58 protein-coding genes (2 of these 58 only partly in view) are annotated in these 55,133 nt (G+C 71.1%); 35 read left to right on the top strand and 23 right to left on the bottom strand.

What is annotated here, in order from left to right; all coding sequences use genetic code 11:
- Positions 1-1,078, top strand: partial view of an ABC transporter substrate-binding protein gene (locus FPZ12_RS02150; RefSeq protein WP_144745969.1) — the 3' portion only. Its footprint begins 227 nt before the window's first position; the window shows 1,078 of its 1,305 coding nt (coding positions 228-1,305); its start codon lies beyond the left edge, outside the window; it ends in the stop codon at positions 1,076-1,078.
- A 69-nt stretch (positions 1,079-1,147) separates the two neighbouring features.
- Positions 1,148-1,738 (top strand): TetR/AcrR family transcriptional regulator, encoded by a 591-nt coding sequence (locus tag FPZ12_RS02145; RefSeq protein ID WP_144745970.1) that lies wholly within the window; start codon positions 1,148-1,150, stop codon positions 1,736-1,738.
- Between the two features lie 12 nt (positions 1,739-1,750).
- Here FPZ12_RS02145 and FPZ12_RS02140 read toward each other — a convergent pair whose 3' ends face one another.
- The gene (locus FPZ12_RS02140; RefSeq protein ID WP_144745971.1) at positions 1,751-2,248 is read right to left on the bottom strand and encodes a MarR family winged helix-turn-helix transcriptional regulator; all 498 of its coding nucleotides are present in this window, start codon (positions 2,246-2,248) and stop codon (positions 1,751-1,753) included.
- Between the two features lie 51 nt (positions 2,249-2,299).
- Between FPZ12_RS02140 and FPZ12_RS02135 the strand changes: the two genes are divergently transcribed.
- The 6 genes from FPZ12_RS02135 to FPZ12_RS02110 all read left to right on the top strand — a co-directional run bounded on the left by FPZ12_RS02135 (position 2,300) and on the right by FPZ12_RS02110 (position 9,597).
- A complete protein-coding gene (locus tag FPZ12_RS02135; protein WP_144745972.1) occupies positions 2,300-3,259 on the top strand; it encodes an SDR family NAD(P)-dependent oxidoreductase in 960 nt (319 codons plus the stop codon).
- A gap of 252 nt (positions 3,260-3,511) precedes the next feature.
- Positions 3,512-3,994 (top strand): hypothetical protein, encoded by a 483-nt coding sequence (locus FPZ12_RS02130; protein WP_150980170.1) that lies wholly within the window; start codon positions 3,512-3,514, stop codon positions 3,992-3,994.
- A gap of 70 nt (positions 3,995-4,064) precedes the next feature.
- A complete protein-coding gene (locus tag FPZ12_RS46810) occupies positions 4,065-7,127 on the top strand; it encodes an AfsR/SARP family transcriptional regulator (protein WP_144761031.1) in 3,063 nt (1,020 codons plus the stop codon).
- On the top strand, positions 7,064-7,726 hold the full coding sequence (locus FPZ12_RS02120) for a tyrosine-protein phosphatase (RefSeq protein WP_341771192.1): 663 nt from the start codon (positions 7,064-7,066) through the stop codon (positions 7,724-7,726). Before FPZ12_RS46810 ends, FPZ12_RS02120 begins: the two co-directional genes overlap by 64 nt.
- 186 nt (positions 7,727-7,912) lie before the next feature.
- Positions 7,913-8,905: a 3,4-dihydroxy-2-butanone-4-phosphate synthase gene (locus FPZ12_RS02115; protein ID WP_144761034.1), complete on the top strand. Its 993-nt coding sequence runs from the start codon at positions 7,913-7,915 to the stop codon at positions 8,903-8,905.
- A 53-nt stretch (positions 8,906-8,958) separates the two neighbouring features.
- Complete coding sequence (locus FPZ12_RS02110; protein WP_144761037.1) at positions 8,959-9,597, top strand: class I SAM-dependent DNA methyltransferase; 639 nt, start codon at positions 8,959-8,961, stop codon at positions 9,595-9,597.
- Positions 9,598-9,601: 4 nt separating this feature from the next.
- On the opposite strand, the gene FPZ12_RS02105 is transcribed toward FPZ12_RS02110, so the two are convergent.
- Both FPZ12_RS02105 and FPZ12_RS02100 read right to left on the bottom strand, forming a co-directional pair.
- Entirely contained in the window at positions 9,602-10,192 is a 591-nt protein-coding gene (locus FPZ12_RS02105) for a hypothetical protein (protein WP_144761039.1), read from the bottom strand.
- A 160-nt stretch (positions 10,193-10,352) separates the two neighbouring features.
- On the bottom strand, positions 10,353-11,879 hold the full coding sequence (locus FPZ12_RS02100; RefSeq protein WP_144761042.1) for a CHAD domain-containing protein: 1,527 nt from the start codon (positions 11,877-11,879) through the stop codon (positions 10,353-10,355).
- Positions 11,880-12,033: 154 nt separating this feature from the next.
- On the opposite strand from FPZ12_RS02100, the gene FPZ12_RS02095 reads away from it, so the two are divergent.
- Positions 12,034-12,906, top strand: coding sequence for a thermonuclease family protein (locus FPZ12_RS02095; protein WP_144761045.1), 873 nt, complete (start codon positions 12,034-12,036; stop codon positions 12,904-12,906).
- Positions 12,907-12,988: 82 nt separating this feature from the next.
- Here FPZ12_RS02095 and FPZ12_RS02090 read toward each other — a convergent pair whose 3' ends face one another.
- The 3 genes from FPZ12_RS02090 to FPZ12_RS02080 all read right to left on the bottom strand — a co-directional run bounded on the left by FPZ12_RS02090 (position 12,989) and on the right by FPZ12_RS02080 (position 18,126).
- Complete coding sequence (locus FPZ12_RS02090) at positions 12,989-15,748, bottom strand: hypothetical protein (protein ID WP_150980168.1); 2,760 nt, start codon at positions 15,746-15,748, stop codon at positions 12,989-12,991.
- A 147-nt stretch (positions 15,749-15,895) separates the two neighbouring features.
- Positions 15,896-17,053 (bottom strand): glycoside hydrolase family 3 N-terminal domain-containing protein, encoded by a 1,158-nt coding sequence (locus FPZ12_RS02085; protein WP_144750589.1) that lies wholly within the window; start codon positions 17,051-17,053, stop codon positions 15,896-15,898.
- A 77-nt stretch (positions 17,054-17,130) separates the two neighbouring features.
- Positions 17,131-18,126: an aldo/keto reductase gene (locus FPZ12_RS02080; protein ID WP_144750591.1), complete on the bottom strand. Its 996-nt coding sequence runs from the start codon at positions 18,124-18,126 to the stop codon at positions 17,131-17,133.
- Positions 18,127-18,211: 85 nt separating this feature from the next.
- On the opposite strand from FPZ12_RS02080, the gene FPZ12_RS02075 reads away from it, so the two are divergent.
- Genes FPZ12_RS02075 through FPZ12_RS02055 form a run of 5 tightly spaced genes read left to right on the top strand, consistent with a single transcriptional unit; the run spans position 18,212 to position 21,072 of the window.
- Entirely contained in the window at positions 18,212-18,901 is a 690-nt protein-coding gene (locus FPZ12_RS02075) for a TetR/AcrR family transcriptional regulator (RefSeq protein ID WP_144750593.1), read from the top strand.
- A 30-nt stretch (positions 18,902-18,931) separates the two neighbouring features.
- Positions 18,932-20,077, top strand: coding sequence for a M24 family metallopeptidase (locus tag FPZ12_RS02070; RefSeq protein WP_144750595.1), 1,146 nt, complete (start codon positions 18,932-18,934; stop codon positions 20,075-20,077).
- Entirely contained in the window at positions 20,074-20,535 is a 462-nt protein-coding gene (locus FPZ12_RS02065) for an Lrp/AsnC family transcriptional regulator (protein ID WP_144750597.1), read from the top strand. The genes FPZ12_RS02070 and FPZ12_RS02065 overlap by 4 nt, the downstream gene beginning before the upstream one ends.
- 20 nt (positions 20,536-20,555) lie before the next feature.
- A complete protein-coding gene (locus FPZ12_RS02060) occupies positions 20,556-20,786 on the top strand; it encodes a hypothetical protein (protein ID WP_144750599.1) in 231 nt (76 codons plus the stop codon).
- The gene (locus FPZ12_RS02055; protein WP_144750601.1) at positions 20,773-21,072 is read left to right on the top strand and encodes a hypothetical protein; all 300 of its coding nucleotides are present in this window, start codon (positions 20,773-20,775) and stop codon (positions 21,070-21,072) included. The genes FPZ12_RS02060 and FPZ12_RS02055 overlap by 14 nt, the downstream gene beginning before the upstream one ends.
- 4 nt (positions 21,073-21,076) lie before the next feature.
- On the opposite strand, the gene FPZ12_RS02050 is transcribed toward FPZ12_RS02055, so the two are convergent.
- From FPZ12_RS02050 to FPZ12_RS02035, 4 genes are read right to left on the bottom strand one after another with little or no spacing between them, the layout of a single operon-like run.
- Positions 21,077-22,156: a GDSL-type esterase/lipase family protein gene (locus tag FPZ12_RS02050; protein WP_144750603.1), complete on the bottom strand. Its 1,080-nt coding sequence runs from the start codon at positions 22,154-22,156 to the stop codon at positions 21,077-21,079.
- 18 nt (positions 22,157-22,174) lie between these two features.
- Positions 22,175-22,840, bottom strand: a complete 666-nt coding sequence (locus FPZ12_RS02045) for an ABC transporter ATP-binding protein (RefSeq protein WP_144750605.1) — start codon at positions 22,838-22,840, stop codon at positions 22,175-22,177.
- Positions 22,837-23,511 carry an ABC transporter ATP-binding protein gene (locus tag FPZ12_RS02040; RefSeq protein ID WP_243769628.1) on the bottom strand — a complete coding sequence of 225 codons (675 nt, stop codon included), beginning with the start codon at positions 23,509-23,511 and terminating at the stop codon, positions 22,837-22,839. Before FPZ12_RS02040 ends, FPZ12_RS02045 begins: the two co-directional genes overlap by 4 nt.
- Positions 23,504-26,086, bottom strand: a complete 2,583-nt coding sequence (locus tag FPZ12_RS02035; protein ID WP_144750607.1) for an ABC transporter permease — start codon at positions 26,084-26,086, stop codon at positions 23,504-23,506. Before FPZ12_RS02035 ends, FPZ12_RS02040 begins: the two co-directional genes overlap by 8 nt.
- A gap of 143 nt (positions 26,087-26,229) precedes the next feature.
- On the opposite strand from FPZ12_RS02035, the gene FPZ12_RS02030 reads away from it, so the two are divergent.
- From FPZ12_RS02030 to FPZ12_RS02020, 3 genes are all read left to right on the top strand, one after another.
- Positions 26,230-26,601, top strand: a complete 372-nt coding sequence (locus FPZ12_RS02030) for a hypothetical protein (protein WP_144750609.1) — start codon at positions 26,230-26,232, stop codon at positions 26,599-26,601.
- Positions 26,602-26,684: 83 nt separating this feature from the next.
- The gene (locus FPZ12_RS02025) at positions 26,685-27,617 is read left to right on the top strand and encodes a DMT family transporter (protein ID WP_144750611.1); all 933 of its coding nucleotides are present in this window, start codon (positions 26,685-26,687) and stop codon (positions 27,615-27,617) included.
- Positions 27,614-28,735 (top strand): MGDG synthase family glycosyltransferase, encoded by a 1,122-nt coding sequence (locus FPZ12_RS02020; protein WP_144750613.1) that lies wholly within the window; start codon positions 27,614-27,616, stop codon positions 28,733-28,735. Before FPZ12_RS02025 ends, FPZ12_RS02020 begins: the two co-directional genes overlap by 4 nt.
- Before the next feature lie 4 nt (positions 28,736-28,739).
- Here FPZ12_RS02020 and FPZ12_RS02015 read toward each other — a convergent pair whose 3' ends face one another.
- Entirely contained in the window at positions 28,740-29,876 is a 1,137-nt protein-coding gene (locus FPZ12_RS02015) for a hypothetical protein (RefSeq protein ID WP_144750615.1), read from the bottom strand.
- A 129-nt stretch (positions 29,877-30,005) separates the two neighbouring features.
- On the opposite strand from FPZ12_RS02015, the gene cysC reads away from it, so the two are divergent.
- Positions 30,006-30,566 (top strand): adenylyl-sulfate kinase, encoded by a 561-nt coding sequence (gene cysC, locus FPZ12_RS02010; RefSeq protein ID WP_144750617.1) that lies wholly within the window; start codon positions 30,006-30,008, stop codon positions 30,564-30,566.
- Between the two features lie 71 nt (positions 30,567-30,637).
- Here cysC and FPZ12_RS02005 read toward each other — a convergent pair whose 3' ends face one another.
- On the bottom strand, positions 30,638-31,744 hold the full coding sequence (locus FPZ12_RS02005; protein WP_144750619.1) for an FAD-dependent oxidoreductase: 1,107 nt from the start codon (positions 31,742-31,744) through the stop codon (positions 30,638-30,640).
- Between the two features lie 35 nt (positions 31,745-31,779).
- Entirely contained in the window at positions 31,780-33,147 is a 1,368-nt protein-coding gene (locus FPZ12_RS02000) for a KamA family radical SAM protein (protein WP_144750621.1), read from the bottom strand.
- Positions 33,148-33,246: 99 nt separating this feature from the next.
- Between FPZ12_RS02000 and FPZ12_RS01995 the strand changes: the two genes are divergently transcribed.
- The 3 genes from FPZ12_RS01995 to FPZ12_RS01985 are packed head-to-tail and all read left to right on the top strand — an operon-like array spanning position 33,247 to position 37,280.
- Positions 33,247-34,833 carry an amidohydrolase gene (locus FPZ12_RS01995; protein WP_243769627.1) on the top strand — a complete coding sequence of 529 codons (1,587 nt, stop codon included), beginning with the start codon at positions 33,247-33,249 and terminating at the stop codon, positions 34,831-34,833.
- 53 nt (positions 34,834-34,886) lie between these two features.
- Positions 34,887-36,485 carry an apolipoprotein N-acyltransferase gene (gene lnt, locus FPZ12_RS01990; protein ID WP_144750623.1) on the top strand — a complete coding sequence of 533 codons (1,599 nt, stop codon included), beginning with the start codon at positions 34,887-34,889 and terminating at the stop codon, positions 36,483-36,485.
- Positions 36,486-36,512: 27 nt separating this feature from the next.
- Positions 36,513-37,280: a polyprenol monophosphomannose synthase gene (locus FPZ12_RS01985; RefSeq protein ID WP_144750625.1), complete on the top strand. Its 768-nt coding sequence runs from the start codon at positions 36,513-36,515 to the stop codon at positions 37,278-37,280.
- Between the two features lie 96 nt (positions 37,281-37,376).
- On the opposite strand, the gene FPZ12_RS01980 is transcribed toward FPZ12_RS01985, so the two are convergent.
- On the bottom strand, positions 37,377-37,724 hold the full coding sequence (locus tag FPZ12_RS01980) for an RNA polymerase-binding protein RbpA (protein ID WP_144750627.1): 348 nt from the start codon (positions 37,722-37,724) through the stop codon (positions 37,377-37,379).
- A gap of 249 nt (positions 37,725-37,973) precedes the next feature.
- Positions 37,974-38,639, bottom strand: a complete 666-nt coding sequence (locus FPZ12_RS01975; protein WP_144750674.1) for a thymidine kinase — start codon at positions 38,637-38,639, stop codon at positions 37,974-37,976.
- Positions 38,640-38,940: 301 nt separating this feature from the next.
- Here FPZ12_RS01975 and FPZ12_RS01970 point away from each other — a divergent pair, with 301 nt between their 5' ends.
- Positions 38,941-39,603, top strand: coding sequence for a transglycosylase family protein (locus FPZ12_RS01970; protein WP_144750629.1), 663 nt, complete (start codon positions 38,941-38,943; stop codon positions 39,601-39,603).
- Here the strand turns inward: FPZ12_RS01970 and FPZ12_RS01965 are convergent, their stop codons facing one another.
- Positions 39,604-40,383, bottom strand: a complete 780-nt coding sequence (locus FPZ12_RS01965) for a glycerophosphodiester phosphodiesterase family protein (RefSeq protein WP_144750631.1) — start codon at positions 40,381-40,383, stop codon at positions 39,604-39,606.
- A 33-nt stretch (positions 40,384-40,416) separates the two neighbouring features.
- On the opposite strand from FPZ12_RS01965, the gene FPZ12_RS01960 reads away from it, so the two are divergent.
- Positions 40,417-40,827 carry a hypothetical protein gene (locus tag FPZ12_RS01960; protein ID WP_243769626.1) on the top strand — a complete coding sequence of 137 codons (411 nt, stop codon included), beginning with the start codon at positions 40,417-40,419 and terminating at the stop codon, positions 40,825-40,827.
- A 193-nt stretch (positions 40,828-41,020) separates the two neighbouring features.
- Here the strand turns inward: FPZ12_RS01960 and FPZ12_RS01955 are convergent, their stop codons facing one another.
- Positions 41,021-41,473: a winged helix-turn-helix transcriptional regulator gene (locus FPZ12_RS01955; RefSeq protein WP_208025704.1), complete on the bottom strand. Its 453-nt coding sequence runs from the start codon at positions 41,471-41,473 to the stop codon at positions 41,021-41,023.
- Between the two features lie 88 nt (positions 41,474-41,561).
- Here FPZ12_RS01955 and FPZ12_RS01950 point away from each other — a divergent pair, with 88 nt between their 5' ends.
- From FPZ12_RS01950 to FPZ12_RS01940, 3 genes are read left to right on the top strand one after another with little or no spacing between them, the layout of a single operon-like run.
- Positions 41,562-42,725, top strand: a complete 1,164-nt coding sequence (locus FPZ12_RS01950; RefSeq protein WP_144750633.1) for an MFS transporter — start codon at positions 41,562-41,564, stop codon at positions 42,723-42,725.
- A 24-nt stretch (positions 42,726-42,749) separates the two neighbouring features.
- Positions 42,750-43,433 carry a FadR/GntR family transcriptional regulator gene (locus FPZ12_RS01945; protein ID WP_144750635.1) on the top strand — a complete coding sequence of 228 codons (684 nt, stop codon included), beginning with the start codon at positions 42,750-42,752 and terminating at the stop codon, positions 43,431-43,433.
- Complete coding sequence (locus FPZ12_RS01940; RefSeq protein ID WP_144750637.1) at positions 43,430-44,242, top strand: ABC transporter ATP-binding protein; 813 nt, start codon at positions 43,430-43,432, stop codon at positions 44,240-44,242. Before FPZ12_RS01945 ends, FPZ12_RS01940 begins: the two co-directional genes overlap by 4 nt.
- On the opposite strand, the gene FPZ12_RS01935 is transcribed toward FPZ12_RS01940, so the two are convergent.
- The 4 genes from FPZ12_RS01935 to FPZ12_RS01920 are packed head-to-tail and all read right to left on the bottom strand — an operon-like array spanning position 44,163 to position 47,090.
- Positions 44,163-44,822 (bottom strand): cysteine hydrolase family protein, encoded by a 660-nt coding sequence (locus FPZ12_RS01935; protein ID WP_144750639.1) that lies wholly within the window; start codon positions 44,820-44,822, stop codon positions 44,163-44,165. The genes FPZ12_RS01940 and FPZ12_RS01935 overlap by 80 nt on opposite strands.
- A gap of 10 nt (positions 44,823-44,832) precedes the next feature.
- Positions 44,833-45,630: an AraC family transcriptional regulator gene (locus FPZ12_RS01930; protein WP_144750641.1), complete on the bottom strand. Its 798-nt coding sequence runs from the start codon at positions 45,628-45,630 to the stop codon at positions 44,833-44,835.
- 10 nt (positions 45,631-45,640) lie between these two features.
- Positions 45,641-46,732, bottom strand: coding sequence for an FAD-dependent monooxygenase (locus FPZ12_RS01925; protein ID WP_144750643.1), 1,092 nt, complete (start codon positions 46,730-46,732; stop codon positions 45,641-45,643).
- A 1-nt stretch (position 46,733) separates the two neighbouring features.
- The gene (locus tag FPZ12_RS01920; protein ID WP_144750645.1) at positions 46,734-47,090 is read right to left on the bottom strand and encodes a YybH family protein; all 357 of its coding nucleotides are present in this window, start codon (positions 47,088-47,090) and stop codon (positions 46,734-46,736) included.
- 70 nt (positions 47,091-47,160) lie between these two features.
- On the opposite strand from FPZ12_RS01920, the gene FPZ12_RS01915 reads away from it, so the two are divergent.
- Entirely contained in the window at positions 47,161-48,036 is an 876-nt protein-coding gene (locus tag FPZ12_RS01915; RefSeq protein ID WP_144750648.1) for a LysR substrate-binding domain-containing protein, read from the top strand.
- 147 nt (positions 48,037-48,183) lie between these two features.
- Here the strand turns inward: FPZ12_RS01915 and FPZ12_RS01910 are convergent, their stop codons facing one another.
- Positions 48,184-48,753, bottom strand: coding sequence for a GDSL-type esterase/lipase family protein (locus FPZ12_RS01910; protein ID WP_144750650.1), 570 nt, complete (start codon positions 48,751-48,753; stop codon positions 48,184-48,186).
- 46 nt (positions 48,754-48,799) lie between these two features.
- A complete protein-coding gene (locus tag FPZ12_RS01905; protein WP_144750652.1) occupies positions 48,800-49,273 on the bottom strand; it encodes a hypothetical protein in 474 nt (157 codons plus the stop codon).
- A 168-nt stretch (positions 49,274-49,441) separates the two neighbouring features.
- Between FPZ12_RS01905 and FPZ12_RS45445 the strand changes: the two genes are divergently transcribed.
- From FPZ12_RS45445 to FPZ12_RS01875, 8 genes are all read left to right on the top strand, one after another.
- Positions 49,442-49,600 (top strand): hypothetical protein, encoded by a 159-nt coding sequence (locus FPZ12_RS45445; protein WP_166462531.1) that lies wholly within the window; start codon positions 49,442-49,444, stop codon positions 49,598-49,600.
- Positions 49,585-49,740 (top strand): hypothetical protein, encoded by a 156-nt coding sequence (locus FPZ12_RS45440; protein WP_166462530.1) that lies wholly within the window; start codon positions 49,585-49,587, stop codon positions 49,738-49,740. Before FPZ12_RS45445 ends, FPZ12_RS45440 begins: the two co-directional genes overlap by 16 nt.
- Before the next feature lie 63 nt (positions 49,741-49,803).
- Positions 49,804-50,238 (top strand): MarR family winged helix-turn-helix transcriptional regulator, encoded by a 435-nt coding sequence (locus tag FPZ12_RS01900; RefSeq protein WP_144750654.1) that lies wholly within the window; start codon positions 49,804-49,806, stop codon positions 50,236-50,238.
- 136 nt (positions 50,239-50,374) lie between these two features.
- Positions 50,375-50,653 carry a hypothetical protein gene (locus FPZ12_RS01895; protein ID WP_144750656.1) on the top strand — a complete coding sequence of 93 codons (279 nt, stop codon included), beginning with the start codon at positions 50,375-50,377 and terminating at the stop codon, positions 50,651-50,653.
- Positions 50,654-50,814: 161 nt separating this feature from the next.
- Positions 50,815-52,437 (top strand): hypothetical protein, encoded by a 1,623-nt coding sequence (locus FPZ12_RS01890; protein ID WP_144750658.1) that lies wholly within the window; start codon positions 50,815-50,817, stop codon positions 52,435-52,437.
- A gap of 152 nt (positions 52,438-52,589) precedes the next feature.
- Positions 52,590-53,870, top strand: coding sequence for an acyl-CoA dehydrogenase family protein (locus tag FPZ12_RS01885; RefSeq protein ID WP_144750660.1), 1,281 nt, complete (start codon positions 52,590-52,592; stop codon positions 53,868-53,870).
- Positions 53,867-54,850, top strand: a complete 984-nt coding sequence (locus tag FPZ12_RS01880; RefSeq protein ID WP_144750662.1) for a phosphotransferase family protein — start codon at positions 53,867-53,869, stop codon at positions 54,848-54,850. Before FPZ12_RS01885 ends, FPZ12_RS01880 begins: the two co-directional genes overlap by 4 nt.
- Before the next feature lie 94 nt (positions 54,851-54,944).
- Positions 54,945-55,133 carry the 5' portion of an LLM class flavin-dependent oxidoreductase gene (locus FPZ12_RS01875; protein ID WP_144750664.1) on the top strand. Its footprint extends 837 nt past the window's final position, so the window shows 189 of its 1,026 coding nt (coding positions 1-189); the start codon lies at positions 54,945-54,947; its stop codon lies beyond the right edge, outside the window.

Below are 55,133 nucleotides of genomic sequence, written 5' to 3'. Positions count from 1 at the left end.
CGGGATCAACGGCCGCAAGATCGACTACAAGTACCTCGACGACGGCTACAACCCCGCCAACACGGTCACCCTGACCAAGCAACTGGTGTTGCAGGACAACGTGTTCGCGATGCTGGGCGCGCTCGGCACGCCGACGCACACGAAGGTCGTGGACTTCCTCAACAGCTCGCGTGTGCCCGATCTGTTCGTCGCGTCCGGCTGCACCTGCTGGGACAACCCGAAGGAGCACCCGTACACCTACGGCTGGCAGCCGGACTACACCGTCGAAGGCAAGATCCTCGGCGACTACGTGAAGAAGAACTTCGCCGGCAAGAAGGTCGCCTACTTCTACCAGGACGACGACTTCGGCCACGACGGTATGAAGGGCCTCGACAAGTACATCGACCAGAGCCTCGTCGTGACGCGCCAGCCGTACCAGCCGGGCAACACCGACATCGCCGCGCAGGTCTCGGCGATCGCGCGCTCGCAGGCGGATGTCGTGGTGCTGGAGTCCATTCCGGCCTACACCGCGTTGTTCCGGCTCGGCGCCGCGAAGGCGGGCTACAAGCCGCAGATGGTCGTCTCGAGCGTCGGTGCCGACCCGACCACGGTCTCGGGGCTGCTGGAGAACTTCGCCAAGCAGGCCGGTTCCGCGGTCAAGGGCACCGATCTGATCGAGGGCATGGTCAGCAGCGCGTACCTGCCGGCCACCACGGATACGGGCAACTCGTGGATCGCGCTGTTCAAGAAGATCCACGACCAGTACATCCCGACGATCCCCTTCGACGGCAACGTGCTCTACGCGATGTCCTACGCCTACACCTTCGTGCAGGCGCTGCAGGCCGCGGGCAAGGACCTGACCCGGCAGAAGGTGCTCGACGCGCTCAACAAGGGCGGGCTGAGCGGGCCGGGGCTGGTGCCCTTCCGGTACGGCCCCGACTCGCACGCCGGCTACACCGGCGGGCAGATCTCCACGATCCGCGGCGGCGTGGCGGTGGCCTCCGGGACACCGCTGACCACCGACGACGCCGACGGGCCCGTCGTGCCCTACACGACGGCGCAGCCCACGGCCCCGGCCAACGGGATCCCGGCGGCGTGAGGAACCCGTGGGGCGGGCGCGCCACGCGCCGGTGTGCCCGCCCCACGGGGCGTCCGGCAGAATCAGGGGATGACAGAGGTGACCGGCAGCAAACGCGCCCAGATCACCCGCGCCGCTTTGCTCGAAGCCGCGCGTGAAGTCTTCTCCGCGGCCGGCTACGACAACGCGAACATGGCCGACATCGCCGAGCGGGCCGGGGCGAGCGTCGGCAGCCTCTACCACCACTTCGCCGCGAAATCCGATCTCTACATCACCCTGTACAACGAGTACCAGCGCCGTCAGCAGCATCGTTCGGCCCAGGCGTTCCGTACCGCGCTGCGCCGCGGCGAGCAGGACGCGCTCCAGTTGTTCATCGCCGGCACCCGCGCGTATCTGGAGGGCTGCTGGGAGGAACGGGAGCTGGCGACGGTGTTCCTGTCCGGGGGAGGGCCCGCCGGGTTCGGCCTGCTCGCGAGGGAGCGGTTCCGCGAGTGGCTGCACGCGAACTCCGTGCTGGTCAACGACCACGTGCACCCGTTGAGCGAGATGCTCGTGCTGTCGTTGACGGCGATGGCCACCGAGGCCGGTCGTGAGGTGGCGGCCGCGCCGAGCCGGGCGAAGGCCCGGCGGATGATCGACGAGGTGCTCGAACTGATGGGCCGGCTTTACCCGGATTCTTGAGTGTATAACGGCCTATACATTCGGCGTCTTAACAACAGAAACGTTGTGGTTCCACTCCGAAAAAGCCGCACAGAAGGCGGTCAGAGTCGCCGAGATCTCTTGCAGGAAAACGAGAATCTCCTCGGCGGAGTCCGCGTCGAGCTTCCCGACCACCTCGAGGATCTTCGGCACGAGGGGGCCGAGCGCTTCGAGGGCGTCGGTGCGCGCGGCGTCGGTCGGGCGGACGGTGATGCGGCGGCGATCCGTCTCGTGCGGCACGCGCTCCAGATGTCCCGCCGCGGTGAGCCGGTCCACCAGCACCGTGGCGGACGCCGAGCGGATCCCGAGGCGATTGCCGAGCTCCACCACACCGAGCGGGGTGTCGCTGGCGGTGACGTGGTCGAGCGCGATCAGGTCGGTCACCCCGATGCCGACTCTTCTCGCCAGCGTGGCGTGGATTTCCGGGGCGAGCCGCAGCAGCTCGCGCAGGGTCTGGCCGATCCGGAAAGCGGTTTCAGGTGTAGGCGGCACCGGGACAGGGTAGACCCAGGTCGCTAGATAGTCGAGCGACCTGGAGGGTCGATGACTTCGGCGAACAACGCCGCCCGCCTGGCCGACACGGTGCTGGATCGCAGCGTGCTCGGCGGCTACCCGCGCTGGGGGCTGGCGTTGCGCCGCCGCCTCCCCGGCTGGCCCGACGATCCACCGGCCGACGCGCTGCGCGGCAGAACGGCTCTCGTCACGGGCGCGAACTCCGGACTGGGTAAGGCAACCGCGGCGGGGCTCGCGCGACTGGGCGCCACGGTCCACCTCGTCGTCCGGGACACGGCGAAGGGCGAGGAAGCCCGCGAAGAACGGGGGCTGACCGACGCGCGGGTATGGCGCTGCGACGTCGGGGATCTGGAGGACGTGCGCAGGTTCGCCGGGGAGTTCTCCGCCGCCGAGCCCGCTCTCGACGTGCTCGTGCACAACGCCGGTGTGCTACCGCCGGAACGGCAGACGAGTTCGGGGCACGAGCAGACGCTGGCCACGCATGTGCTGGGTCCGCTGCGGATGACCGAATCGCTGCGCCCGCGCCTGCACGGGGGCCGGGTGATCATCGTGTCCTCGGGTGGGATGTACACCCAGAAGCTGCCGGCCGATCTGGAGTACCGGGAGGGCCGCTACCGGGGCGCGACAGCGTACGCGCGCACGAAACGAGTGCAGGTCGCGCTGCTGCCGATCCTCGCGGAGCGCTGGGCGGCGGACCAGATCGGTGTCTACGGCACGCATCCCGGCTGGGCCGACACGCCCGGCGTGGCGGATTCGCTGCCGGGCTTCCACCGTCTCACCGGGCGGATCCTGCGCGATCCGGACGAGGGCGCCGACACCACCGTGTGGCTGGCGGCCACCCGTCCGGCGCCGCCGGGCGGGCTGTTCTGGCATGACCGCAGACCGCGCCCGGAGTCGGTGCTGCCGTGGACGAAAACCAGTGCGGCGCAGCGCAAGGCGGTCTGGGACTACTGCGCCCGCGCGGCGGGCATCGAGGAGGGCGTGCGATGAACTTCGCGATACTGGCCGCGGCGGTCCTGCAGGTGGTGGCCGGGGCCGTCGGTGGTGCCGGGCTGTGGGGCGAATCCGTTGGTGTGGTGGCGAATTCCTATCCGACTCTGCTGTTGCCGGGCGGCGCGGCGTTCATGATCTGGTCGTTGATCTACCTGGCTTTCCTCTCGCTCGGCATCCGGCAGATGCTGCCGTCGCAGCGCGGGCGCGCGGTGTACCGGCGGGTCGGCTGGTGGCTGGCGGGGGGCGGGGTTGCTCAACGCGGTGTGGATCGCGGCGTTCTCGCACCGGCTGTTCGTGGTGTCCGAGGTGGTCATCGTGGCGTTGCTGGGCACGCTGGTGACCGCCCTGGTGCGGCTGCGCGCTGTCCCCGCTGAGGGCTGGGGCGACCGGCTGCTCGTGCACACGACGGTCGGGCTTTACACGGGCTGGGTCGGTGTGGCGGCTGTGGCGGGTGCAGCGACCACCGGCGCGGCGCTGGGCACTGCGCCGTCTGCGCCGGTGTCGGTGGCAGCTGTCGTGCTGACGGTCGCGGCGGCGATCTGGGTGGCGTTCTCCACGCGCGCGGTGGCCGGCTTCGCACTGGCTGTGGCGTGGGCGCTGGTCTGGATCGCGGTGGCGACGGACTCGCCCGCGGTGGCTGTCGTGACGGTGGCCGCGGTGCTCGTTTTCGCTCTGGCGTGCGGGTTCCGGGTGCTGCGCGGGCGGGATCGGGCGGGGGTCGCCGCCGGCTGATCCGCCACGCCTTCGGGCGGGAGGGGAAACTGTGTCCGGCGTGTGCAAGCGGCACTGGCAGAGTGGTGTCATGTCGTTGGGCTCTGTGCGGTTCCGGTTGCTCGGTCCGGTGTCGGTGTTCGCGGAGCAGGAGCGGGTGCGGCTCGGTGGCCCGAAGCAGCGCACGGTGCTGGCCGCGCTGCTGCTGAGCGCGAACCGGGTGGTGCCGGAGGACCAGCTCATCGAGGCGGTCTGGGGCGAGACGCCGCCCGCGAGCGCGCGCGGGCAGCTGCAGGTGCGGATCTCGGAGCTGCGGAAGCTGCTGGGGCGCGAGCTGATCGTGCGCCGGTCGCCGGGGTATCTGATCGAGGTGCGCCCGGGCGAGCTGGATCTGGAGGCGTTCGAGACGGCGGTGACCGAGGGCCGGGCGGAGCTGTCGGAAGATCGGCCGCTGGAGGCGGCGGAGCGGTTCCGGGCGGCGCTGGCGTTGTGGACCGAGGAGCCGCTGCAGGGGGTTGAGGCGTTCCTGGCGGGGCGGGCGATTCCGGCGCTGGAGGAGCGGCGCACGGCGGCGCTGGAAGAGTTGTACGACGCGGAGCTGGCGGCCGGGCGGCATGCCGAGGTGCTCGGTGAGTTGCGGGAAAGCGTGGCGGCGCATCCGTTCCGGGAGCGATTGCGCGGGCAGTTGATGCTGGCGCTGCACCGGTCGGGGCGTTCGGGTGACGCGCTGGCGGTGTATGCGGAGACGGAGCGCAGGTTCGCCGACGAGCTGGGGATCGGGCCGAGCGCGGAGCTGGTCGAGGTCCGGCGGCTGGTGGCGGACGGGGAGCGCGAGCCGGTCGTGTCGGCGTCGGGTTTGCCTTATGGGGCAAGGAGTTTCACCGGCCGGGCCGGGCAGCTGGAGCAGCTGGGGGAGCAGCAGGCGACGGGGACGTGGATCATCCACGGCACGGCGGGTGTCGGGAAGACGGCGCTGGCGGTGCACTGGGCGCGGCAGGTGCGCGCGCGGTATCCCGATGGGCAGCTGTATGTGAACCTGCGCGGGTTCGACGCGGAGCGTGCGCCGTTGACGCCGGAACAGGCGCTGGTGAGTTTGCTGCGGGCGCTGGGGGTGGCGCCGGAGCGGATTCCGTCCGGTGTGGACGCTCAGGAGGGGTTGTACCGCTCGTTGCTGGCCGACAAGCGGGTGCTGGTGTTGCTGGACAACGCGGCGGACGGGGCGCAGGTGCTGCCGTTGCTGCCGCCGTCGGGCACGGTGGTGGTCACCAGCAGGCACCGGTTGAGCGAGCTGGTCGCGCGGACGGGGGCGCGACCGTTGCCGCTGGACGTGCTGCCGCCGGAGGATTCGGTATCGCTGCTGGAAGGTGTGCTGGGGCCGGAGCGGGTGGCCGCCGAGCCGGAGGCGGCGTGGCGGCTGGCGGAGTTGTGCGGGCATCTGCCGCTGGCGTTGCGGGTGGCGGCGGCGAACCTGACGACGCGGGCGAAGCCGCGGATCGCGGATCTGGTGTACGAGTTGTCGCGGGGTGACCGGCTGGGTGCGGTGACCAACGCTTTCGATGTGTCGTATGAGGCGTTGCCGCCGCAGTTGCGCCGGTTGTTCCGGTTGTTGGCGCTGGTGCCCGGCGCGGATTTCACGGCTCCGGTGGCGGCGGCGCTGGCCGGTGAGCCGCTGGCGGAGGTGCGGCGCCGGCTGGAACGCCTCGCCGCGGCGCATCTGCTGGAGCAGGAGGCGATCGGGCGGTTCCACTTCCACGACCTGTTGCGGGACTACGCGCGCGACCGGCTCGGCGCGGAGGAGGACGCGGCGGAGCGGGATGCGGCGTGGCGGCGGTTGCTGGAGTTCTCGCTGGCGACGGGGGAGTCGGCGGAGGACCGGTTCGGGCGGCGCGGGTTGCGGTTGCCGCGTGATTTCGATGTGTTCAGTGAGCAGGCGCTGCGGTTCCCGGACGCGACGGCGGCCGCGGCGTGGCTGGACGCGGAGCACGGGAACCTGTCGGCGTTGATCCGGCAGGCGGCGGACCGGGGGCCGTATCCGGTGGCGTGGTATCTGGCGGATACGGCGCGGATGATGTTCCTGCACCGGGGGATGCGGGCGGAGTGGCGTGATCTGGCGACGGCGGTGCTCGCGGCGGCGCAGCGGCTCGGTGAGGGCCGGGTGGAGGCGCTGATGCAGCAGAGCATCGGCACGGTGTGGATCTATCTGGAGCGGCGGGATCAGGCGATCTACCACCTGGTGAAGGCGGTGGACGCGCACCGGGCGAGTGGCTGGGTGGAGGGTCAGGCGGCGGCGATCAACGCGCTCGGGGTGGCGTACCAGGGTGCGGGGCAGTACGGGGAGGCGGCGCGGCAGTACGAGGCGGCGGTGGAGTTGCAGCGTTCGCTGGGCAACGACATGGGCGAGATGATGTCGCTGAACAACCTGGGGTTCGTCTACCGGCAGCTGGGGCGGCTGGACGAGGCGGTGCGGCAGCTGAGCCGCGCGTTGCGGCTGGCGACGCGGGCGGGTTCGAACTGGGGCAAGGCGGCGGCGCTGGTGAGCCTCGGGTATGCGCTGCGGTTGCGGAACGAGGAGCAGGCGGCGGAGAAGTTGCTGTCCGAGGCGCGGGAGTTGCACCGGGAGGCGCGCGATCTCTATGGCGAGGCGTATGCGTTGAGCGGGTTGAGTTTGCTGCGGGTGGATGCGGGGGATTTCGAGCTGGGCCGGGAGTACGCGGTGGCGGCGCTGGATCTGGCGGAGCGGGAGAACAACCCGGAAACGCTGGCCGCGGCGCTGAACGCGCTGGGCAGGGCGGAGGCGGCGCTGGGCGGACTGGCCGATGCGCAGCGGCATCAGGTGCGGGCGGTGGAGATCGCGCGGAACTGGAATTCGCCGTTCGACCTGACGGAGGCGCTCATCGGGTTGTCGGTGCTGCGGGTGCGGGCGGGTGATCACGCGTCGGGGCTCGCCGCAGGCCAGGAGGGCTTGGACTTGGCGCGGCAGCTGGGGTTGCGGTTGCTGGAGGCGCGAGCGCTGCTGGCTCTGGCCTCGGCGCGCGAGAGCCTCGGCGAGGCGCCCTTGGCGGGGGAGCTGTACGGAGAGGCTTTGGCGGTGTGCCGGGAGATCGGGCTGACAGCGTTGGAGCGGCGGATCCAGGCGCTGCTGGACCGGGCGTAGCTGTGCGGCACCTGGACTGGCCGGGGTGCTTCAACGTGCGCGACCTCGGCGGGCTCCCCACACATGATGGCGGCTCGACAGCCTGGGGCGCGATCGTGCGCGGGGACGCGCCGGATCGGTTGACTGCGGAGGGGTGGTCGGCCTTGGCGGCGGCTGGAATCCGGACCGTCATCGACCTCCGGCACGAGTGTGGTGACGCGGGGCGGCCGGTGGTGCCTGTGCCGCTGGATGATCCCGGGGACACGGAGTTCTGGCGGCGCTGGGGTGGCGGGCTCGACTGCACGCCGTTGTACTACGGCGCTTTCCTGGAGACGTTCCCGTCGCGCGTGGGCCGGGTGATCGCGGCGGTCGCCGACGCGCCTGCGGGTGGCGTGCTCGTGCATTGTGAAGGTGGGCGTGATCGGACCGGGCTCGTGGTGATGGTGCTGCTGGCGCTGGTGGGCGTTCGCGCCGAGGCGATCGCGGCCGACTACGCGCTCAGCACCGAGCGCCTGGAGCCGGTCTGGGCCGAGCTCGGCGTGGGTGACCAGACGGGCAAGATCGCCGCTTTTCTGGCGCCACGGTGTAACGGCGCAGGAGGCCGTCGTTGCCGCGCTTGAGGGCTTCGATGCGTTGGCCTACCTCCGGGGTGGCGGGGTCAGCGAGGCGCAGCTGACCGCGGTGCGCGCAAGGCTGCGCCCTGTTTCGCGGCACGCGTCTGTGTGATCGAGGGGGCGGCCGACGGGGGTGGTTCGTTCGAGGTGGCCGTCAGCACGGAGACGCGGCGGCGGTCGACGTTCGATGCGATGGAACCGGGTGTGGCGGTGAACCTCGAACCGCCCTTGTGCCTGGGGGATCCGCTCGATGGCCATCTCGTGCAGGGGAGTGTCGACGCGGTCGGCAAGGTGCTGCGGGTGGACGATGAGGGCGTCGGCCGCCAGTTGTGGATCCGCCCGCCGGGGCGCGTGCTCGCGCAGCTGGCGGGGAAGGCGCCGATCGCGGTGGACGGGGTGAGCGTGACCGTCGCGGAGGTGTTGCGGGACAGGTTTTCCGTGGTGCTGCTGCCTTCGACGGCGGCGGACACCACGCTGGGCGCGCTCGGGGCGGGTGACCGGGTGAATCTGGAAGCGGATCTGGTGGCCCGCTTGGTCGCACGGCGTGGGCCGGCTGCGGCGCGCGACGTCGATGCGGTGGTCACGGGGTTGCCGTGGGCCGGGCATATCGGTGGTCGGACCGGGGTGGACAAAGTGGTGCGGCAGCTGAGCGCCGGCGGTCGGGTGCTGGTGTGGGACGCGGAGACCGAGGCGGAGGCGGACGTGATCTTCGCGGGGACGCGGCTCAAGCCCGCGGCGTACCGGTTCCTGTTGACGCAGGTGTGCGGGTTTCCCGCGGTGCCCTGTGCGCCGGAAGTGCTGGAGCGCACCGGGATCGAGTTGATCCCGGGTGGCGGAGACAGGCATGGCACGGCGTTCTGTGTGCCCGTGGACCTCGCGGAGGGCACCGGCACGGGTGTGTCGGCGGCCGAGCGCGCGGCGACGGTGCGGAAGCTGGCGGATCCGGGTGTCGTGCCGGCGGATTTCCTGCGCCCCGGCCATGTTTCACCGTTGCGGGCGAAGCCGGGGCTCCTCGGCGAGCGGCAGGGGCATACCGAGGCGACGGTGGCGTTGTGTGTGGGGGCGGGGCTCGCGCCGGTCGGGGTGTGTTGTGAGGTGATGAATCCCGACGGCACGATGGCGAGCCCGGCCGACGCGGAGATCGCGGCGTTGCGGTGGGGGATGCCGTTGGCTGTGACGGCGTAAGGGATCCCGTGCCACGAAACCGGTCCGGGCTTCCGCGGGATAGGGTCGGCGGCGTGACCGAACCCTCCTATCTGACCGAGATCCGCACCGCCTACGACATCGTGGCCGCGGACTACGCCGAGCTCCTCAAGGACGAACTGGACGCCACCCCGGTCGATCGCGCGATTCTGGGTGCTTTTGCCGAGCTGGCAAGGGATCGTGGCCCGGTCGGTGATCTCGGCTGTGGTCCCGGGCGGCTGACGGGATACCTCGCCTCCCTCGGGCTGGACGTGTTCGGCGTGGATCTGTCACCGGAGATGGTGGCGGTGGCGCGGCGGACGCATCCGGGGCTGCGCTTCGAGGTGGGGTCGCTGACGGCGCTGGATCTGCCGGACGGGCAGCTGGGCGGGATCGTGGCGTGGTATTCGATCATCCACACGCCATTGGAGCGCCTGGGCGAGGTGTTCGCCGAGTTCGCTCGCGTGCTCGCGCCGGAGGGGCAGCTCGTGCTGGGGTTTCAGGCCGGGGACGAGATCCGGCACCTGGAAAACGCCTACGGGCACGACATTTCCCTGAACGCGTACCGGTTGCGCCCGGAGCTGATCGCGGAACTGGTGCAGCAGCACGGTTTCGTGGTGAGCTCGCGGGTGCGGCGTGAGCCCGAGCGCTGGGAGCCGACGCCGCAGGCGTACATCCTCGCGCACAAACCCTGAGCGTTCAGCTCTCGTCGCGGCCGCGCCGGAAGAACCGCAGGATCGCTTCCACGCCATCGAGTTCGCTCAGCGGGGCGGCCGCGCCGAAGGGGGCGTTCCAGAATTCGCCCTGGCGCGGCTGGTGCGGGCCGACGTAGGCGTAGGGCTCGGGCAGGTATCCGTCGCCGGGGGAGACTCCGTAGTTGACTTCGCCGACGGTGCTGGCGAGGTCGAAGTGCTCGGGCCACAGCACCGGTTCGGTGTCGGGGGAGAACAGCCGGAGCGCGGTGTCGCCGTCGGAGAAGGCTGCCATGATCGCGCGCGCTTCGGCGGGATCGACGGACAGTTTTTCGTCGGGGGTGAGGCCGGAGCCGTCGTCGTAGAGGCCGGCGGGGGCGCCCGCGTCGGGGTGCAGGTGCGCGCACGTCGTTCCGTCGAGGGGAACGCGGCGTTCGCCGGCGACGAGCTGGTCGACGACCACCATCAGCCGCGGGTCGCGGGTGGTGCCGAAGCCGCCGGGCGTGACGCGCAGGCGGAGCGTGCCCGCGGCCCGGTACTGGGGTCCGGCGAGCACGAGTTCGGCGACGCCGTGCAGGGCTCGGCGTGTCTGGCTCATCTGGCTCCCTCTCCGGTTCGCGCGGGGGTGGCCGCGCGTTTGAGTGTCCTGATCACCGGTGCGGTTTCCACGTGCCCGACCCCGTGGATGGTACTGATCTTTCCTGTGAGGTAGGTGTAGAGCGCGTTGGCGTGCCAGTGATTCCGCGACCGCCGGGGCACTACGAAATGCACGAAGCCGCGGGTAGCAGCGCGTCGAGCTGGTCCCGGGTTTTGTCCCCGAGGAACTTCTCCAGTGCTTCGCCGAGCGCGTGGCGGGCTTCGTGCTGCTGGCGGATGAAGCGCGAGAGCAGCTCACCCATCGCGAGCAGCGTCGCCGCGGGCGGATCTTCCCGGTGCAGCATGCGTTCCGCGTACAGGCGCAGGTGCTCGCTCTGCACCTCGCCGTCCTGGAAGGCGCCGAGCACGTCCTGAAGCCGTTTGAGGTTCTTGAGCACCTTCTTGTAGGGCTCCGGCTCGCACAGTGGGCGGAACACTTCCAGTGCGTAGCGGAGTTCCTTGCAGCGCTTGCGGAGGGTGTGCACGTGTTCGGCGGGGGAGTCCGGCGTGATCGCCGCCGCCTGGGCGAGCACGTCCGCGGCCACGTGGTGCAGCCTGTCCGTGGCCAGTTCCGCGGCCGTCACGGGGGATTCGCCCGCTTCGGCCACTTCTCGCAGGCTCGCGCGCCAGCGGTCCAGCAGTTTGCGGAACTTCTTCGACCGCAGGCCCGCCACGAGCTTCCGCCGCTCGCGGGCGCGTTCCCACACCAGGTGTGCCTGGAACGGTTCGAGGTCGGCGGGCCCGCCGACGGTGATGTCGCGCGCGAACCCGGGCAGGCTCAGCAGATACACATCGAGGTCGCGGGTGGGGGTGGTGAGCGCGCCGACCCATTTGAAGCCCTTCGGCGCCGGCTCGGGCAAGACATCGCCCGCGATCTTGAGTAGCGACCGGGTGCGGCGCACGGCGACGCGGAGTTCGTGGAGGAACTCGGTGTCGATGTCGTCGATGGTGCCTTCGACGTTCGCGTCGATCGTGTCGGCGAAGCCCAGCAGGGCTCGCGCGATCGCGGCGTCGGCGGGGGTGTCTGCGGCGATCTCGGGTTTGAGGCGTTCCTCGGGCAGGCCGGAGGCGGTGAGCAGTTCGTCGTACACGCGGGCCTCGCCGGGAAGGAACTCGGCGCCGGTGAGCAGGATCTGGGCGACCCGCTCCCCATCCCGTTTCCGCGGGGAGCGCACGGTCACGTGGGTCAGCGGTTCCGTTTCGACCGGCTCGACGCCCGCGGACTCGGCCCACACGACCTCGGCTACGGTCCTGCCCTCGGCGTCGCGCACCGTGACCTCGCGCGAGAGCGTCCGGGCGCGCAGCTTCGGCGCGATCGCCCGCACCCACATCGCGCGCGAGACCTCGTCCCGGACCTCACCGGGCGCGAGCCCATCGGCGAGCACCGGCCAGGACGGCTCCTTCGGCAGTTCCGTCCGCCACGGCCCGCCTTCCCCGTCCAGCACCAGCGAACCGGCCACGTGCCGCAGGACCAGGCCGCGCCGGCGCAGCCGCCAGTCCACTGTGTCCAGGTACGTCGCCGTGCGGGTGTGGCGGCCGCCGGGCGCGAGCTCGTAGCGGGGCGTCAGCGGGGTGAGCCTGTCGAGGATCGCGGCCCGTCCGCATCGCGTGGGCCGGCCCTGCCAGTGCAAAGTCAGCTCGATGGGCACGGTCGCTGTCCTTCTGCTCGGGGCCGGAGTCCGGACCAGTATAGAGATCCGGATGGGGCCGACCGCCGTCCTCGCAGGCCGGGGCCGGAGTAACGCGGCGCGTGCCGCCGCGACTTCCGGGGTGCCCTACCCGTTCCCGCATGGGGGTGAGGTCATGACCCTGACCTTGATCAAAGGCACTTACCGCATCGTGGGCGCCTCGCCGGATGGCGACTCCGTCCGCTTCTATCCCGACAACCCCGGCGCCTTCGCCGCCGCGCGCATCCGTGCCCGGCTCAACTCCAAGGGCGGCGCGCAGCTGCGCCTCGACGGTATCGACGCGCTGGAAACCCATTACCAGGCCCAGAATCACGGCGGCCAGTGGCGCCAGCCCGCCGATCTCGGCCAGGCCGCGGCGGCGGGGTTGCTGTCGCACCTGGGGTTCAAGAAGGTCACCCGCGACGAGGACGGCACGGTCACCGCGTCCACCCCGGACCGGGTGCCCGGGCACATCATGACCCGGTTCGCCGACAAGTACGGGCGCGCCGTCGCGATCGCGTTCCCGGGCCAGCGTTCCGGGCGGGCCGCCGACGGTTCGGAAGTGAACCTCGACGCGAAGGGCCTGCGCGCGTCGGCGAACTACACGCTGCTGGCCGACGGGCTCGTGTACCCGACGTTCTATTCCAAGCTGTATCTGGATCTTCGGCAGGCGATGTCCGAGGCGGCGGTGGCGGCTCGCGAGGCGGGCAAGGGCGTGTGGGCGGATGACGTGACCGGTACCGGGTTCCGGCTGAAGTCCCGCACGCAGCTGCGCGACGAGCTGGTGATCCTGCCGAAGTTGTTCCGCAGGCTCGTGGACTACCTCGGGCTCGACGAGAGCGGCGGGGTGTCGCTGGCCGGGTTCGCCGACTACCTCGACACCCGCGACGACCGCCTGTTCACCGTCCCCGCCGGGCACGCCACCGAGCTGGCGACCCTGGTGGAGGTCAAACGGCAGAACGTGCGGCTGACCGTGGAGCCCGAGCAGATCGTGTTCGCCGAAGCCTGAACTCGCGCGGCACGGCCCGCTTCACCGGAAACGGGGCGGGTCTCGCCGAGCGCCGGTGACGCCGCCGAGACCCGCGGCGGCGTCACCGGGGCCGGAACGCGCGAGCCAATAGCGTGCGCTGTTGTTGCTGCGGCGCGGGTTCCTCCTCACTGGGCTGCCGGGCGAGTACGGCGGCGCCGAGGGTGCGGCCGAGCTCGGTGTAGGCGGAGAACTTGCCGTCGTCGAAGAACTGGTCACCGGTGCTGTCGTGCGGGAACTCCGGATTGTGGGCCGCGTAGGACAGCACCGGATACGGAAGATCCCGCCACAGCAAGGCTTTCGCGACGATCAGCTTCCCGGTGCGGCTGCCTTCGGGCAGCCCGCTCTCGGGCGGGTAGTGGATCGTGCCGGTGATCACCGGGCTGGCCACCAGCCGCGGGTTGAGCGCGCTCAACGGGTTCGCCGGCGCGAGCGCCTCCCCGCTGCCCGGCTCGGACTGCCACGGTTCGTCCAGCTCCACCCGCACCCCGAGCTCCTGCTGTGCCAGGGCCAGCGCCTGTGCGAGCGTGACGGCCGTCGGCGGCTCGTCGACACTGGCGTCGACGCTGTAGATGACCTTGCAACGCCGCCGCAGCAACTCGACCAGGCCGAGGTTGTCGTAGTGCCCGCCGTCGGTGACGTGCAGCAGCCTGTCGCTGTGGGCGTGCAGCCCGAGCACCTCACGCCACAGATAGGGAAGGCGTCGCGCGGAGGGCATCCGCGGGTATGCCCAGCAGGTGTCGTCCCGTTCCGGCGGCGCGGACAGGACGAACCCCGGGTTCGGCAGCCACGCGCCCAGCCGGGCCCCGGACACCGCGAGCAGCACCTGGAACCAGCGCGCGGACCGGCCCATCGCCGACGCGAACGCCGCGCCGCTGATCGCGACCGCGCCCTGCACCGTGAGGTCCCGCTGGAACCGCTTGGGCACCACGGACTCCAGCCGCCCCGTGCGCACCCAGCCCACGTCGGGCCCGCCCACCCAGTCGGCGCTCATCGTGTACGACACGCAGTTGAGCCCCGGCGGGGTGCGCCCCTCGCCGGTGAGGTTCGCCGCCGCCGCGAAGATCACCTCCGGAAAACCCTGCGGGCGGCGGCCGTACCGGGACAGGGTTGTGCGTTCGGTGCTCGGGTACGGCACCGCGATCTCGCCGCCCTCCCGCTGGACGCGCCGCACCGCGAAGGTGGAGGCGAGGCGTTCGCGGTAGAACGGATGCAGGCTCAACGACGTCTCGTCGAACAACCCGCCCACGATCAGCACCACCACCGCGCCGCCGAGGGCCGTCCACAGCGCCGTCGCCGTGCCGCCGTCGCCGATGAGCACGACGAACAGCAGCAGCCACGCCAGCGCCAGCACGGTGGTCGAGACGATGACCAGGATCCGCTGCAGCAGGCTGCCGGGCACCGCGGCGGTGACACCGTCCACACCGGACTTGCCGAGCGTGGCGCGGCTGCGCCACGCGATCGACGCGATCGTCGAGGCGTAGGTCAGCAGCACCGCGCAGGCGGAACTGCCCACCCGCACGCCCGTGTCGGTGGTCGGCAGCCGCCACGCCAGCCACGCGAGCACGGGCAGCACCACGACGACGGCCCCGACGATCACCGCGAGCACCGTGAGGCGGTTCGCCCACCGCCGCAGTAGCAACGGCAGCCGCGACGTCTTCGTCGTGATCCCGCGCCCCACCAAGGAAAACAGCAGCGCCAGCACCACCACGGCACCCAGCCCGCCCAGCGCGCCTGGCCGGATCGCCGGAAAGTCCGGAATGGACGGTGGCACCGGCGTGATCGGCACCCGCTGGTACAGCCAGCCCACCACCGCGCCGAGCACGATCGCCGGCCCGAACAACACCGCCAGCGACAGCAGCAGCCCCCGGCCGAGGATCGCGAACGCGGTGAGCGTCTGGGCCGGGGAGTCCGCCAGGTAGCTCACGTGCCGGCGCACGTGGTCCTCCTCGACCCCGCCGTGCGCGAACACCGACGCCGGATCGCGCAGCACCTTCCCGGGCCCGGGTTCCGGCGGCTCGGTGGTCAGTGCCTGCTGCAACGCGCCCGAGGTGTAGCCGCCGCCGGAGACCGACACCAGGTACCGGGCGTTGCGCAGCTGTGTCCGCATGGCCTGTGCCACCCCGAGCGCGACGCTCGCGGCCCGGATCCCGCCCCCGGAGAAGCAAAAACCCTCGGTGCCCGGCACCGCGTCCGGCACCTGGTAGCCACGCCGCCACCGGGTGCCCGCGTGCAACCGGTCGGCCGCCTTGACGGGGAAGTCCGGCGACTCCAACGGCGAGGCAGCCACGCCGTCACCCGCGGCGATCGCGACGTCCCGCTTGCGGGACCAGCATTCCCGCAGCAGCCGCCACCACGTCTCCAAGACGCCGTACAACGCGACGAGCGCCGCGGGCAACAGCGCGCAGAACTTGACCGCGGCCGCGCCCACGGCCGCGTCGCGCACCACGTCACCGCTCAACAGCAGCACGTTCTCCAGCACGTCGGCGACGATCGCGACCAGCGCGGAGATCCGAGCGAACCGCGCGAACTCCTCCGCCCGCGGCAGCCACGCCACCCACACCGCCGCCGTCGTACCCAGCAGCAACGCGGAACCGTACCCGGCGACGAGCACGAAATCCCACGCCAGTGCCGTGTCCGTGCCCGCCGGGAGCGGACGCACGGTGCCCAGCTCGATCCCGATGATGTCCAGCCCCGGCGCATACAGCGTGTACAGCACGCCCCCGGCCGCGGCCAGCACGACGGCCGCGACGGTGGTCAGCAAGGCGCCCCACCACGGTGGCCGGTGCTCGGCGGGCCGCAGCAGCACCTGGAACGCGTTCACGGTGTCCTCCCCAGTTCGTCCGCCGCGCCGAGCAGTGTGGCCGTGCCGCCGAACGGTGTAAACCCTTCGTCGGCAAGCCGCAACGCAGCCGCGGGGAAGATCGTATTGAACCCCGCCCGTCACCCGCGAGGCGGCGGGTGGCCGACCTCAGCCGCAGGTGTGTTTGGCCCGCAGCACCCGCCCGAGTGCCTCGTCGACCCGCGTGGCGGGCAGTTCCCCGTCAGCCGTCGCGGATTCGAGGCGATCGAGCACCGTGGACACCTTGCCCCCGGACGACCACAGCGCCTGATCCGCCCCGGCCCGGAGCGCGTCCAGCACCGCGTCGGGCAGCGGGTGGTCACTGGTGATCGCCCGCATCGCGCCGAGATCGTCGGTGATCACCGGCCCGGTGAAGCGGTAGTCTCCGCGCAGGAGTCCATAGGCGGCGGGCGAAAGCGACGCGGGCTGCTGACCGGTCAGGCCCGGCACGGTCAGGTGGCCCACCATCACCTTCGCCCGCCCGTAGTCGGCGATCCCCTCGTACGGCACGAGATCCTTGGCGCGCAAGGAATCCAGCGGGGGAGTGGTGACGGCGCCCTCGTGCGAATCCCCCTCGGCGCTGCCGTGCCCGGGGAAGTGCTTGAGCACCGGTGTCACCCCTGCCTCGCTCAGCCCGGTGGCGAACGCCAGCGCGTAGGTGCGTGCCGTATGCGGGTCGGTGCTGAAGGAGCGGTCGCCGATGGGGCCGTCATCGGGCTGGGCGCTGACATCCAAGATCGGGGCGTAGTCCTCGGTGACCCCACGGGCCCGCATCTGCCGGCCACGATCGAGCGCCAGGCCGCGGACCTGCTCGGGGCTCATGGTGGCGGCCAAGACGCGGGCGCTGGGGATCGAACCGTCGAGCGCGTCGATCCGCTGGACCCGGCCACCCTCCTCGTCGATCGCGACCGACACGCCCCAGCGCGCCGCGGCGTGCACCGGGTCGAGCGCGCCGCCGGTCAGGATCGCCGTCGGGTTGCCCCCGATGAAGATGCCACCCACCTGCTGCTCGCGAACCGTCTCCGCCGCACCGGCCGGATCGCTCGGGCTGACCCCGACCACCAGCAACTGCGCCAGCTTCTGCCGCTGCGACATCTGCGAGATCACCGGCGCACACGGATCCGTGGCCTGGGACGGCGCCGCCGACGATGGCGTGCCCGCGGATGCCGGGCCGGGCGACGCCGGGGCCGCCGAGGTCGTGGGTGAGCTCACCTGTGCCTGCTCGCCGCCGCACCCGGCCAGTAGCCCAGCGGTCACCACGAACACGAGTGCGGTGCGGAGGTTCATCGGCTCTCGAAGTCCAGCGGTCCGGGTTCGGCGGGCACGTGGAGCCTAGTGCCCGCCGAACCCGCGCCCGGACCCGCTCAGCGTTCACTGTCCAGCGCCTGCATCGAGCCCGCGTCATAACGGGCACCCGCCGCCGCGCCCGCCGGGACCGCCGCCTCGATCGCCTTCAGCTCGGCCTCGGAGAGGCTGAATCCGGTGGCGCCCAAGGATTCCGCGAGCCTTGCCCGGGTGCGGGCGCCGACCAGCGGCACGATGTCCGTGCCCTGCGCGGCGACCCAGGCGATGGCGACCTGCGCGACCGTGACCTCCTTCTCCGCCGCGACCGACCGCAGCGCCTCCACCAACTTGAGGTTGTGTTCCAGGTTTTCGCCCTGGAAGCGTGGGCTGAAGCCGCGGAAGTCCCCGGCGGTCAGCGCGCGGTCGCTGCTCCACCGGCCCGACAGCAGGCCGCGGGAGAGCACGCCGTACGCGGTGATCCCGATGCCCAGGTCCCGCGCGGCGGGCAGGATCTCCTGCTCGATGCCGCGGGAGAGGAGCGAGTACTCGATCTGCAGATCCGCGATCGGATGCACGGCCGCCGCCCGCCGCAGCGTGTCCGCCCCGACCTCGGACAGCCCGACGTGGCGGACGTGCCCGGCCTCGATCAGCTCCTTGATGGCGCCGACGGTGTCCTCGATGGGGACGTTCGGATCGAGCCGGGACGGCCGGTAGACGTCGATGTGGTCGGTGCCCAGCCGCCGCAGGGTGTAGGCGGCGAAGTTCTTGACCGCGGCCGGGCGCCCGTCCTGTCCGGTGAACCCACCGTCCGGGTCACGCAGCCCGCCGAACTTCACGCTGATCACCGCGCTGTCGCGGGCACGGCCGCGTAGGGCCTCGCGCACGAGCAGCTCGTTGTGGCCCATGCCGTAGAAGTCACCGGTGTCGAGCAGGTTCACCCCCGCGTCGAGCGCCGCGTGGATGGTGGCGACGGACTCCGCCTCGTCGGCCGGGCCGTAGAGATCCGACATGCCCATCAGGCCGAGCCCGAGCGCCGAGACGACGGGACCGGTGGCACCGAGCCTGCGCGTGTCCATGAATCCTCCTGTTCACGTTGCTAACGACATCACCGTAGCACCGATATCGAACCCGCGCTACCAATGATCTGTTATCATCGGAAACATGACGGAGGTGTCCACGCGCGACCGCATCCTCGAAGCCGCCGCCACGCTGCTGGCGGACCAGGGGCGCGATGCCCTGTCCACGCGCGCGGTCAGCGCCGCCGCCGGGGTGCAGGCGCCCACCCTGTACCGGCTCTTCGGCGACAAGGACGGGCTGCTCGACGCGCTGGCCGCCTACGGGTTCGAGACCTACCTCGCCGACAAGACGGCACTCGGGGAGACCGACGACCCGGTCGAGGATCTGCGCCGCGGCTGGGATCTGCACCTCGAGTTCGGGCTCGCCCGCCCGGCGTTCTACGAGCTCATGTACGGCAACAGCACCGGCACCGCGTCACCCGCTGGCCAGACCGCCGAAGCGATCCTGCGCCGCATGATCACCCGCATCGCCGACGCCGGACGCCTGACCACCAGCGTCGACCGCGCGGTCAAGATCGCGCTCGCGACCGGGATCGGCCTCGTCTTCACGATCAACGCCACCCCACCGGCCGAACGCGACCCCGGATTACCCGGCCAGGTCAGGGAAATGGTCATCGGGGCCATCACCACCGCACGGCCGTCCACACCGGACACCGGCGTCGCCACCCGCGCCTCCTCGCTCAGCGAAGCCCTGCGCCGCGGCGAGTTCGAGGCGCTCAGCGCCGCCGAACAGCGCCTGCTCATCGAATGGCTCACCCGCCTGGCCAACACGTGAACCGCCGTGAAGCCCGATAGGCTCTCGCCCATGTCGCGCCGAGCACCACAGACCACACCCCTGGCCCCCGAAACCCTGCGCGCCCGGCTCGGCCGGGCCCGCCAGGCGGCGGCCGCGGCGGAGACCGACGCCCTGCTCATCGCCCCGGGCTCCGACCTGTCCTACCTCATCGGCGAGGCCGGCGGCTCGTTCGAACGCCTCACCGCGCTCGTCCTGCCCGCCGGGGACGGCACGCCGGCGCTCGTGGTGCCGAAGCTCGAAGCGCCCGGCTACGCGCACGTGCCCGCCGCGGAACTGGGCGTCGAGGTCGTCACCTGGGTCGACGGCGAGGACCCGTACCGCATGGTCGCCGACCGGCTGGGCAAACCGGGCCGCGTCGCGGTCAGCGACAACACCGCCGCCCTGCACGTGCTGGCCTTCCGCGACGCGCTCGGCTCCGCCGAGCAGACGCTGGCCGGCCCGGTGGTGCGGGAGCTGCGGATGCGCAAGGACGCCGCGGAAATCGCCGCCCTGCGCGAAGCGGGCGAAGCGATCGACCGGGTCCACGCGCGGATGGGCGAGTGGCTGCGGGCCGGGCGCACCGAGGCCGAAGTCGGCGCGGACATCGCCGCCGCGATCGTGGAAGAGGGCCACACTCACCCCGACTTCGTGATCGTCGGCTCCGGCCCCAACGGCGCCAGCCCCCACCACGACGTGTCCGATCGCGTGATCGAGCAGGGCGACGTCGTCGTGATCGACATCGGCGGCCCCATCGCCTCGGGCTACAACTCCGACTCCACCCGCACCTACGCCGTCGGCGAACCGCGCGACGCCGACGTGGCCGGAACCTACGCCCTGCTGCAGCGCGCCCAGCAGGCCGCGGTGCAGGCCGTCCGCCCCGGCGCCACCGCCGAGCAGATCGACGCCGCCGCCCGCGACATCATCACCAGCGCCGGGTTCGGCGAGTTCTTCATCCACCGCACCGGCCACGGCATCGGGCTCGACGTGCACGAGGAGCCCTACATCGTCGGCGGCAGCACGCTCCCGCTCGAGCCGGGGATGGCGTTCAGCGTGGAGCCCGGCATCTACCAGCCCGGCCGCTGGGGCGCCCGCATCGAGGACATCGTCGTGGTCACCGAAACCGGGGTCGAACCGCTCAACAACCGGCCGCACGAGCTCGTCGTGCTGGGCGCATGAGCGCCACCGAAGGAACCCTGGAGCCGCTCGACCAGGCCATCGCGCGGGAACTGGCCACCGACGGGCGCTGCAGTTTCACCGATCTCGCCGAGCGCGTCGGGCTGTCGGTGTCCGCCGTGCACCAGCGGGTGCGGCGGCTCGAACAGCGCGGCGTGATCCGCGGCTACGCCGCCCAGCTCGACGGCGAGCTGATCGGCCTCCCGCTGACAGCGCTGATCTCGCTCACGCCGAACGACCCGGCCGCCCCGGACGACTACCCGCAGCGCCTGGAGCACATCACCGAGATCGAGTCCTGCTACTCGGTCGCCGGAGACGAGTCCTACATCCTGCTCGTGCGGGTCGCCTCGCCCCGCGGGCTGGAGGACCTGCTGCGCCGCATCCGCGAGTCGGCGAAGGTGTCCACCCGCACCACGGTCGTGCTCTCCACCCCGTTCGAAGGCCGTTCCCCGACCCTGTAGCCGGGGGTACGATAAAAGGTATGGCAACACGTAAGGTCACGCTGTCGCTGGACGCGGCGGCCGTCGAGTTCGCCGAACGCGCCGCCAAGGCGCACGGCATCTCGCTGTCGTCGTGGCTGTCCAAGGCCGCGCGCCGCGAAGCCGTCCGCACCGGCTACGGGCCCCACCTCGCCACGGCGGCGGAGGAGCACGCCGTCGCCGACGAAGCCGAACTCGCCGCCGCGGAAGAGGAGCTGCGTGCGGAGGGGTGAAGTCTGGACCTACCGGCCGCCCACGCAGCCGGCCAGGGAACGCACCGTCCTGCTGCTGTCCTCGGACGGCGTGAACGAGTCCGAACGTCCCTGGCTGCTGGGCACCGAACTGCTCGAACGCGACCCGCAGGACATTCTCGGCGTGGCGCTGGACTCCCGGTTCTGGATCTCCACCCTGAACCTCACCCGGCTCTACCGCCCCTGGCTCACCGAGCGCGTCGCCGAGATCGACCACGCCATCCAGGAACAGGTGGACGTCGCGCTGCGCGCCGCGCTCGACCTGTAAGCGCTTACCCGGACGCTGACACCGTGGCCGCCGCGTGCAGGTTCCCGTCCGAGCCGGACAGGCAGGCCGCCGAAGGCAGTGCCGTGGCGAGGAACTCCGTCAGACAGCGCCCGATCTGCGCGTGCCCGTTCGCGTTGGGGTGGAAGGACTCCTGTAACGCGTGACTGGCCCGGTTCGCGTCGGTCAGGTCGTTGAGCTGCAACGTCAGCCGCGAGAACCACTCCTTGCTCGCGTCGGCGCCGCCGCTGCACGCCTCATGACCACGCCCCGCGCGTGACAGGTCCAGAAACCTTGCGCCCGTTTGGTTCGCCGCGCTCGCCAGGCCCGCCGACAGGGCCGGCACGCCCTTGTCCCGCACCCACTGCAGGTCGGCGGTCTTGAACGGGCAGCCGTTGAGGTTCTGCAGATCCGCGGGGATCCCCGGCGCGATCGGGGAGGCGTAGGACTGCAGCACCAGCTGGTAGTCCCCGGCCTGGTACCCGGCCCGCGCGAGCACCGTCTTCACGTCGTTCAGCGCGGACACCACCTTCGGCACCATCGCGTCGACCCGCGCCTGCCAGCCAGGGGCGACCGAATCGCTGCACGGCGGGTTCCCGGACAGGAACCACGCCTGGAAACACTGCGAGACCAGCTCCGAGAAATGCGGGTCGTCGTTCGCGCCGACCGCCACCACGACCACCGACACCCGGTGGTCCTTCACCAGGTTCGCCAGCTGCTCCGCCTGCGACGGCTCGGTCCACTGCTCCGTCTGGCCCAGCCCGACCTGTGCGGCCGGCGCCCCGGAACAGGCGAGGTTCAGCTTCGCCGCGATCCCCGGCACGTCGGTCTCGAACACCTCGGCGTCGGGGGAGCGGTGGCACCAGTCCCCGTTGGCGCCGTTGGTGTCGGCCGTGTAGTTGCCCGCGCCCTCACCGGAAACCGTGCTGTCGCCGAGGGAAACGATGGTCAGCGGGCCGGTGCCCGGCGGGCCCGGCCGCCGCACCGGACCGGGTGGGGTGCCGGGCCCGGAGAACACGAAGACAGCGACCAGGCCCACCACGAAGATCAGCACACCCGCGCCGATCCACCACCGATATCTCCGCATCACCGAGAAGTTTACGGATCAGCCGGGTACGGCCATGATCACGCCGTCGGTGAGCCGGAACCGCCGGTCGGCGACCGCGCGCACCTGATCGTCGTGCGTGGCGACGATGACCGCCGCGCCTTCGTCCGCGCAGCGCCGCAGCAGCCGCAGCACGGCGGGTTTGCTCGCCGCGTCCAGATGCGCTGTCGGCTCGTCGGTCAGCAGCACCTTGGGGCGCCCGCTGACCGCGCGCGCAAGCGCGACCCGTTGCTGCTGGCCGAAAGACACCTCGCCCGGGTACCGCTCGACGAGGGCGCCGACGCCGAGATCGCCCAGCAGCGCGGACACGCGCATGTCGATGCCGTCCTTGTCCCCGTCCGGGCGCAGCCGCAACGGCAGCGCCACGTTTTCCCCGACCGTCAGCTCCGGCGCGAGCCCCAGCGCCTGCGGCAGCACCGCGCACGTGTGCCACGGCGGCGCCCCGTCCACCGGCTCGCCACCGAGGAGCACACGCCCGGCGTCGGGGGAGTCGAAACCGCCCAGCAGAGCCAAAAGCGCGCTCTTGCCCGAGCCCGACCGGCCCGACACCGTCACCAGTTCCCCGGCGTCCACCGACAGTTCCAGCCCGCGCAGCACCTCCACGTCACCACTCGGATGCGCGAACCGGCGCCGCAACCCGAGCGCGCGCAAAGCGGGTGCGCTCATCGTCGCTCCACCCCTTCCAGCCGCCCGTCCCGCAACCGCGCGACCCGGGACCCCAGCGCGATCAACCGGTCGTCGTGCGAGGCGACCAGCACCGCGAACTCCCGTTCCGCCAGATACCGCAAGGTGCCCAGCACCAGATCGGCCGACGCCTCGTCCAGCTGGGACGTCGGCTCGTCGGCCAGGATCACCGACGACCCGCGCGCGAGCGCGCAGCCGAACGCCAGCCGCTGCTGCTGCCCGCCGGACAACGCCGAAACCTGCCACTCGCCGGTGCCTTCCAGCCCCAGCTGCCCGAGGATCTCGTCCGGGTCGCAGCAACGGCGGGCGGACTGGGCGGCGGCGCGGAGGTTGTCCGCGACCGAGAGGTAGTCGAGCAGATTCTCCGGCGGGTTCTGGAAAACCTGCCCCAGCCTGTCCCGCCGCAACGCCCGCCGCCCGGAGTGGCGCAGCGTCGCGGTGTCCACGCCGTCGAACCGCAGCGTCCCCCGCGCCGGGCGTTCGAACAGGCCCAGCACGCGCAGCAACGTCGACTTGCCCGACCCCGACGGGCCCGCGAACACCGTGATCCCGCCCGCCGGCACCCGCAGCGTCACGTCGTCCAGCCCGGTCACCACACCCGCGGGAGTCCGGTAGTCCACGCCGATCCCGGTCAGCTCGAAGATGTCAGCCACGCAGCAACTCCGCGGTCCGGGCGGTGCGCACTGAACGCACCGCGATCGACGCCGCGAGCAGCACCACCAGCACACCCGCGGCCAGCACGGCGAGCACGAACGCCGTCTGGTCCGGCAGCACCGAACCCGGCGCCAGCCAGCGCACGGGATCGAACCGGGGCACGGCGACCGCCGCCACGCCCACACCGCAGCCGATCCCGGCGAGCACCGCGAGCCCGGCCAGCGCACCCAGCTCCAGCACGTGACTGCCGAACAATGCCCGCACGCCCAGGCCCATCCGCAGCACGAGCGCCCCGGCGAGCGCGTTCTGCCGCCGCCGCACCTCGACGGCGACGAACAACCCGAGCACCGCCACCACCCCCAGCACCCCGCCGAGAACGGTGACGAACGAGAACGTCCACTCCACGACGTAGAAGGGCAGCGCGTCGAGCGCGGTCGCCTGCGTCGCCCGGTTCGTCAGCGTCTGCCCCTGCGCGCCCAGCGCGGCCGAGACTTGCTCCAGCGAACTGCTCGACAGCAGCGTCCAGCGCGGGATCGTGTCCAGCTGTGCCGGGGTCAGCGCGTCGCGCGACACGACGTAGCCGATGTTCTCGCCCAGCACCGGGAACCACGGCAGATCCCCGACCACGACCGCCGGCGGCAGACCCGGCAACGCCGTCGACTGGGTGCTTCCGTGCGCGATGCGGATCGCGGGGATCCCGCCCGCTACCGGATGCGCCAGCTTCGGCAGCAGCGCCTCCACGTCGTCGCGCAGACTGCCGAGATAAGCCGTGCGGGTAAGGGTTTCCGGGTCGACGACGAGAACGACGCTGCCGGTGCCGGTGGTCTGGCCGATGAGCGAGCTGGTGTCCCGTAAGGCTTCCGGCATCGGCGCGCGGCCGAGCCCGAGCGAGGTCTCCACGTCCACCCGGGTGGTGGCGCCGACCAGGATGCCGCTCTTCGTGTCGAGCGCGGTGCGCTGTCCCGAGGCGATCCCGCTGCCCGCGGCGAGCGTCCCGATCGCCAGCACGCCCACCACGAGCACCCCGACCACCGGCGCCCGGGCACTGGCGAGGCGCCGGATCGCCAGCTGCAGCGATGGTTTCGACCACACCCGCACCCGGTGCGAGGCCCGCAGCAGCAGCCACGCGATCCGCGCGACCAGCAAACCCGCGGTCAGCACCACGAACACCGGATAGGTCAGCGCGAGCGGATCCACCTGCGCCAGCGGCGTGCCCAGCTTCGACGTCCCGTACCCGGACAACCGCGACCAGCCCAGGTACGCGGTCGCGGCCGTCAGCAGCTCCCACGGGAAGAACACCAGCCACCGCCAGCGCCCGCTCGCGCGCGCCCGGCGCCCGACCTGGAACTCGCGATGCGCCCGCCACCCCGCGACCGCGCCCAGCACCACCAGACAGAACACCAGCACCCCGGCGGCCACCAGCACGGCACGGATCTGCGGCCCGGACGCGATCTGCCCCGGCGGCGCGTACATGCCGGTGGTGAAGCGCGCCACGACGATCCCGACGACACCACCGACGAGAACCGGCAGGCCCAGCTCCGCCACCGCGAGCCCACCCAGCGCCGGCGGGCTCGCGCCGCGCGCGGCGAGCAGCCGCAGCGCCGGGTAGCGCCGCTGATACCACTGCAACGCGACCGTCACGATCCCGCCGCAGCCGACCAGCACACTGATCGCGGCCAGCGGCAGGATCGACACGAGCACATGCGACTCGGCCTCCTCGGCCAGCTGCACCGAATGCTCGAACGGCAGCTGCATCGACACCGCGTCGCCGAGCCCCTGCCGGGCGAGATCGGCCTGGATGCCGGAGATCAGCGCCTTCGACCGGTCCAGGTCGTCCCGCGCCTGCTCAGTGGTGCGCGGGGTGCCGAGGTAGAAGCCCGCCGTGAGCGACACCCCGGTCAGATGCACCGCGCGCGCCGCGTCGAGAAACGTCTGCCGGTCGGTGGCCATCATGACCGTCTGCACCGGGTCGTTGGCGTAGGCGTAGATCGTCGCGCTGTTCTGCTGGGAACACCACCAGCGCGGCGGCGGCACGCTCAGGTCGTGGTACACGCCGGTCACGGCGGGCAGCGCGGCCCACCGGTACTGCACGCTGTCACCGGGCGCGACGGGCGCCAGCTTCGTGAGACCGTCCCCGACGAGCAATCCGGCTCGCCCGGTGTTCCGCACGTTGTCCAGGTGCGCGACCGCGTCGTCCCGGTAGCCGAGCGTGACCTTGTGCCCACCGGAGTCCCCGAACGACACCGGCAGGAACGGGCCCGCGTACATCCCGGCGACCGGCTGCGGGAACCCGTGCGCGGCCGCCTGCCGCTGCACGGTGTCGAGCACCGCGGGCACCTTCGCCGGGGAGATCGCGGCCTTGCTCACCACCGGGCCGTACTGGTCGGGGCACGCGTTGCCCGCCAGGTAGTCCATCGCCGCGCCGCCCGACGCGGCCGCGATCAGCACCGCCGACGTCGCCAGGAAACACGACAGCAACGCGGTCACCGCGGCGACGAACAGCGTCAGTGGACTGGACCACGCGGCGCGTGGCGAACGCCGCCACGGCAAGGAGATCCCCCGGCTCTCGCGCATGGGGGAACGCTACTCCCGGAAGATCCACCAGGTCCCCCGTTCCGGGGAAATCCGTTGCCTGCCCGTGTCCCGCGGCGGAGTTTCACCCGGCACGTCCGGTGGAACACGGAAACCGGGAGTGTCACGGGGAAGGGGTGCACGCGATGGCCGAGCGCGCATGCAACGGAAGAGGCGCCGCCTGCCGGTTCTGCGGCCGGAAATCCGGTCCCGGCGAGCACCGGGCGCCAGGACCACTCGGGCCGATCTGCCCGTCCTGCCTCGAAGCAGGGCTGGCGCTGGTCCGCGACGGGCGCGAACGCCGCAGCCGGGGCGGCACCAGCCTGGTGCGCGTCGTCAGCGCGGGATCGGACGCCTGCGAATTCTGCGACCGCAGCGTCCGCCGCAGTTTCTTCGGCAGGCACCGGCCACTGCCGCGGATGAGCTGCACCCAAGGTCACGCGGTCATTTGCCGCGATTGTCTCGATCGTGGCGGAGAATTGCTCAACCACGTTCTCCGGCAACGAATTCCCCGCTGATGATCGCTTCGCCGCGGGCCGCGTTGGGCTAGGGTCGGGACGGAACCTCACAGGAACCCCACGCCAGGAAAGGTAGGGGCTGGATGGTGTCGTCGACCGGCACCTCACTGCTGCTGGCGGTGCCGGCCGCGGTGGTGGGCGCGGCCAGTATGGGGCTGGCCAGCGCGGCACAGGCCAGGGCCACCAAGGAAGTGGCCGTCGGGAAGATCCTCGACCCCGGGCTCCTGCGCGGTCTCGCGCACCGCCCGCTGTGGCTGATCGGCATGATCGCCACCGGCGCCGGGCTCGCCCTGCAGCTGGTCGCCCTCGCGTTCGCGCCGCTGCTCGTGGTCCAGCCCCTGCTGATCACGTCACTGGTGTTCGCCGGGGTGATCTCCGCCCGGCTCGAACACCGCCCGCTCGACGGCGTGATGGTCGCCGGCTCGCTGATCTGCATCGCCGGGCTCGCCGCGTTCCTGCTCGTCGCCCGCCCCAGCGGCAACGCCGACAGCTTCACCAGCGGCACCCGACCCCTGCCACTCGCCATCGGCCTCACCCTGCTCACCCTCGTCGCGCTCGTCGTCGCCCTCCTCGCGCGCGGCTCCGCGCGAGTGCTCGGGCTGGCCGTGGCCACCGGCGCGCTCTACGGCGTCACCGCCGGGCTGATGAAGATCGTCGCCGGGCAGGCCAGGAGCGGGCTGGCCGAACCCTTCCAGAACTGGACCCTCTACCTGGTCTGCGTCGTCGGGCCACTGGGGTTCCTGCTCAGCCAGAACACCTTCCAGCAGGGCCGGTTCCTGACCCCCGCGCTCGCCGTGATCACCGCGCTCGACCCGCTCGTCGGCGTCGCGATCGGGGTCTGGTGGATGGGGGAGACCGCCAGCTCCGGCCCCGGCGCGCTCGCCGGGGAAGCGATCGCCGGCGCCGTGGTCATCGTCGGGATCGCCCTGCTGTCCAGTCGTGCATCACACCTCGACCAGGTACAGCCCGGCCCCGACACCGCGGCCGGGCTGAAGGCGAGCAAAGGAGCGGCATGAACAAGGTGCTGATCGTTTCCGCGGCGATGGGGGAAGGGCACAACGCCACGGGGCGGGCACTGCAGGACAGCATCGGGCACCTCTGGCCGGACGCGGAGATCCGGTGGCTCGACGCCCTGGACGTGATGGGCTCCGGCGTCGGCCCCCTGTTCCGCTGGATCTACGTGTCCAACGTGCAGAAAACCCCGTGGCTGTATGAACTCTTCTACCGCGCGCTCTGGCGCTGGCACTGGTTCGCGGAGTCGTCCAAACGGTTCGTCGGCGTGTGGAGCGGGCGGCGGCTGGCGCCCCGCATCGCCGAATACGCCCCGGACATCGTGCTCTCGACCTACCCGCTCGGCACCGCCGGGCTGGCCTGGCTGCGCCGCCACCACCGGCTCCCCATGCCCGCCGGCGCGTGGATCTCCGACTTCGCCCCGCACCCGTTCTGGGTCTACCGCGACATCGACCTCAACCTCGTGATGCACGAGCGCGCCGTCGAACCCGCGCTGCGGTGCGTGCCCGACGCCGAGGTGGCCGTGTCCGCGCCCCCGGTCCGCACCGCTTTCCGGCCCGGAGACCAGGACGCGGCCCGCGCCCGGCTCGGCCTGCCCCAGGGATCCTTCCTGGCGCTCGTGTCCTGTGGGTCGCTGGGTTTCGGGGACGTCGAGGACGCCGCTGCGGAACTGCTCGACGCGCACCCGGACGTCGTGCCCGTGGTGGTGTGCGGCCGCAACACCCAGCTGCTGGAACGGCTGCGCCCCCTGGCCGAGCGTGAGCCCCGGCTGCGGCTGCTCGGCTGGACCGACGAGATGCCCGCCTACACCGTGGCCGCCGACGTCGTGGTCACCAACGCGGGCGGCGCGACGGGACTAGAGGCGCTGGCGTGTGGGCGGCCCGTCCTGATGCACCGGCCGATCGCCGCGCACGGCCGCGCGAACGCCGAGCTGATGGCCGAGGCCGGACTCGCGATCGTCTGCGAACGCGACGGGGAACTGGCCGCCGCGGTGCGCCAGCTCATCGCCGATCCCGGGCGCTGGAAGGAGATGGCCGCCGCGGCCACCCGCCACTGCGAGCGTACGGGCGAACTGGCCGACGGGCTCCGCGCGCTCGCCGGGGTCACGCACGCGGCACGCTAGTGTCTTAGCCGCGGCGGCGCGCCCACGAGATTCGTGCCTTGCCCTTCCAATAGCCGCGACGCATCGCCATCACGGCCGGGTGCCGTTCGGACAGGGTCACGAGCGTGTCCTTGAGGCCGGGCGGGTTCGGCGGCCATTCCTCCGGCAGCCGGGGCACCAGCGCGGCCACGGTGTCGATGGCGGCGTCCAGCAGCTCCTGTGGTGACGGGTCCGGGAGGCCACCCGCATCGGCCGGTTCGGCGGGCAGCAGGTCCGCGAGATCACCGACCACGTCGTAGCGCGCTTCACGGATCTCGTCGATGAACTGCTGCGCCTGCTTGCGCAGCCACGGATACTCCTCCGCGGGCAACGTGATGCGGCGAGTATCGCGGCGCTGCGCCAGAACCTGTTGCGCCACCTGGTCTTTCACCACGGCGGCGTACCGGGCCCAGCCCACGTCCACCACACCGTTGAGGCGGCGCAGGAACTCCGTCTCGACCGCGCCGAGCGACACGTTGTCCGCCCCGTCGCGCGACGGCGGCTGCATCGCGGCACGCACCCCGAGCACCGACGCGAACCGCGGCCACACGTTCGGGCCCGCCTGCGGCACCGTGACGACGTGCACCCGCTCCGGCGGCAGCCCGGCACCCCAGGTCCGCAAGATCTGGGTCAGGTCCTGGTAATCCCAGAACAAGCCGCTGGTCTCGGCGGGCTCACCGGTGCGCAGTGCGTGCACCAGCTCCGGCAGCGAGCCCCGTTGCCCGGTTTTGACGTTTTCCTGCCACACCGAGGGAATCTGCCGCGCCAGGTCCCGCGCCGTGCACACCACGTGCACCTCGAGCCCCGCCAGCGCTTCGGTGACCCGCCGCACTTGCTTCGACGTCGCGGGCGCGAGCAGTTCACACGAGACCACCGACGTGCCCGGCCACGAACGGATGTGCTCGGCCAGCCTGTCCCACGCACCGGCCGCCGCGGGCTCGTGCCAGTCGCGATAGCGCTCGGGCTGCAGGTCCAGCGCCGCGTGGAACTGCGCCGCGTGCACGTACCCCGGGTACAGCACGCCCGCACCGGCCAGCGTGGACCGGTTGTGCCACAACAGTTCCTGGATCAGCGTGGTGCCGGTCTTGGGCAGTCCGACGTGCAGGTAGACGCGACGGGGCATGGGTCACCACCGTAGGCAGGCGTGCTGGGAAACCGTTGGCAGTTTCTTGGGAGATCCCTGGGAAACGCCCGGATTCCCGGCCCGGCGCGGTACAAAGTGGACGCTGCCGGTGAAGGAGGGACGAGCTCGATGTCGGTCATGCCCCGGCTGACCCGTGGCGCCACCGTGTGGCTCACCGGCCTGCCCGGAGCCGGGAAGAGCACGCTCGCCCGCGCCGTCGCGGCGCGCCTGGCCGGTGCCGTGGAGGTCGCGATCCTCGACGGGGACGAGCTGCGCGCCACCCTCTCCGCAGACCTCGGGTTCTCCGCGCGGGACAGGGAAACCCACGGCACCCGCGTCGGCTTCGTCGCCGAACTGCTGGCGCGGCACCGGGTGCTGGTGCTCGTGCCGGTGATCACCCCCTACGCGCGGACCCGCCGCACCGTGCGCCGCCACCACGAACAGCGCGGCTCGGTCCTGCTCGAAGTGCACGTGGCCACGCCGGTCGCCGAATGCGCCCGCCGCGACCCGAAAGGCCTCTACGCCCAGGCCCGCGCAGGCCGCCTACACGGCCTCACCGGGGTCGACGCCGTGTACGAGGAACCAGCCTCCCCGGAACTCCGCCTCGACACGACGGGTATCGACGAGGACGCCGCGGCCGAGCAGGTGCTGCGTCTACTCGAAGAGCACCGTCTGTTGTGCCGGGGTTGAAGGGGCATACGAGGTCGGCCTGGGAAACCCGTCGCCCCGGAGGCCTGCCGACCCAGCCCGCCGAACCCGACTCAGTCCTCCAGCACCGCGTCCCACGCCAGCATCCGCTCCACCGCGCCGTCGGCGGGGCGGCGGGCGGATCCGACGCGCGGCACCGTGTCGGTCGCGCCCGCCGTCATCCGCGCGCTTGCCGCCACGTTGGCTTCCGCCCGGGGGCGGCGCAGCCGCTCGTACACCTCGAGCGGGTTCGCCGTGTCCCGCAACGCTTTCGCCAGGACGATCGCATCCTCGACGGCCATCGACGCGCCCTGGCCGGTCGCGGGCGAAGCCGCGTGCGCCGCATCGCCGACGAGGACCACCCGCCCGGTCCGCCAGCGCGGCACGGCGGGCAGGTCCCACGTATTGGTCACCAGCAACGGTTCCGCGGTAGCGGCCACGATCTCCGCCGCCGGAGTCGCGTCGTCCCGCAGCAACTCGACCAGGTGATCACGCCAGCCCGGCGCGGCCATCTCCGCCGGGGAGAGCTCATCGCCGTGCGTGCGCCCGAACCAGTACGTTTCGCGGGCGGGGGAGACGGTGTAGCCGAAGGCGACCGAACTGCCCCGGACCATCACCATGCGCCCCGGCTCCGACGGCGCGGCCTTGGCCGTATGCCCGTAGAACACCCGCTGCCCGGCATACCGCGGCACGACGGAGTCGTCGAGCAGACCGCGCACGGCCGAGCGCAGCCCGTCGGCCCCGACCAGCAGATCCCCTCGCACGGACTCACCATCGGCGAACTCCGCTGTCACCCCGTCCTCGTCCTCGCGCACCGTCACGAGCCGTTTTCCGTGGTGCAGCGGGATTCCCCGGCCGATCGCCTCCGTCTGCAGCACCCGGCACAACTCCGCCCGCCGCAACGTGAAGCTGTCGCTCGTCGGACGGCTCGCCACCACCTCGCCCGTGCGCGCGAGCACCGACAGCTCCGTCATCGGGAACGCCGCGGCCGCCACCGCGTCCGCCACGCCCAGCTCCCGGAGCGCCGCGAACCCGTTGGGCGCCAGCGTGAGGAACGCGCCGATGTCCTCACCGCTCGCCGGATGAGCTTCGAACACCACCGGCGACAGCCCGGCCTTGGCCGCGGCGAGCGCGGTGGCGGCACCCGCGATGCCGCCACCGATGATCACGATGCTTCTCATGACACCCCCTGGGCGTCACGATAGGCCAGCGAAGATCAACCCCGCTGCGAATTCCACCAAGCCCGCCCCTCCTCGGGGAGAGTCGCGATCGGGTCGTAGTACGGGTAGCGCCGCGCCAGCGCCTCCGGATCGGCGTGCTCGATCCCGGTGCGGTAGTTCTTCGTCCAGTACGAGATCCCGCGCTCACGGTCGTAATCGGCCAGCTGGTGCACCCACCGCTTCCCGACATAGGGCACGTCGCACACGATCCGCGGCGTCGCGTACCCCGGCAGGTAACCCATGATCGCGTGCTGCAGCTCCTGGGCCTCCCACACCGCGACCCGCCAGTGCTCGGCGTTCGGGATCATGTCGCACATGTAGAAGTAGTAGGGCAGCACGTTCGCCTCGTCCTGCAACGCGAAACACAGGTCCAGCAACGCCGCCGGCGTCGCGTTCACCCCGCGCATCAGCACGCCCTGATTGCGCACGTCGCGCACCCCGACCTCCAACGCCGTCCGCGCCGCCTCCGCCACCAGCGGCGTCACCGACTGGGCGTGGTTGACGTGCGTGTGGATCGCCAGGTTCACCCCGCGCCGCCCGGCCGTGACCGCCACCCGCTGCAGGCCCTCCACCACCTTCGGCTGCAGCCAGTGCTGCGGCAGCCCGGCCAGCGCCTTCGTCGCCAGCCGGATGTCGCGCACCGTTTCGATGTCCATCAACCGCATCAGGAACGACTCCAGCTGATGCCACGGCACGTTCGCCACATCCCCGCCGGACACCACCACGTCCCGCACCCCCGGCGTGCGGCGCAGGTAGTCGATCATCGCGTCCTGCCGGTCCACCGGCTTGAGCTCCAGCTTGTGCTTCGTGACCTGCTCGGTCGAGTTGCCGACGAGGTCCATCCGCGTGCAGTGCCCGCAGTACTGCGGACAGGTCGAGATCAGCTCCGCCAGCACCTTGGTGGGGTAGCGGTGGGTCAGCCCCTCCGCCACCCACATCTCCGCCTCGTGCAGCGAGTCCCGCTCCGAATGCGGATGACTCGGCCACTCCGGCTCCCGGTCGCCGCGCACCGGCAGCATGTACCGGCGGACCGGGTCCGCGTAGAACTCCCCGGTGGAGCCCGCCCGCATGGTGTTCAGCATCTGCGGCGGCAGCAACATCGACATCGTGGCCAGCTCACGCTGGTCGGCGGCCAGATCCTCGTAGAACTCCTCGCCGACGAGGTCACCGAGCACGGCCCGCAGCTGCTTGATGTTCCGCACGCAGTGCACCCGCTGCCACTGGGCGTCACGCCACTGCGCCGCGGTCACGTCCCGCCAGCCGGGGAAGCGGCGCCAGTCCGGCTCGACCAGCTCCCGGCGGGCGTAGGAATACGGCTGCCCGAACGTGTCGGCGGTCGAGACAGCATCCTGGATCGCAGTCATCTGTTCTCCTCGTCGGCAAAATCACGTAAAAATCTCCTGCGAACACGACACTACGGCGTAAATATTGCCGTCGCATTTCTTTCGGGCAGACTCGACCCCGTGAACGACACGACGCTTCTGGTCGGCGGGCGGATCCACAGCCCCAGCTCGCCCGACGCGACCGCGATGGCGGTCACCGGGGACACCGTGGTCTGGGTCGGGCAGGACGGCCCCGGCCGCGCCCTGCACCCCGGCGCCGAAATCGTCGACCTCGACGGCGCCTTCGTCGCGCCCGCCTTCGTCGACGCCCACGTCCACGCCACCGCCACCGGACTCCACCTGAGCGGCCTCGACCTCACCACCGTCCACGACGGCGCCGAGCTGCTCGCCGCGGTCCGCGACGCCGTGCGCCCCGGCGAAGTCCTCATCGCGCACGGCTGGGACGAAACCACCTGGACCTCACCCAGGATCCCCAGCCGCGCCGAGATCGACGCCGCCGCCGAGGGAGCGCCCGTCTACCTCAGCCGCGTCGATGTCCACTCCGCGCTGGTGTCCACCGCGCTCGTCGACCTCGTCCCCGAAACCCGCGACGCCGACGGCTGGTCCGCCGAAGGCCCCCTGACCCGCGACGCCCACCATCACGCCCGCAAGACCGTGCGCGCCGCGATTTCCCCCGCGCAGCGCCACCGTGCCCAGGACGCCTTCCTCCGCCACGCCGCCGAACACGGCATCGTCAGCGTCCACGAATGCGCCGGCCCCGACATCTCGGGCGAAGCCGACCTCACCGACCTGCTCGCCCTCGCCGCCGAGCCCGGCCGCCCCGAAGTGGTCGCCTACTGGGGCGAGCGCGACGCCACCGACCTCGCCCGGCGCCACGGCCTGCGCGGCCTCGCGGGAGACCTGTTCGTCGACGGCGCGCTGGGCTCCCACACGGCCTGCCTACGCGAGCCCTACACCGACGACACCGGCAGCACCGGCGCCCGCTACCTTGACGCCGACGCCATCGCCGAACACCTCGTCACCTGCACCGAAGCCGGACTGCAGGCCGGATTCCACGTCATCGGCGACGGCGGCGTCACCGAAGTTGTCCGCGGCTTCCAGATCGCCGAGAAGACCGTCGGCCAGCGCGCGCTCGCCGCGCGGGGCCACCGCCTCGAACACCTCGAAATGATCGACACCGAGCAAGCCGCGCTCCTCGCGGGCTGGGCCGTCAGCGCCTCGATGCAACCCCGGTTCGACGCACTCTGGGGCGGCGACAACGGCATGTACGCCACCCGCCTCGGCGAACGCGCCCCCGCGCTCAACCCCTTCGCCATGCTCGCCGCCACCGGCGTCGTCCTCGCCTTCGGCTCCGACAGCCCCGTCACCCCGCTCGAGCCCTGGGAATCCGTGCGCGCCGCCATCCACCACCACACACCCGGCTCCGGGCTCTCCGCCCGCGCCGCCTTCAACGCCCACACCAGGGGAGGGCACCGCGCCGCCGGCGTCAACGACGGCATGACCGGCAGCCTCACCCCGGGCGCTCCCGCCCACTACGCGATCTGGGACGCGGCCGAACTCGTCGTCGCCACCTCGGACTCCCGCGTCCAGCGCTGGTCCACCGACCCCCGCTCCCGCGTGCCCGCGCTGCCGCCACTGGACCCGGGCGTACCCGCGCCCACCTGCCTGCGCACCGTGCGCGGCGGCCGGACCCTGTTCGAGGCGTGAGGTTTCCACCTGCCGTACACGAGCCTTAACGGGCAGCGCTTAGGGTTGTGCGCGTGGCCGTAACCGTGCCGGATTCCGAGCTCGGAAAACCGGAAAAACCCCAGCGCGCCCGCCGCGCCTGGCGCCCGTGGCTGCTGCGCCTCGTCGCCGCGGCGGCCTCGGGATTCGTGTTCTACCTCAGCTTCGCCCCGCGCTCGCTGTGGTGGCTCGCGCCGATCGCCTTCGCCGGGCTCGGCCTCGTCCTGCGCGGCAGGCGCGTCTGGGGCGGGCTCGGCTACGGCTTCACGTTCGGGCTCGGCCTGTACATCCCGCTGCTGACCTGGCTCCAGGACTTCCTCGGCCCCGAAGTCGGCGTCACCCCGTGGATCGCGCTCTCCGCCGCGCTCGCCCTGTACATCGGCATCGGCACCGCGCTGGGCACCTTCGCCGCCCGGCTGCCCGGGGGACCGGTGTGGATGGCGATGCTCGTGATCGCGACCGAAACCCCGCGCGCCTGGTGGCCCTTCGGCGGATTCCCCTGGGGCCGCGTCGCGTTCAGCCAGCCCGAAGGCGCCTTCGTCCCGCTCGCCTCCGTCGGCGGCGCGCCGCTGGTCGGTTTCGCCGTGGTACTGACCGGTTTCTGTCTCGCGACCGTCATCCCCCGGCTCCGCCGCCGCGCCTGGCGCCCGCTCGTGCTGCCCGCGGCCGGCGTAATCCTGCCCGTCGTCGCCGGGCTCGCGTTGTGGCCCACGATCGACACCGCCGCGCAGAACGGCAGCCTCACCGTCGCCACCGTCCAGGGCAACGCCCCAGACATCGGACTCGAACTGGAAAACGAGTCGGCCACCGTCGAAGCCAACCACCTCGCCCAGAACCAGCGCCTCGCCCAGGAGATCGCGGCCGGGCAGGTTCCCAAACCGGATCTGGTGGTCTGGCCCGAAACGGCGGTGACGACCGTGGGGGAGGACCCGGCCGTCGACGAAGCCGTCGACAGCATCGGCGTCCCCGCGCTCGTAGGCACGCTCGACCACTCCGGCACCCAGCCGCGCAACACCGTCTACGTGTGGAACCCGGGCACCGGGCCCGCCGAAAGCTACTCCAAGCGCCAGCTCGTGCCCTTCGGCGAATACGTGCCCGCCCGCTCGATCGCCTCACTGGTCACCCCGTTCGTCGACCAGACCAAGGACATCCAGGCCGGCACCACGCCCTCGGTCATGAACGTGGCGGGCACCCGCGTCACCGCGCCCATCTGCTACGAGATCGCCTACGACTACATCGCCCGCGAAGGCGTCGACGACGGCGCCCAGCTGATCGTGCTCCCCACCAACAACGCGTGGTACGGGCACAGCGAGATGAGCTACCAGCAGCTCGCGATGGCCCGGCTGCGCGCCGTCGAGCACAGCCGCGCGGTCGTCGTCTCCGCGACCAGCGGGGTCAGCGCCATCGTCCAGCCCGACGGCACGATCACGGCCTCGACCAGCGAATTCACCGCCGCATCCCTGGTCGGGCGCGTGCCGTTACGCCAGGCGACTACGCTGTCGGATCGACTCGGTGCGTGGACGGAGTACACCCTGGTCGGCGTGGCGCTCGCGACGGCGGTGGCGGGGATGGTGCAGAGTGCTCGCACCCGGCGCGCACGCGCCAAGGACACACGAGCAACCGTGGCGGAGTGACCTCCGCCTCGAGGGAGGACAACACGGATGGCGCAGGCGCCACGGGAACCACAGCCGATCGACCCGGTCCTGGTGGTGATCCCGACTTACAACGAGCGTGAGAACCTCACGCCCATCCTGCGCAGGCTGCACGAGGCCCTCCCGTCCGTGCACGCCCTCGTGGTCGATGACGGCAGCCCCGACGGCACGGGGGAGCTCGCCGACAAGCTCGCGGCCGACGACAAGCGCGTGCACGTCCTGCACCGCACCGAGAAAGCAGGCCTCGGCGCCGCGTACGTCGCGGGCTTCCGCTGGGGCCTCGAGCGCGACTACCGCACGATCGTCGAGATGGACGCCGACGGCTCGCACGCGCCCGAGGACCTGCCCCGGATGCTCGACGCGCTCGGCGACGCCGACCTCGTGCTCGGCTCCCGCTACGTGCCCGGCGGAAGCGTGGTGAACTGGCCCAAGCGCCGGGAGATCCTCTCCCGCGGCGCCAACCTGTACTCGCGGCTCGCGCTCGGCGCGAAGATCCACGAGTTCACGGCAGGGTTCCGCGCGTACCGCCGGGAAGTACTGGAGAAGCTCCCGCTGGACGAGATCGCCTCGCGGGGCTACTGCTTCCAGATCGACCTCGCGTGGCGGACCCTGCAGGCCGGGTTCGAGATCGACGAAGTCCCGATCACCTTCACCGAACGCGAGATCGGCGAGTCGAAGATGAGCAGCAGCATCATCTTCGAGGCCGCGCTCAAGGTCGGCGTCTGGGGCGCGCGGCACCGCTGGCAGCAGCTGCGCGGCCTTGTCCGGCGGCGCTGAGAACCAGAAGCGTCCGAGAACTCCAGAAGACAGACGAAGGCCCCCGCGGCGGGAGGACGCGGGGGCCTTCGTGCTTCGTGGCGGGAACTCTGTCAGCTACGCCGAACGGGTCGTCCGGCGGCCCTTGAGCTCGGCCAGACGCTCGTTCAGCAGATCCTCGAGCTCCGGGATCGAACGGCGCTCCAGCAGCATGTCCCAGTGCGTGCGCGGAGGCTTGACCTTCTTCTGCTCGGGCTGCCCACCGTCGACGATCTCGGACTCGCTGCCGTGCAGGCGGCACTCCCACACCGAGGGGACCTCGGCGTCGTCGGAGAACGGAACCTCGAACTCGTGGTTCTTCGGACACGCGTAGCGCACGGTGCGCCGCGGGGCGAGATCGTGGTTGCGGTCGGTCTCGTAGCTGACCGCTCCTAGCCGGCTTCCACGGAGTACACGGTCGGCCATGATGACGTCCTTTCAGTCGGCTCTGCGGTTAGAGCCAGAGTGGTGCTCACCCTATGCAACGACAGAACGTGCCCCAGGAATTCCCCGGAGAACATGTCGTCGCTCACGATGAGCTGTCCCACCCCTCGGCAACAGCTTCCACCAGAGGGACACCGTACGCGTCGCTCCGTGACGCGTTTTAGCCCTGCTTCTTGGGATAATCCCCCAGTCGGGCTATCAGCTGACGGCATTTCCGGTAGCTAACGACGTTCAAGTAAGGCGCAGCTGTCCCCGCTTCCCGGCAGCCGGTCCAAGATCGCCAAGACGGTAATGGCGGCGGCACAATACTTGATAACGCAACGTAGTGGAATTTGCCTCCGGCTGTAATGAAGTTGTGGATTCAAATACACCCGGCCCGGTGTCCGCCACGACGACCGTATCCCCCTCGCGGAGGACCTCCCCGTCGCTCACCCGTGCGTTGAACCGCCCCGGCGCGCCACACCAGCACAGCACCTCGACCTGGACCGGCTGCAGCTCGTCGGCGAGCTCGAACAGCCGCCGGGCGCCGGGGAACAGGTGGCTCTGGAAATCGGTCGCGATCCCGAAGCAGTACACGTCGATCTGCACCTCGTCGGCCAGCTCGGCGAGCTGCTCGACCTGCGCGGGGGAGAGGAACTGGGCCTCGTCGACGATCAGGTAGTCCACGTGCCGCCCGGCGATCCACTGCTCCCGGATCAGCTTCCGCACGTCCGTGCCCGCGTGAACTTCAAGTGCCTGGCGAGTGATCCCGATGCGGCTGCTGATCTGCGGCTCGCCGGACCGGTCGTGCCGCACCAGCAGCAGCCCGCGCCGGCCCTGCCGCGCGTGGTTGTGGTCGATCTGCAGCGCCAGCGTCGATTTCCCGCAGTCCATCGGCCCGTAGCAGAAACGCAGCATCCCGCGCACGGGCGCGCGGCGGGCGGCCGGACCGGGCACGGACGACAACGCGTCGGTCGGGTCGGGATCTTCGCCCGGCAGCTCGGATATCGAGGTCACGACGCCCGACCCTATCTCTCCCTTGATCGGGTGATTTGCCGGGAGAGCACCGCTCCGCGTGCCGCGGCCGGGGGAGCGGCGGTTTTCGCGGCGCGACGACGGGTTCGGCGTGTCGGTGCCGATCACCCGGGCTGGTGCATGTGATGCTGTTGGGTTGGATGTGAAGGTTGTGGCAGGTGATGCGGGTCCTTAGTGTGCTCGCATGATCAAACACCGGCTCAGACCCGTGTTCCGCCTGGGCATCCGGGTGCTGGTGATCGCCATCCTCGCCGGAGGCATCCAGATCGCCACCAGCACCGCGGCCTCGGCCGACCCCACGGCCTCGACGTGGCTCAAGCTCCGGACGTGCGAATCCAGCAACCGCTACGGCATCAACACCGGTAACGGGTACTACGGCGCCTACCAGTTCGACCTGCCGACCTGGCGCAGCGTCGGCGGCACGGGGCGGCCGGACCAGGCGAGCCCCGCCGAACAGGACTACCGCGCGCTCTACCTGTACCGCATGCGCGGCTGGCAGCCGTGGGAGTGCGCCGGCATGCTCGCCCTGCGCAGCGACGGTGACGCGCGCAGCAAACGGATCCCCACCTACGCCGAATCCGCCTACATCGGCGGCAACGGTACCCCTGCCTCCGGGAAACCGGCGTGGCCCGGCGTCGTTTACGCCTACGGCGACTGCGCCCCGTCGCTCAAGACGTTCCAGCTCCGGATGAACGCCTTCGGCTACGCGTTCGACGGCACCGGCTGCTACTACGACAAGACCAAGCAGGCCGTGCTCGATCTCCAGCGCGCCAACGCGATCAACGACTCCGGCAGGCTCGGCCCCAAGACGTGGGACGCGGCCTGGAACGGCCAGCCGCCGCGATGATCAGGCGGGCCAGGCGCCGCGTTCCTTGAGCACGTCGCGCAGCAGGTCCGGCCGGTCGGTGACGATCCCGTGCACACCGAGGTCCAGCAGACGCCGCATCTCGGCCTGGTCGTTGATCGTCCACGTGTGGACCTCGACGCCCGCCCGCTCGGCCGCGCGCACGAAGCTGCTCGTCACGACGGTGAGGCGGCCCTGGTCGACCGGCACCTGGGCCATCGCGCCGCGATGCAGGAAATCCAGGCGCAGCAAGGGAGTCCAGCCGTTGCCCCACAGCACGGCGACCGACCGCGGGCCCATCGCGGTGAGCAGCTTCGGCCCGGCCAGCCGGCGGAGCCGGGCCAGGCGCGCGTCGGAGAAGGACGCGGCCGCGACCCTGTCGTGGGCGCCCATCCGCTCGATCACGTCGACGAACGGGGCGACCGCGCGCGCCGATTTCACGTCCACGTTGAACCGGGCCTCAGGGAGCTCTTCGAGGAGATCTTCCAGGCGCGCCAACGGTTCCCGGCCGTCTATTTTGGCCTGCGAGACCGTCCGCCAGGTCTGCTTGCCGATCAGGCCCACCTTGTCGGTGGTGCGGTCCAGGCGTGCGTCATGGTGCACGACGACAACGCCGTCGGACGTCGCGTGCACGTCCGTCTCGAGATACTGGTAGCCCTCGGCGACGGCGCGGCGGAACGAGGACAGCGAGTTCTCCATGCCGTCCAGCTCGTCCACGTGCCACCCGCGGTGGGCGAAGGCGCGGGGAAAGGGTCCGGAGAGGTACGGGTGGTCGGTTCGCACCCGACCAGTGTGCGGTATCGGCGTGGCCGGGGCATGAGCGCTCGGTTGCCCGTTAGGGTCTTGCGGGTGAGCGACGCACGTAAAACGTCAAGTGACGTTTTGGAGGGGATCAGGCGCACCGCGCCGCCGCAGCATTGTGGCTGGTGTGGGCGGCGCCTGGAGCAGCAGGAAGTGACGAAGGGGCGCCGGCGGCGGTACTGCGGGCAGTCGTGCCGGCAGCGGGCGTACGAGCGGCGGGCCGCGGTGCAGCGCAGTGGTCTGCCGGAGGATTCGGTCGTGCTGTCGGACAGTGAGCTGTCGGCTTTGCAGGACAAGCTGTTCCAGCTGCGGTGCGCGGCGGAGGATGTCGTGACGGCCGCCGACGACGGCGCGACGGCGGACGAGTTGCGGCGGATGGCACAAGAGCTGGCCCACAGCGCGCGAGACTTGGAGCAGCTGCGCTGACGTGGCTGTGTTGTCGCGGTGTTGTTCCGGAGCGGTCCTGGAGCTGTCCGGAAAACGCTCTCAGGATGCTTCTCTCAGCATCGTCCCGGCGTTATCCGTAAGTGCCGATAATGTACATTATGTTAAGTAGCGGAGCCGGCGGGTGGGAGTGGTCCTCTCCTGGACACGCGAGTACTCCTGTCCGGCATGGGTGTCACCTCGTGCGCGCCTTGCGGACCGACGTCGTGTCCACGTTGACGACCTCCCCACGCGAATCGAGCGGCCGCAGCGGCGGCAGCCGGGAGCCGTGCTCGTCGACCAGGGTGGAATGTGGCTCGCCGCGCGAGAAGGCGTGGCGTTCTCCCCACTGCCGCAGCGCGACGACGACCGTGAACAGATCCCGCCCGTCCGCCGTGAGGGCATAAACCTGGCGCTTCCCCGTCGGCGCGGCCTGTCTGCCGAGGATGCCCCGCTCGACCAGCCGGCGGAGCCGGTCGGTGAGAATGTTCCGCGCGATCCCCGTGCGCTGCTGGAAATCCGTGAAAGCCCGCGCCCCGTCCATCGCGTCGCGCACGATCAGCAGGCTCCAACGATCCCCGATCAGGTCCAACGCCCGCGCCACTGGGCACTCCGGGTCGGTCCAGGCCACCTCCTCGGTGCTGACCACGACTCCCCCTCCAATGAGTTGCTGTTTGAAACCATTCTGCCGTACGGTCGAATCAGTTGCAAACTGCTACTCAGTCGAGAAGGTGTGCATGACGCTGACCACCGGCCGGAGAACGTTGTTCGCGGCGGTCTGCGCCGTCGCCGTCGCGTGCGTTTACGCCGCGCAGCCCGTGCTCGCCGAGATCGGGACCGATCTGCACGTGCCGGCTGCCCACCTCGGCTGGATCGTCGCGGCCGGGCAGCTCGGCTACCTTGCGGGACTGGCGGTTCTCGTCCCGCTCGGCGACCTGATGGACAGACGCAAGCTCATCGCCGGGCACCTCCTGCTGGCCGCGGTGGGCGCGTTCCTGGCCGCGGCAGCCACCGGAACCTGGATGCTGCTCGCCGGGTTGGCCGCCGCGGGCCTGTTCGCCGTGGTCGTCCAGACGACAGTCGCCTTCGCCGCGGCCTTGTCCACGCCGGAAGAACGGGGCCGCAACCTCGGCGCGGTGACGTCGGGCGTCGTCGTCGGCATTCTCGGGGCACGGATCGCGGCCGGCGCGCTGGCCGCACTGTGGGGCTGGCGCAGCGTGTACGTCGCGCTCGCCTTGCTCATGACGGTGTTGGCGTGCCTCGTTTTCCGGATGCTGCCGCCCGATCCGCGTCCCGATCGCACTCCCTGCCGGCAGGTGCCGGCATCACTCGGCGAGCTGTTCCGCGAGCGCCTGTTCCTCTCGCGCGGGCTGATCGCGTTCTTCCTGTTCGCGTCGTTCGGCACGCTGTGGAGCGGGCTTGCACTCCCCCTCGCCACCGCGCCATGGGAGTTCAGTCCGGCCCAGATCGGCCTCTTCGGTTTCGCAGGCCTGGCCGGTGCGCTCGGCGCGGCGAGGGCGGGGCGCTGGGCCGACTCCGGGTTCGCGAACGCCGTCACTGGCGGGGCGCTCGCGCTCCTCGTCGTCTCGTGGCTCGCCACCGGGCAGGCGTCCTGGTCGCTGTGGCTCGTCGTGCTTGGTGTGGTCGTACTCGACTTCGCCGTGCAGGCCGTGCACGTGAGCAACCAGCACCTGCTCACCACAAGGCATCCGGACCGCACCAGCACTGTCATCGGCGGCTACATGCTCTTCTACTCCCTCGGCTCGGCGGTCGGCGCCACCGCCACGACCACGGTGTTCGCCCACGCAGGCTGGGCAGGCTCCAGCATCCTCGGCGCGACCTTCGCCGCCTGCGCGTTCCTTGTCTGGTCGACGAACCGGACGCAGTCCTCAGACGTCTGATGACCTGTGTTACGGTTCCCCGCCATGGGCGAACTACGGCACGGCCGGGTGGTCCCGCAGGTCGAGAGCCTGTTGCGGGAACGGTTGCGGCGCAAGGAATGGAAGCCCGGCGAACGGTTGCCGAACGAGGTGGCGCTGGCGGCTGAGCTGGGCGTCGGGCGCTCGTCGGTGCGCGAAGCGGTGCGGCTTCTCGCGCGGGACGGGCTGCTCGACGTGCGCCACGGTTCGGGCACGTTCGTCGCCGAAGCGCCCGCGGAGTCCGGTGAAGTCGGCCAGCTCCTGCGCCGGGCGCGGTTGCTGGAGGTGTACGAGGTGCGGCGCGCGCTGGAGGTCGAGGCGGCGAGGCTCGCCGCGCACCGCGTGCGTCCCGAGGACATCGAGCGGCTGCGTGCCGGGCTGCGCAAGCGGCAGGAACGCCAAGAGGACGGGCCTGCCATGTTCGTCGACGCCGACCTGGAGTTCCACCGGGCGATCGTCGAATTGTCCGGGAACGCGTTGCTGCTCAACCTTTTCCTCGCCGCGCTCCCCCTGCTGCGGGAGACGCTGATCGAGATGGTGCGGCACGAGACCGGACTGCCGGACGTGTCCTGCGCCCACGCCGATCTGCTCGGCGCGCTGGAGCGCGGTGACTCCGACGCGGCCGTCAAGGCCACTGTGGACAATCTCGAAACGGTGCTTTCCGGCGTGCGGGAGGCGGTGGCCCAGTGAGCACCGCGATCCCCGCGAGCACCGGGCCGGTGCTCGCGGCGTACGAAGTCGACCTCGTGCGCGGCGGGAACTACCTGCTGCAGTCGGTATCCCTGACCGTGCACCGCGGCGAGCATTGGGCTCTGCTGGGCGGAAACGGCGCGGGCAAGAGCACGCTGCTGAGCCTGCTCGGCGCGCGTACGCATCCCACGCGCGGGCACGTCGAGGTGCTCGGGCACCGGCTCGGGCGCGTCGACATGCGCGAACTGCGGACCTACGTCGGGCACGTCGACCCCCGCCATCCCCTCACCACTCCCCTGCGCGTGCGCGACGTCGTGCTGACCGGGCTGACGAACACCACCGAGCCGGTCCCCCGCTGGACGCCGACCGCGGAGCAGGTCTCGCAGGCCGACCAGCTGATCGACCTGCTCGGGCTCACGTCGCGCCGGGACGCGCGGTGGACGATCCTGTCCCAGGGCGAACGCGGTCGCGCCCTGATCGCGCGGGCACTGATGCCAAAGCCGCGCTTGCTGTTGCTGGACGAGCCGGCCACCGGACTGGACCTCGCCGCGCGGGAGCAGTTGCTGACGAGCCTGGACTTCCTGCGTGAGCAGAACCCGGAGCTGGCGACGGTGCTCGTGACGCACCACCTCGAGGAGCTGCCGGAGTCGACCACGCATGCCTTGTTGCTGCGCGAAGGCCGGGCGCTGGCGACGGGTCCCGTGGACGAGGTTCTGACCAGCGACAACGTCACGAAGTGCTTCGACCATCCGGTGCGGATCGCGCGGGAAGAGGGGCGCTGGGCCGCGCGGGCCGAACGGCGTCGATGACGTCGGCGGCGTCGAGGCAGGCGATGCCGAGGCCGGGCAGTTCCCGGTCGGCGTCCTCGGTCCAGCCGGAGATCGCGTCGCGCACGGCCGCGGTGCGGAGGTCGCGTTCGGTGGCGTCGACGAGCGTGGCGCGGGGGCAGTTCGGGTAGTTGCAACCGGCGACGACCACAGTGCTCACGTCCTGTCCGGCCAGGTGGTCCAGCAGGCTGGTGCGGAAAAAGGCGCTCCAACGCGGTTTGTACAGGACGTGTTCCGCCGGCCCGGTCTGCTGCAGTTGCCCGCTCAGGAGCAGGTCGGGGTCGAGCTCACCGCCGAGCCCGTCGGCGAGCTGGGAACCCGGCGTGTGCGGGTTTGCCTTACCGCGCAAGGAGCGCCGGGACAGGTCGGCGTTGCTGCCGTCGGGCAGATACAGCCGCACGACGTGCACGACCGGCCTGCCCGCGTCGCGGTACGCCTGCGTCAGTCGCCGCACCGCGGGCAGCACTGCGGGTGTGCCCGGGACGGCAGCGACCCAGTCGCGCTGCAGGTCGATGGTCAGCAGGGCGCTGCGCGGAAATTCAGGGCTGGTGTATTCGTCCACATCGGACAGATTAGGCCGGTGGGTGGCGCCGGTCTTGTACGTCGTTGCGCGCGAAGCGGCCCGGTGTGGCGCCGAACGTGCGGCGGAAGTGGCGGTGCAGATGGGCCTGGTCGTAGAAGCCGCTTTCGGTCGCGGCGCGGGCGACGGTGTGCCCGGCGGTGAGGAGTTGCTGGGCGCGTCGCAGGCGCAGCTGCAGGAGATAGCCGTGCGGGGTGATGCCGGTGTCGCGGCGGAAGGCGCGCAACAGCCGGAAGCGCGGCAGGCCGGCGACGGTGGCGAGTTCGTCGAGGCTCGGGGTGTGCTGGAGGTCGGCCGCGAGGTGCTGCTGGATCTTGCGGACGTGCAGCGGCGGCGCCGGGTTGATCCTGCCGCGGGTGTACCGGCGGATCAGCTCCAGGCACACCGTGGCGAATTCTTCTTGCGCGGCAAGGCTTTCCGGGTCGGCACGACGGTGCAAGCGCAGCAGGCGGGCAGCCAGTGCCGGGTCGTGCGGGACCGGGTCCGGGAACGTGGGCCGGTGCCCGGCGAGCTCTTCCAGCAGCGATGGGGGCACGTAGAACACGCGGTAGTCCCAGCCTTCGTCGACGCCGGGGCGGCCCGCGTGGAGGGTGTCGGCGTCGAGCAGGAGGAGGCTGCCCGCGGGCGCGTGTTCGGTGGCGCCGCGGTAGCGGACGTCCTCGACGCCGCGTGAGATGGCCGCGATGGCGTACTCGCTGTGGGCGTGCGGGACGAAGTGGTGCGTGCGGAAGGACGCGGCCACGAGCCGGGTGTCGCGGGCGCCGTAGCGGTGTTCGACCACGTCCTCCATGTCCTCGTTTCTACCCCGCGCGGGTCTTGCGCCGGTAGGTGCCGGTGATGTGGGCGAGTTCGGCCGCGTCGCGCGCGTGCCCGGTGCGTTGCATCTCGCGGTTCGCGCGGATCACGTCGGCGGTCTCGGGTAGCCGGGTTTTCTCATAGGCCGCAAGGTTTCCGGCGTTGAGCGCGAGGGCACGGGCGTCGACGATGGCCTGCGAGGCGCCGTTCGCGCCGACCGGGTACATCGGGTGGGCGGCGTCGCCGAGCAGGGTGACCCGGCCGTGGCCCCAGTGCGGGAGCGGGTCGCGGTCGACCATCGGATAGGTGAAGACGCGCTCGCTGCTCGTGATGAGCCGCGGCACGTCGAGCCAGCCGAGGTCCCAGCCGAAATGCGGGAGGAGGTCCTCGGCGCTGCCGGGCGCGTTCCAGTCGGCGTCGCCGGGCAGCGGGCCCGGTGGGGCGACGGGCAGGAGGGCGACCCAGTTGATCGTGGCCGGGCCGATCGGATAGGCGATGAGTTCGGCGTCGCCGGGCCCGCGGGCGATGATCATGGTGCGGCCGGTGCGGAACGGGCCGGTTTCGCTGGTACCGCGCCACATCCGGACCCCGGACCAGTGCAGGGGTCCTTCGCCGGGGTGGAGTCGCGCGCGGATCGCCGAGTGGAGGCCGTCCGCGCCGACGAGGATGTCCGCTTCGGTGCCCGCGGCCCGGACGCTGTCGGCGTCCTGGTCGAAGCCGTCGACGCGGATGCCGGTGCGGACCGGGATGCCGCGTTCGCGTGCGGCGGCGAGGAGCATCAGCTGCAGGCGGCCGCGGTGCACGGAGTACTGCGGCCATCGGTAGCCGCCAGCGAGCCCCCGGGGTTCGGCGAACAGGTCGTGTCCTGTGTGGTCGCAGTAGACGTTTTCGGCGGTGGCGACGCCGATGGCGGCGAGCTCGTCGCCGAGGCCGAGCGCGATGAGCTCGCCGACCGCGTGCGGGAGCAGGTTGATCCCGACCCCCAGCGGGCGGATTTCGCTCGCGGCGTCGAGCACCTCGGCTTCGATGCCGGCGGCATGCAGGCTCAGCGCGGCGGTCAGCCCGCCGATGCCGGCCCCGGCGATGAGGACGCGCATGTCAGCTCCGGATCTCGGGGCGGTCGATGATCCGCAGCCAGCTGCCGTCCGCCTGGCGGCGGGCGACCTGGACGCGGCCGCCGGTGTTGTCGGCCGGTTTGGTGGAGGTCAGCGCGAGCTCGCCGTGGTAAACGGTGGGCAGCGCTTCTTCGACCGTGAACTCGGCAGTGGTGTTGTGGGCGAACATCTTCTCCATCGCGGCGCGGATGGCGTCACGGCCGACGGTCTCCGAGCCGGGCGGGTAGGCGAGCATGGCGTCCGGCTCGTACAGGGCGGCGATTCCTTCGGCGTCGCGGGCGTTGGCGCGCTCGACGAAGAGGCGGGCGAGGTCTTCCGGGGTTTTCGCTGAGTTCGTCATGAGTCCAGCCTGGCTCGCCCGCGACCAGAAGTCCAAGAGCTGGTTGTGCTGCTTACTAGAATCAACGGTTATGGAACTGCGGCAGCTCGAATACTTCGTCACCGTGGCCGAGGAAGCCAACTTCACGCGGGCCGCGGAGAAGGTCCACGTGGCGCAGCCGGGGGTGAGCGCGCAAATCAGGCGGCTGGAGCGGGAGCTGGGCCAGGAGCTGCTCGACCGGTCGGGGCGGACGGTGCGGCTCACGGAGGCGGGCGCCGCCGTACTCCCCTACGCGCGCGCCGCGCTGGCCGCGGTGGACGGAGCTCGGCGCACGGTGGAGGAGCTGACCGGGCTGGTCCGCGGGCATGTCGCGGTGGGCATGGTGACCTCGCACAACGTGGACCTGCCCGGGCTGCTGGCGGAGTTCCACGACGACCATCCGGGCGTGGAGATCACGCTGACCGAGGGCAATTCCGATCAGCTGGTCGCCGGGCTGCGGGACGGTTCGCTCGACGCGGCGCTGCTCGCGCTCGGCGCGGAACGCTTGCCGGAGCTGGAAATCCTGGTCGTGGTCGAGGAGTCGATCACCGCCGCGGTGAGTCGCGGGCACGAGCTCGCCGAGCGGGATTCCGTGCCACTGACCGGGTTGCGGGACCGGCCGCTGATCAGCCTCCCATCGGGCAGCGGGATCCGTTCGCACCTGGACCACGCCTGCGCGGCCGCCGGGTTCCGGCCGCGGATCGCGTTCGAGGCCGGGGCGCCGCCGATGCTGGCGAAGCTCGCCGCGCGGGGCCTGGGGGTGGCGATCCTGCCCGATTCGATCGCCCGGTCCTCGCCGGAGCTGCACCCGCTGACGATCACTCGCCCCAAGCTGCGGGGCGGGCTCGCGCTGGCGTGGCGCGGGACGGGGCCGAACAGCCCGGCCGCGCGCGCCCTGATCGAACGGGCGCGGAGGATGTTCGGCTGAGCGTGTCGCGCGCCGCATCGGCTCCATGTCACGGATCGCGGGGGCGGCCGCACGGAGGAGGAACGATGCGCTCCCCAGCCGCGCCAAGCGGTCGGCCACCAGCTCGGCATCCTGACAACCGTCCACTGCGGGCGCTCGCCCGGGACCTCAATGTGGGCTGAGGCTCGCGAGCCAGGTGGTCCATTGTGGATGAACGAGTTCGGCGTATGCCGCGTACCCGTCGGCTGCCGGGTGCGCGCCGTCACCGGCTTCCACCTCGCGCATCCAGCTCTTGGTGTCCCGCAACGGTCCGAAGACGTCCACGTACGGTGTCGTCCGCTCGGCGCAAGCGGCGCGAAGTGCCTGGCCGAGCGCCGCGATGCGGCGGTTCTGCTCGTCGTCGGCGATCGGCGGCGGGCCCACGACGAGAGTGGGCCACTCCCCCAGCATCGCCACGAGGTTCGCCACCGTGGTCTCCGGGGGAAGGCCCTGGAGGGTGTCGTTGACGCCGAAGGACAGGACGAGCGCGTTGACTTCGCCGCGCAGCCGTGGGGCGCATTCGGCCCGCCACCGCGCCCGGACGTCCTCGCTGGTCTCGCGGCGGACGCCGAGGTTGTAGCAGGTCAGCGGCTGCCCGGTGCGGGCGGCGACGCGACCGGCCCAGCCCCGGTACTCCGGATCGCCGACGCCGGCGACGAACGAGTCGCCGAGGAAGCAGACGCGCAGATCGAGGGTCATCGGGTGATTGTGCCCGGGCGGACGCGGTGGTGGGTACCGGAATTCCTCAGGCGGAACCGGTGAGCACGATGCGCTGCCCGGGAGAAACCGTGGCCTGCCAGGCCTTTTCGGCCTCGCTCAGCGGGAACGGCACCGGTTCGACGGCGAAGGTGCCCCGCGCGATCTCGGCCGCCAGCGCCGGGAGCTCGGCGACGATTCCGGCCGTGGTCACCGAACCCTGCCCGCTGCCCAGGATGTTCAGCGCGCCCGCCCGCAGGAGGAACGACGGCAGCGTGAGCTCCGTGCCCGCCATCGAGCCGATCTGCGTCCACGTCAGGGGTTTCGAGCGGTCGGCGCGGGCTTTGAGGAGCGCGGGCATCGCCTGCTCCGTCAGCTCTCCCCACAGGTAGTCGAGCACCACGTCGACGTCCGCCGCCGCACGCCCGAGGGCCTCGGCGCCGTCTGCGAGGTTCACGATTTCGTCCGCGCCGAGCCGTTTCACGAGTTCGAGGCGTTCGGGCGCGCGCCCGGCGGCGATCACGCGTGCGGCGTCTGTCGACGACGGCTTTTTCGGCCATCGTGCCCATGACGTCGTCCAGCGCGACGAAGTAGAGGAGCTCTCCGTCGCCGATGCGGCCGACGGCGTCGACGCCCCTCCCGGAACGCCCCTTGGGGTACCGAGCCAGACCTGCAAATGGAACCCGGCGCCATGAACAGCACCGGCCGCCAGCTCGTCGACCAGGCCAACGCCGCCCAGACGGCGAACAAGAACCTGCTCGGGCCGAGTGAATCCGGCGTGGTCGGCGGGCACGGCCTGAGCACGACGGGCCCGCTGAACACGACGGGCGGGCGGTGCTGGTTTCCCTGACCGCCGAAGGAAAACGGCTCATCGCGGAGAACGCGGGCGAAGTCGGCCGCCGGGTCCGCGCGCTCACCGCGAACCTCAGCGCCCGGGACCGGGACCGCCTCACCGAACTGGCCGGGAGCGTGGTGCGCGCCGCGACGTGATCGGCAGGCCACACTGCGCAGTCCTAACTGGACAGTGGGCCCTGCCGGTCTTAGCCTGGCGGCATGAGCATTTCGCGATCGGCCGTGCAGGCCTCCCAAGCGGTCCGTGCCGTGCTGGGCCGGTTGCGGCGCCGCATCCTCGGCGCTTCCGACGCCGAGGACCTCACGTTCTCGCAGGCGTCCGTGCTCGCCCGCTTGTCCCGCGACGAGGGGTTGACGATCAGCGAGCTGGCCGCCATCGAAGGAGTCCGGCACCAGTCGATGACGGCGACGGTGGCGCCGCTCGCCGAGCGCGGCCTGGTGGAGCGGCGCCCGGACCCCACCGACGGGCGCCGCCAGCTGATCGTGCTCACCGCGGCCGGTACCCAGCAGGTCGCGGAAGGCAGGCGGGCCCGGGACGAGTGGCTCGCCGGGCAGCTCGAGGACCGGTGCACCGAGGACGAGCGGAAGACGGTGATCGCCGCGATGGCGATTCTCGAACGCCTCGTCCAGGACTGACTCGCCCGGTACCAAGCGTGCCCCGCGTCGCGTCCACGAGAACCGGAATTCCCGGAATCATTTCGATAACAGCACGCCGGCCCACGTACCGCGTTAGTGTGCCGAGGAGTCGTCGCACACGAATAAGGGAGTCGGCATGACCGACGATGGGCCTCGGGCTGCCGGGCGAGACCGTCGTTCGTCCGAGTCGGACCTGGCATTTCGCCAGCAGCAGCAGGAAATCGCCACCGAACTGCGCACGAAGGCAGCGGCCTGGGCACGGCCGGCGGAAGTGGAAAGCCTGGTCGAGGAGATGGCCGGCGCACTCGGCCACACGCCCCGGACAAGGCGCCCGCCGGCGCGCCGGTCCGCCTCGGACGATGAGCCGGTGTCGGAAGAGACACTGCCCGAAACCTGGCGGATAACCGACTGGTGATCCGCTCTGGCGCATCGCGCGACGGAGCGCCCCGATCCCGCCCGGTAAACGGGAAAAACCCGAAAATCGGACCACGACCACAATAGCCCGGAGGGACTGGGAACGTCGCGTGGCGCAGGCACGTCAGATCGCGAGGTGCACGCACAGGAAGGACGCGGCCAGTGAGCCCCACCAATTCACCGATCTACGACACCCACTTCGCGCACACGCTGGCAGTCGCGATGAACGACTTCCATGCCGCGCTGACCAAGAGGTGGCGCGAGAAATACGTCGACGCGATCAAGAACGACGATTACGACTACCCGACGTACATCGTGCGTGAGGGCTCACCGACAGATCAGCAGCTCTGGGACGCACACACCAAAGCAGCGCGCTGCCACATCGTGTTCGGTGACTGCAAGTACATCAAGTGGGTCGATGGCGGACAGAAGGGGCCTCTGTCCGCGGTGCGGTGCGAAGGCGACACCGGCACGAACGGCAAGACGGTCGAGGTTCCCGGCACTCCGGCCGACGGGGGTGGCCTCGTCAAGGTGCCACCGCACATCAGGTGCGGCATCGGCGACAACCTGAAGCTGATCGACCAGTGGGCTTACGGCGAGCGAGATGCCATCTACTTCAAGATGCCCTTGTTCGACGCCCACGACCAGCACAAACTGCAGGAAGCCCACGACGCGCTCCTCACCGCCGGCCGTCGGCTGGGCCTCAACCGCACGCCCACTCAGGCGGCCCAGCCGGGGTTCCAGCCAGCCGACGACAACGACCTGATCAACATCGTCAACTCCCTCTCGGGCGAGCGCGACCAGGACAACGACTTCTGGGCCGGCTGGACCGGCTTGGGCGCCGACCACGCGAAGGACGGATTCTTCAAGACGTGCGTGCCCACTTTCGACAACCAGTCCCTCATCATCGGTTCGGTGGCGAATCTTTACGCGATGCGCGGGGCGATCATTCAAAAATGCCGCAACAACACGCTGTATTCCGCGCAGTCGGCGACCAAGGCCTGCGGCGAGACAGCCGTGACCAAGACGGATCTCCGGGAGTTCTGGGACGACCTGGGCGGGCTCGGGGCCGCTGTCGGCGTGTATTCGGCGGTGGAGACCGCGGGCATCGGGGGCGTCGTGGGAGCATCCTTGTCGCTGGCAGGGTGGCTGGGGGGAAAGCTGTTCCCGTCGACGTCGACGATTTCTTACACGGAAGAGGTCGAGGAAATCGTCAGGACACTCAGCGGCAAGATCGATGAGCTGAAGACGAAACTCGCCGAGATGGAGGAGGCCTACCTGCAGAAGGTGAAGCAGCTGCGGGCCACGATCGACAGTATCAAGAGCGCCGACCTGGAATTGTTCGACCTCACCGGGAAAAACCCCGAAGGCGACCACGCCAAGCCGGGTAAGGGCGGCGGCTACACCGCGAACGTGGACACCATTCTCGGAATCAGCAAGGCGTGTTTTGACGCGGGGAACGCCTACGACGGAGTCACCACGCTCGTGAACGAAACCGACGACGCCGACCAGGACCTGGCAGGCGAAGACGGCAGCCACACCGAAGGCGACAAGGCCCTGATCGACGTACGCAACCAGCTCAAGGGCTTCCTCAGCACCACGACCGGCCGCTACATCGTGGCCGCACGTGAGGTGGAGAAGGCCGCGAAGAGCTACTCCGCGACCGAAGACGACCAGCGCGACGCTTTCAACCGGATCATGAGCGACTGGCGCAAAGACCACATCGGCGAGGTCCACGTGCACGGTGACCCGAACGACCTCGCCCGCGCGACCGACCGCCACTGAAGCCATCACCAGGGCCAAGAACACCTGAAGCACTGTGGAATCCCACAAAGCACCCACTCGCCGGCGCTGGCCGTCGCGCTGCTGGGGCTTTTAGCGTTCGAGCCGCAAGCGTCGGAGCTCCGTGACGCGGGGCGGCATCGAGAGGGCGGCTGATGACCTGGGACTTCTCCACCGAGCCCGAGTTCGCGGCGAAACTGGACTGGGCGCGCGACTTCGTCCGGGAGGAGATCTACCCGCTCGAGGTGCTCGACCTCGACCACGCCGGGTTCCGCCGGCTCGCGGCGCCGCTGCAGCGGCAGGTCAAAGACCAGGGGCTGTGGGCGGCGCACCTCGGTCCCGAACTCGGCGGCCAGGGCTACGGGCAGCTGCGCCTCGGGCTCCTGCACGAGATCCTCGGCACCACCGAACTCGCCTCGTACGTGTTCGGGTGCCAGGCCCCGGACTCCGGCAACGCCGAGCTGCTGGCGGTCGCGGGCACCGAGGACCAGCGCGCCCGCTGGATGCACCCGCTGCTCGACGGCACCCTGCTCAGCGCGTTCTCGATGACCGAACAGGGCACCGGGTCCGACCCCCGCCAGTTCACCACCTCCGCCCGCCTCGACGGGGACGAATGGGTGCTCAACGGCCGAAAATGGTTCGTGGGCAACGCTTCCCGCGCCGACTTCCACATCGTCATGGCCGTCACCGAACCCGGCGCCGCCCCGCACCGGCGGATGTCGATGCTCATCGTGCCGACGAGCGTCCCCGGCATCACCACCCGCGAGATCGGCCTGATGAACGACCCCGAGCACCGCAATCCCGTGTGGTCGCACTGCGAGGTCGGCTACGACGACGTGCGCGTGCCCGCGGAGAACCTGCTCGGCACGCGCGGTGAGGCGTTCGCGCTGGCGCAGCACCGGCTCGGCCCCGGCCGCATCCACCACTGCATGCGCTGGATCGGCGTCTGCCGCCGCGCGTTCGACATGCTGTGCGAGCGCGCCGTCAGCATCGACGTGCACGGCAGCCTGCTTTCGGAAAAACAGACCGTGCAGAACTGGGTCGCCGACTCCGCCGCGGCGATCGAGTCCGCGCGGCTGCTGACCCTGCAGACCGCGTGGAAGATCGACCAGGTGGGCGCGAAGGCCGCCCGCACGGACATCGCGATGATCAAGTACCACGGCGCGACCGTGCTCCACGACGTGATCGACCGCGCCATCCAGGTGCACGGCTCACTGGGGTTCTCCACGGACATGCCGCTGGAGCAGATGTACCGCTGGGCCCGCGCGGCGCGGATCTACGACGGCCCGGACGAGGTGCACCGCGTGAGCGTCGCGCGCAGGCTGCTCAAGGACTACACCGCGCGCGAAGTCCCGTCCGAGCACATCCCCACCCGCCGCGAGGCCGCGCTCGAACGGTTCCGCGGCCATCTCGAACTCGCGGTGGCCGCGCAGTGACGGCCGCGCTCGACCTGGACTGGCTCACGGCGCACACCGGCCGGCCCGGGCCGTGGGAGCTGCGCCCCCTCACCGGCGGGAACTCGAACGAGACCTGCCTGCTCACCTGCGCCGACGCCAGCTACGTCCTGCGCAGGCCGCCGCCCCACGCCTTGTCGGCGTCGGCGCACAGCGTCTCCAGGGAACACCGGCTCCTGACCGCTCTCGCCGATACCGAAGTCGCCGCGCCCCGGCCGATCGCGTTGTCCGAGGACCCGCCGTTCCTGGTGATGGAACACGTGCCGGACGCGGTGTCGATCACCAGCGAGCTGCCCGGAACCTACGGCCCTCGCGATCTCACGCGGCTCGCGGACGAAGTCGTCGACGCGCTCGCCGCGGTCCACCGCGTCGACTGGCGAGCCGCCGGGCTCGGCGATTTCGGCCGCCCCGAACGGTTTCTCGAACGCCAGGTCCCCCGCTGGTACCGGCAGTGGCAGAGTATCGCCCGCCGCCCGCTGCCGATGCTGGACCGCGTCGCCACCTGGCTCACCGACAACCGGCCCGACGACGGTGAGCCCGCCTTGCTGCACGGGGACTTCCACCTCGACAACTGCCTGTTCTCCGCACGGGAGCCACGGCTGCTCGCGGTGATCGACTGGGAGATGGCCACGATCGGCGACCCGCTGCTCGACCTCGGGCTGCTGCTCGCGTTCTGGGGCGAGCGGGAACACCCGGGTATGCCCGCGATCCAGGCCGTGTCCCGCCTGCCGGGCGCCCCGCCGCGAGAACATCTCCTCGCCCGCTACCGCGAAGCCACCGGGCGCGGCGTCGAGGCCATCGGCTACTACCAGTGCCTCGCGCTGTTCAAACTCGCCGCCATCGTCGAAGCGGCCTGGTCGCAGTACCTCGCGGGCGAACTGAACACCCCGTACGCGGCGGCGCTCGAACACGACGTGCCCGCCCTGCTGGACGAAGCCGCGGCCGCCGCGGGGATTTTGTAGGACTCCACAACGACCCGGGCCCGCGGGGCTTGGGTTCCCCTGCGCCCGCGCGGCACGCTCGCCGGGTAGCAGCAACGTCGACAAAGGAGACGGCGTGACCGAAACAGCACCGACTTTCGGACTCTGGTACGACTTCCGCAACCCGGCGCGCTGGCACCGCCCGTTCAGCACCCTCTACCGCGAGGCGCTGGACCAGATCGCGTGGGCGGAAAGCCTCGGACTCGGCTCGGTCTGGCTGACCGAGCACCACTTCTGCGACGACGGCTACACCCCCTCGCCGTTC

Origin of the sequence: Amycolatopsis acidicola, assembly GCF_007713735.2 — a bacterium.
In the GTDB taxonomy this organism is placed as follows: domain Bacteria; phylum Actinomycetota; class Actinomycetes; order Mycobacteriales; family Pseudonocardiaceae; genus Amycolatopsis_E; species Amycolatopsis_E acidicola.
The sequence above is the reverse complement of the archived record's forward strand: the minus strand, read 5'-3'. Positions and strand labels throughout refer to the sequence as shown.

Excerpts from the sequence above, each read along its gene's own strand:
- FPZ12_RS02060 (WP_144750599.1), top strand. The coding sequence starts at position 20,556 with ATGGCAACACGTAAGGTCACGCTGTCGCTGGACGCGGCGGCCGTCGAG.
- FPZ12_RS02050 (WP_144750603.1), bottom strand. The coding sequence starts at position 22,156 with ATGCGGAGATATCGGTGGTGGATCGGCGCGGGTGTGCTGATCTTCGTG.
- cysC (WP_144750617.1), top strand. The coding sequence starts at position 30,006 with ATGTCGGTCATGCCCCGGCTGACCCGTGGCGCCACCGTGTGGCTCACC.
- FPZ12_RS01885 (WP_144750660.1), top strand. The coding sequence starts at position 52,590 with ATGACCTGGGACTTCTCCACCGAGCCCGAGTTCGCGGCGAAACTGGAC.
- FPZ12_RS01915 (WP_144750648.1), top strand. The coding sequence starts at position 47,161 with ATGGAACTGCGGCAGCTCGAATACTTCGTCACCGTGGCCGAGGAAGCC.
- FPZ12_RS46810 (WP_144761031.1), top strand. The coding sequence starts at position 4,065 with ATGTCGTTGGGCTCTGTGCGGTTCCGGTTGCTCGGTCCGGTGTCGGTG.
- FPZ12_RS02105 (WP_144761039.1), bottom strand. The coding sequence starts at position 10,192 with ATGAGCCAGACACGCCGAGCCCTGCACGGCGTCGCCGAACTCGTGCTC.
- FPZ12_RS02045 (WP_144750605.1), bottom strand. The coding sequence starts at position 22,840 with ATGAGCGCACCCGCTTTGCGCGCGCTCGGGTTGCGGCGCCGGTTCGCG.
- FPZ12_RS01920 (WP_144750645.1), bottom strand. The coding sequence starts at position 47,090 with ATGACGAACTCAGCGAAAACCCCGGAAGACCTCGCCCGCCTCTTCGTC.
- FPZ12_RS02065 (WP_144750597.1), top strand. The coding sequence starts at position 20,074 with ATGAGCGCCACCGAAGGAACCCTGGAGCCGCTCGACCAGGCCATCGCG.
- FPZ12_RS02095 (WP_144761045.1), top strand. The coding sequence starts at position 12,034 with ATGACCCTGACCTTGATCAAAGGCACTTACCGCATCGTGGGCGCCTCG.
- FPZ12_RS01930 (WP_144750641.1), bottom strand. The coding sequence starts at position 45,630 with ATGGAGGACGTGGTCGAACACCGCTACGGCGCCCGCGACACCCGGCTC.
- FPZ12_RS02000 (WP_144750621.1), bottom strand. The coding sequence starts at position 33,147 with ATGACTGCGATCCAGGATGCTGTCTCGACCGCCGACACGTTCGGGCAG.
- FPZ12_RS01960 (WP_243769626.1), top strand. The coding sequence starts at position 40,417 with ATGAGCGCTCGGTTGCCCGTTAGGGTCTTGCGGGTGAGCGACGCACGT.
- FPZ12_RS01895 (WP_144750656.1), top strand. The coding sequence starts at position 50,375 with ATGACCGACGATGGGCCTCGGGCTGCCGGGCGAGACCGTCGTTCGTCC.
- FPZ12_RS02005 (WP_144750619.1), bottom strand. The coding sequence starts at position 31,744 with ATGAGAAGCATCGTGATCATCGGTGGCGGCATCGCGGGTGCCGCCACC.
- FPZ12_RS02075 (WP_144750593.1), top strand. The coding sequence starts at position 18,212 with ATGACGGAGGTGTCCACGCGCGACCGCATCCTCGAAGCCGCCGCCACG.
- FPZ12_RS02115 (WP_144761034.1), top strand. The coding sequence starts at position 7,913 with ATGGAACCGGGTGTGGCGGTGAACCTCGAACCGCCCTTGTGCCTGGGG.
- FPZ12_RS01900 (WP_144750654.1), top strand. The coding sequence starts at position 49,804 with ATGAGCATTTCGCGATCGGCCGTGCAGGCCTCCCAAGCGGTCCGTGCC.
- FPZ12_RS02080 (WP_144750591.1), bottom strand. The coding sequence starts at position 18,126 with ATGGACACGCGCAGGCTCGGTGCCACCGGTCCCGTCGTCTCGGCGCTC.
- FPZ12_RS01975 (WP_144750674.1), bottom strand. The coding sequence starts at position 38,639 with ATGCTGCGTTTCTGCTACGGGCCGATGGACTGCGGGAAATCGACGCTG.
- FPZ12_RS01985 (WP_144750625.1), top strand. The coding sequence starts at position 36,513 with ATGGCGCAGGCGCCACGGGAACCACAGCCGATCGACCCGGTCCTGGTG.
- FPZ12_RS02025 (WP_144750611.1), top strand. The coding sequence starts at position 26,685 with ATGGTGTCGTCGACCGGCACCTCACTGCTGCTGGCGGTGCCGGCCGCG.
- FPZ12_RS02085 (WP_144750589.1), bottom strand. The coding sequence starts at position 17,053 with ATGAACCTCCGCACCGCACTCGTGTTCGTGGTGACCGCTGGGCTACTG.
- FPZ12_RS02145 (WP_144745970.1), top strand. The coding sequence starts at position 1,148 with ATGACAGAGGTGACCGGCAGCAAACGCGCCCAGATCACCCGCGCCGCT.
- FPZ12_RS02015 (WP_144750615.1), bottom strand. The coding sequence starts at position 29,876 with ATGCCCCGTCGCGTCTACCTGCACGTCGGACTGCCCAAGACCGGCACC.
- FPZ12_RS01925 (WP_144750643.1), bottom strand. The coding sequence starts at position 46,732 with ATGCGCGTCCTCATCGCCGGGGCCGGCATCGGCGGGCTGACCGCCGCG.
- FPZ12_RS02030 (WP_144750609.1), top strand. The coding sequence starts at position 26,230 with ATGGCCGAGCGCGCATGCAACGGAAGAGGCGCCGCCTGCCGGTTCTGC.
- FPZ12_RS45445 (WP_166462531.1), top strand. The coding sequence starts at position 49,442 with ATGAACAGCACCGGCCGCCAGCTCGTCGACCAGGCCAACGCCGCCCAG.
- FPZ12_RS02035 (WP_144750607.1), bottom strand. The coding sequence starts at position 26,086 with ATGCGCGAGAGCCGGGGGATCTCCTTGCCGTGGCGGCGTTCGCCACGC.
- FPZ12_RS01945 (WP_144750635.1), top strand. The coding sequence starts at position 42,750 with ATGGGCGAACTACGGCACGGCCGGGTGGTCCCGCAGGTCGAGAGCCTG.
- FPZ12_RS01980 (WP_144750627.1), bottom strand. The coding sequence starts at position 37,724 with ATGGCCGACCGTGTACTCCGTGGAAGCCGGCTAGGAGCGGTCAGCTAC.
- FPZ12_RS01910 (WP_144750650.1), bottom strand. The coding sequence starts at position 48,753 with ATGACCCTCGATCTGCGCGTCTGCTTCCTCGGCGACTCGTTCGTCGCC.
- FPZ12_RS02070 (WP_144750595.1), top strand. The coding sequence starts at position 18,932 with ATGTCGCGCCGAGCACCACAGACCACACCCCTGGCCCCCGAAACCCTG.
- FPZ12_RS01950 (WP_144750633.1), top strand. The coding sequence starts at position 41,562 with ATGACGCTGACCACCGGCCGGAGAACGTTGTTCGCGGCGGTCTGCGCC.
- FPZ12_RS01970 (WP_144750629.1), top strand. The coding sequence starts at position 38,941 with ATGATCAAACACCGGCTCAGACCCGTGTTCCGCCTGGGCATCCGGGTG.
- FPZ12_RS02020 (WP_144750613.1), top strand. The coding sequence starts at position 27,614 with ATGAACAAGGTGCTGATCGTTTCCGCGGCGATGGGGGAAGGGCACAAC.
- FPZ12_RS02135 (WP_144745972.1), top strand. The coding sequence starts at position 2,300 with ATGACTTCGGCGAACAACGCCGCCCGCCTGGCCGACACGGTGCTGGAT.